43 protein-coding genes, 1 tRNA gene and 3 pseudogenes (1 of these 47 only partly in view) are annotated in these 42619 nt (G+C 59.3%); 24 read left to right on the forward strand and 23 right to left on the reverse strand.

The genetic code is table 11. The features are described from left to right. On the forward strand, window positions 1-475 hold the 3' portion of the coding sequence (locus MHX65_RS08420) for an AbrB family transcriptional regulator (RefSeq protein ID WP_239269673.1). The gene continues 632 nt to the left of window position 1, outside the view; only the last 475 of its 1107 coding nucleotides appear in the window; the start codon falls outside the window, past its left edge; its stop codon occupies window positions 473-475. A 9-nt stretch (window positions 476-484) separates the two neighbouring features. Here MHX65_RS08420 and MHX65_RS08425 read toward each other — a convergent pair whose 3' ends face one another. Together MHX65_RS08425 and MHX65_RS08430 are read right to left on the reverse strand one after the other, a co-directional pair. Beyond that, complete coding sequence (locus tag MHX65_RS08425; protein WP_239269674.1) at window positions 485-2155, reverse strand: DUF885 domain-containing protein; 1671 nt, start codon at window positions 2153-2155, stop codon at window positions 485-487. A 71-nt stretch (window positions 2156-2226) separates the two neighbouring features. Further along, entirely contained in the window at window positions 2227-2796 is a 570-nt protein-coding gene (locus MHX65_RS08430; RefSeq protein WP_239269675.1) for a TIGR00730 family Rossman fold protein, read from the reverse strand. A gap of 108 nt (window positions 2797-2904) precedes the next feature. On the opposite strand from MHX65_RS08430, the gene MHX65_RS08435 reads away from it, so the two are divergent. Further along, window positions 2905-4038, forward strand: coding sequence for an ROK family transcriptional regulator (locus tag MHX65_RS08435; protein ID WP_239269676.1), 1134 nt, complete (start codon window positions 2905-2907; stop codon window positions 4036-4038). Here the strand turns inward: MHX65_RS08435 and MHX65_RS08440 are convergent. The 6 genes from MHX65_RS08440 to amn form a co-directional block, all read right to left on the reverse strand. Continuing rightward, on the reverse strand, window positions 4021-4617 hold the full coding sequence (locus tag MHX65_RS08440; protein WP_239269677.1) for an HAD-IA family hydrolase: 597 nt from the start codon (window positions 4615-4617) through the stop codon (window positions 4021-4023). The genes MHX65_RS08435 and MHX65_RS08440 overlap by 18 nt on opposite strands. Window positions 4618-4629: 12 nt before the next feature. Then, window positions 4630-4983, reverse strand: a complete 354-nt coding sequence (locus MHX65_RS08445; protein ID WP_239269678.1) for a hypothetical protein — start codon at window positions 4981-4983, stop codon at window positions 4630-4632. Window positions 4984-5057: 74 nt separating this feature from the next. Then, window positions 5058-5546: a ferritin gene (locus MHX65_RS08450; protein ID WP_023016464.1), complete on the reverse strand. Its 489-nt coding sequence runs from the start codon at window positions 5544-5546 to the stop codon at window positions 5058-5060. Window positions 5547-5831: 285 nt separating this feature from the next. Continuing rightward, on the reverse strand, window positions 5832-7313 hold the full coding sequence (locus MHX65_RS08455; RefSeq protein WP_239269679.1) for a SulP family inorganic anion transporter: 1482 nt from the start codon (window positions 7311-7313) through the stop codon (window positions 5832-5834). A 21-nt stretch (window positions 7314-7334) separates the two neighbouring features. Beyond that, entirely contained in the window at window positions 7335-7847 is a 513-nt protein-coding gene (locus MHX65_RS08460; RefSeq protein WP_005276176.1) for a phosphoribosyltransferase, read from the reverse strand. A gap of 72 nt (window positions 7848-7919) precedes the next feature. After that, window positions 7920-9323: an AMP nucleosidase gene (gene amn, locus MHX65_RS08465; protein WP_239269680.1), complete on the reverse strand. Its 1404-nt coding sequence runs from the start codon at window positions 9321-9323 to the stop codon at window positions 7920-7922. 438 nt (window positions 9324-9761) lie between these two features. Between amn and MHX65_RS08470 the strand changes: the two genes are divergently transcribed. Next, window positions 9762-10775 carry an esterase/lipase family protein gene (locus MHX65_RS08470; RefSeq protein ID WP_239269681.1) on the forward strand — a complete coding sequence of 338 codons (1014 nt, stop codon included), beginning with the start codon at window positions 9762-9764 and terminating at the stop codon, window positions 10773-10775. Here MHX65_RS08470 and MHX65_RS08475 read toward each other — a convergent pair whose 3' ends face one another. From MHX65_RS08475 to bioB, 3 genes are all read right to left on the reverse strand, one after another. Then, window positions 10776-11699 carry a Sir2 family NAD-dependent protein deacetylase gene (locus MHX65_RS08475; RefSeq protein WP_239269682.1) on the reverse strand — a complete coding sequence of 308 codons (924 nt, stop codon included), beginning with the start codon at window positions 11697-11699 and terminating at the stop codon, window positions 10776-10778. It abuts the gene before it with no gap. A 183-nt stretch (window positions 11700-11882) separates the two neighbouring features. Further along, window positions 11883-12146: a biotin synthase auxiliary protein BsaP gene (bsaP, locus tag MHX65_RS08480; RefSeq protein ID WP_023024778.1), complete on the reverse strand. Its 264-nt coding sequence runs from the start codon at window positions 12144-12146 to the stop codon at window positions 11883-11885. Continuing rightward, window positions 12146-13126: a biotin synthase BioB gene (gene bioB / locus MHX65_RS08485; protein WP_005276160.1), complete on the reverse strand. Its 981-nt coding sequence runs from the start codon at window positions 13124-13126 to the stop codon at window positions 12146-12148. The genes bsaP and bioB overlap by 1 nt, the downstream gene beginning before the upstream one ends. Window positions 13127-13203: 77 nt before the next feature. On the opposite strand from bioB, the gene MHX65_RS08490 reads away from it, so the two are divergent. Continuing rightward, window positions 13204-14511, forward strand: a complete 1308-nt coding sequence (locus tag MHX65_RS08490) for a M20/M25/M40 family metallo-hydrolase (RefSeq protein ID WP_239269683.1) — start codon at window positions 13204-13206, stop codon at window positions 14509-14511. Between the two features lie 16 nt (window positions 14512-14527). On the opposite strand, the gene MHX65_RS08495 is transcribed toward MHX65_RS08490, so the two are convergent. From MHX65_RS08495 to MHX65_RS08505, 3 genes are read right to left on the reverse strand one after another with little or no spacing between them, the layout of a single operon-like run. Then, window positions 14528-14833, reverse strand: coding sequence for a CHY zinc finger protein (locus MHX65_RS08495; RefSeq protein ID WP_239269684.1), 306 nt, complete (start codon window positions 14831-14833; stop codon window positions 14528-14530). Then, window positions 14811-15641 (reverse strand): hypothetical protein, encoded by an 831-nt coding sequence (locus MHX65_RS08500; protein WP_239269685.1) that lies wholly within the window; start codon window positions 15639-15641, stop codon window positions 14811-14813. The genes MHX65_RS08495 and MHX65_RS08500 overlap by 23 nt, the downstream gene beginning before the upstream one ends. After that, a complete protein-coding gene (locus MHX65_RS08505; RefSeq protein WP_239269686.1) occupies window positions 15641-15982 on the reverse strand; it encodes a heme transporter in 342 nt (113 codons plus the stop codon). Before MHX65_RS08505 ends, MHX65_RS08500 begins: the two co-directional genes overlap by 1 nt. Window positions 15983-16211: 229 nt before the next feature. Here MHX65_RS08505 and MHX65_RS08510 point away from each other — a divergent pair, with 229 nt between their 5' ends. Next, window positions 16212-17345, forward strand: a complete 1134-nt coding sequence (locus MHX65_RS08510) for an HNH endonuclease signature motif containing protein (RefSeq protein WP_239269687.1) — start codon at window positions 16212-16214, stop codon at window positions 17343-17345. A 28-nt stretch (window positions 17346-17373) separates the two neighbouring features. After that, entirely contained in the window at window positions 17374-17955 is a 582-nt protein-coding gene (locus tag MHX65_RS08515; protein WP_239269688.1) for an LURP-one-related/scramblase family protein, read from the forward strand. A gap of 289 nt (window positions 17956-18244) precedes the next feature. On the opposite strand, the gene MHX65_RS08520 is transcribed toward MHX65_RS08515, so the two are convergent. The 3 genes from MHX65_RS08520 to MHX65_RS08530 all read right to left on the reverse strand — a co-directional run bounded on the left by MHX65_RS08520 (window position 18245) and on the right by MHX65_RS08530 (window position 21726). Next, window positions 18245-19479, reverse strand: a protein-coding gene (locus MHX65_RS08520; RefSeq protein WP_239269689.1) for an IS3 family transposase whose coding sequence is annotated in 2 segments (ribosomal slippage) — window positions 18245-19191 and window positions 19191-19479 — 1236 coding nt in all. Because the reading frame shifts where the segments join, the coding sequence is not laid out codon by codon here. A gap of 118 nt (window positions 19480-19597) precedes the next feature. After that, window positions 19598-21079, reverse strand: coding sequence for a multicopper oxidase family protein (locus MHX65_RS08525; RefSeq protein ID WP_023028062.1), 1482 nt, complete (start codon window positions 21077-21079; stop codon window positions 19598-19600). A 71-nt stretch (window positions 21080-21150) separates the two neighbouring features. Next, window positions 21151-21726, reverse strand: coding sequence for a CueP family metal-binding protein (locus MHX65_RS08530; RefSeq protein WP_239269690.1), 576 nt, complete (start codon window positions 21724-21726; stop codon window positions 21151-21153). A gap of 404 nt (window positions 21727-22130) precedes the next feature. On the opposite strand from MHX65_RS08530, the gene MHX65_RS08535 reads away from it, so the two are divergent. The 7 genes and pseudogenes from MHX65_RS08535 (at window position 22131) to MHX65_RS08565 (ending at window position 28532) form a co-directional block, all read left to right on the forward strand. Then, on the forward strand, window positions 22131-22853 hold the full coding sequence (locus MHX65_RS08535) for a response regulator transcription factor (RefSeq protein ID WP_239269691.1): 723 nt from the start codon (window positions 22131-22133) through the stop codon (window positions 22851-22853). Next, complete coding sequence (locus MHX65_RS08540; protein ID WP_239269692.1) at window positions 22850-23977, forward strand: sensor histidine kinase; 1128 nt, start codon at window positions 22850-22852, stop codon at window positions 23975-23977. Before MHX65_RS08535 ends, MHX65_RS08540 begins: the two co-directional genes overlap by 4 nt. Window positions 23978-24091: 114 nt before the next feature. Beyond that, window positions 24092-24418 (forward strand): heavy-metal-associated domain-containing protein, encoded by a 327-nt coding sequence (locus tag MHX65_RS08545; protein WP_239269693.1) that lies wholly within the window; start codon window positions 24092-24094, stop codon window positions 24416-24418. A gap of 51 nt (window positions 24419-24469) precedes the next feature. Continuing rightward, window positions 24470-26704 (forward strand): copper-translocating P-type ATPase, encoded by a 2235-nt coding sequence (locus tag MHX65_RS08550; protein WP_239269694.1) that lies wholly within the window; start codon window positions 24470-24472, stop codon window positions 26702-26704. Window positions 26705-26751: 47 nt separating this feature from the next. Next, a complete protein-coding gene (locus tag MHX65_RS08555; RefSeq protein WP_239269695.1) occupies window positions 26752-27366 on the forward strand; it encodes a YdhK family protein in 615 nt (204 codons plus the stop codon). 267 nt (window positions 27367-27633) lie between these two features. Next, window positions 27634-28344 (forward strand): annotated as a pseudogene (locus MHX65_RS08560) (IS6 family transposase). A gap of 65 nt (window positions 28345-28409) precedes the next feature. Then, window positions 28410-28532, forward strand: coding sequence for a VOC family protein (locus MHX65_RS08565; RefSeq protein WP_005276107.1), 123 nt, complete (start codon window positions 28410-28412; stop codon window positions 28530-28532). A 304-nt stretch (window positions 28533-28836) separates the two neighbouring features. On the opposite strand, the gene MHX65_RS08570 is transcribed toward MHX65_RS08565, so the two are convergent. Then, a tRNA-Leu gene (locus MHX65_RS08570) sits at window positions 28837-28921 on the reverse strand. 208 nt (window positions 28922-29129) lie between these two features. Here MHX65_RS08570 and MHX65_RS08575 point away from each other — a divergent pair. From MHX65_RS08575 to crgA, 8 genes are all read left to right on the forward strand, one after another. Next, window positions 29130-29963, forward strand: a complete 834-nt coding sequence (locus MHX65_RS08575) for a DUF3662 and FHA domain-containing protein (RefSeq protein ID WP_005276103.1) — start codon at window positions 29130-29132, stop codon at window positions 29961-29963. 25 nt (window positions 29964-29988) lie between these two features. Continuing rightward, window positions 29989-30441 (forward strand): FHA domain-containing protein FhaB/FipA, encoded by a 453-nt coding sequence (locus MHX65_RS08580; protein ID WP_239269696.1) that lies wholly within the window; start codon window positions 29989-29991, stop codon window positions 30439-30441. Then, window positions 30438-31802, forward strand: a complete 1365-nt coding sequence (locus MHX65_RS08585) for a PP2C family protein-serine/threonine phosphatase (protein WP_239269697.1) — start codon at window positions 30438-30440, stop codon at window positions 31800-31802. The genes MHX65_RS08580 and MHX65_RS08585 overlap by 4 nt, the downstream gene beginning before the upstream one ends. 3 nt (window positions 31803-31805) lie before the next feature. Then, entirely contained in the window at window positions 31806-33158 is a 1353-nt protein-coding gene (locus MHX65_RS08590; protein ID WP_239269698.1) for an FtsW/RodA/SpoVE family cell cycle protein, read from the forward strand. Continuing rightward, window positions 33155-34585, forward strand: coding sequence for a peptidoglycan D,D-transpeptidase FtsI family protein (locus MHX65_RS08595; protein ID WP_239269699.1), 1431 nt, complete (start codon window positions 33155-33157; stop codon window positions 34583-34585). Before MHX65_RS08590 ends, MHX65_RS08595 begins: the two co-directional genes overlap by 4 nt. Then, window positions 34585-36099, forward strand: coding sequence for a serine/threonine-protein kinase (locus MHX65_RS08600; RefSeq protein WP_239269700.1), 1515 nt, complete (start codon window positions 34585-34587; stop codon window positions 36097-36099). The genes MHX65_RS08595 and MHX65_RS08600 overlap by 1 nt, the downstream gene beginning before the upstream one ends. A 3-nt stretch (window positions 36100-36102) precedes the next feature. Next, window positions 36103-38061 (forward strand): Stk1 family PASTA domain-containing Ser/Thr kinase, encoded by a 1959-nt coding sequence (pknB, locus tag MHX65_RS08605; protein ID WP_239269701.1) that lies wholly within the window; start codon window positions 36103-36105, stop codon window positions 38059-38061. 64 nt (window positions 38062-38125) lie between these two features. After that, window positions 38126-38398 carry a cell division protein CrgA gene (gene crgA / locus MHX65_RS08610; RefSeq protein ID WP_023024716.1) on the forward strand — a complete coding sequence of 91 codons (273 nt, stop codon included), beginning with the start codon at window positions 38126-38128 and terminating at the stop codon, window positions 38396-38398. A 100-nt stretch (window positions 38399-38498) separates the two neighbouring features. Here crgA and MHX65_RS11665 read toward each other — a convergent pair whose 3' ends face one another. The 5 genes and pseudogenes from MHX65_RS11665 to MHX65_RS08630 all read right to left on the reverse strand — a co-directional run bounded on the left by MHX65_RS11665 (window position 38499) and on the right by MHX65_RS08630 (window position 40254). Then, a complete protein-coding gene (locus MHX65_RS11665) occupies window positions 38499-38624 on the reverse strand; it encodes a hypothetical protein (RefSeq protein ID WP_441303173.1) in 126 nt (41 codons plus the stop codon). A 188-nt stretch (window positions 38625-38812) separates the two neighbouring features. Beyond that, window positions 38813-39019, reverse strand: a pseudogene (locus MHX65_RS11670) (transposase); the annotation flags it as partial. Window positions 39020-39253: 234 nt separating this feature from the next. After that, window positions 39254-39400 (reverse strand): integrase core domain-containing protein, encoded by a 147-nt coding sequence (locus MHX65_RS08620; protein ID WP_239269702.1) that lies wholly within the window; start codon window positions 39398-39400, stop codon window positions 39254-39256. Window positions 39401-39440: 40 nt separating this feature from the next. Continuing rightward, the gene (locus tag MHX65_RS08625) at window positions 39441-39893 is read right to left on the reverse strand and encodes an IS3 family transposase (RefSeq protein WP_239269703.1); all 453 of its coding nucleotides are present in this window, start codon (window positions 39891-39893) and stop codon (window positions 39441-39443) included. A 162-nt stretch (window positions 39894-40055) separates the two neighbouring features. After that, window positions 40056-40254: pseudogene (locus MHX65_RS08630) on the reverse strand (hypothetical protein). A gap of 78 nt (window positions 40255-40332) precedes the next feature. Between MHX65_RS08630 and MHX65_RS08635 the strand changes: the two are divergent. The 3 genes from MHX65_RS08635 to MHX65_RS08645 all read left to right on the forward strand — a co-directional run bounded on the left by MHX65_RS08635 (window position 40333) and on the right by MHX65_RS08645 (window position 42411). Beyond that, window positions 40333-41148, forward strand: coding sequence for a TIGR02391 family protein (locus tag MHX65_RS08635; protein ID WP_239269704.1), 816 nt, complete (start codon window positions 40333-40335; stop codon window positions 41146-41148). A gap of 309 nt (window positions 41149-41457) precedes the next feature. Next, window positions 41458-41817 (forward strand): Cd(II)/Pb(II)-sensing metalloregulatory transcriptional regulator CmtR, encoded by a 360-nt coding sequence (cmtR, locus tag MHX65_RS08640; RefSeq protein WP_023024707.1) that lies wholly within the window; start codon window positions 41458-41460, stop codon window positions 41815-41817. Beyond that, window positions 41818-42411 (forward strand): cadmium resistance transporter, encoded by a 594-nt coding sequence (locus MHX65_RS08645; protein WP_239269705.1) that lies wholly within the window; start codon window positions 41818-41820, stop codon window positions 42409-42411. Window positions 42412-42619 lie beyond the last annotated feature (208 nt).

Genomic DNA, 42619 nt, shown 5'->3' on the forward strand with positions numbered 1-42619 from the left:
CGAAAGCCTTGGCAAATTCCTGCACCTGCCCGCCGCTGCGGTCCTCGGCCCGCTGATCTTGACGGTGCTGGCCTCGTTCTTCCTGCCGGAGGGCCATACGTTAGAGCCGATCTATGCCTTTAAGGTCATCGCCTTTTTATCCATCGGTTGGGTCTGCGGCGGCGGGCTGTCTCTCCCATCGCTCAAGGCCTTTGCTAAGCAGCTTCCCGCGACGATTCTTTTTATCGCCGCGGTCCTCGGCCTGTGTGCGGCCACGGCGTGGCCGCTGATGCACTGGCTCAATATCAGCTACTTCGAGGCCTACCTAGCTACTAGCCCCGGCGCGCTAGAGACCGTGCTCGCGCTCTCCGCGGAAGGCGGGGCTGGCCCCGTGGTTATCGCGGTGCAGCTTACCCGCCTCATCGCGGTGCTGGTCATTGCGGGGTACCTGCCGCAGCTCATTAGGGCCGTCGGCAAGTTTGCTAAAAGGCGCTAGCCGGCGCGTTTAGTTATTTAGCACGGCCTCGCGCAGCACCGACATGGGCACCGAGCCAAGAGCCAAGGCCTCGGAGTGGAATTCGCGGGCGCTCATGTCCTGCTCCTCGGCGGCGGCGCGGGTTTCTTGCCACAGGCGCTGGCCCAAGGCATAGGACGGGGCCTGGCCCGGCCAACCCAGGTAGCGGTTGACCTCAAAGTTGAGGTTCGCATCATCCATGGCGGTGTTTTCGCGCATGTAGGTCTTCACGTGGGCCTTATCCCACGCGCCGGATACGGTGCAGTCCGGTAGCTTCTTGCCCAGGTGCAATCCGATGTCCACCACGACGCGGGCCGCGCGCAGGCGCTGGGCATCGAGCAGCCCCATCCGCACGCCAGGATCGTCCATGTAACCCAGCTCGGCCATGAGCTGCTCGGCGTATAGGGCCCAGCCCTCGCCGTGGCCGGAGTTCCAGGTCACCGCGCGGCGCCACAGGTTCAGATCCTCTTGTACCAGGGCAGAACCCAGCTGCAGGTGGTGGCCCGGTACGCCCTCATGGTGCACGGTGGTCAGCTCCTGCCAGGTGTGGAAGGTGTCTTGGCCCTCCGGCACGGACCACCACATGCGGCCCGGGCGCGAGAAGTCATCGCTCGGCGGGGTGTAGAAGATGCCACCGGTACCCGCTGGGTCGATGCGGCACTCGATCTCTTCGACTTCTTCCGGAATGTCGAATTCCTTGCCGTTGAGCTCGGCGATGACCGCATCGGCCTTGCTCTGTATCCACTCCACCAAGGCATCAGTACCGCGCAGGGTATAGCGCTCCTCGTGGTTCAGCTTGCGCATGGCAGAGCGCACCGAGCACTCCGGGCCATAAAGCTCGTGCGCGATCTTTTCCTGTTCCCCGCGCAGGTAGCGCACCTGGTCAAGGCCCCATTCATAGGCCTCGTCCAAGTCCACGGAATCGCCAACGAAAAGCTTGGAAAAGCGCTCGTAGCGCTCGCGGCCCACCGCGTCCTTATTAGAGGACTGCGGCTGCAGATCATTAGACAGCCAATCCGAGAACTCGCCAAAGGCCTCCTTGGCATTCTTCACCTCGGCGGAGTCGGGGGCGAGGCCGAGGCCCTCGAGCATGGAATCGGCATCGGCAAGCCGCTCGCACTGCACAATGACCTCAGAGATCTGGCGGTGCGGTGCCACCATGCCGTGGGAGGCCGCTTCCTTCAGGGACTCGCGGTAGCCATCGAGGGAGCCCTTGACCTTGGACAGACGGGAGCGAATGGCCTCGCGGTCCTCCTGGGTCTCCTGCGGCATAAGCAGCAGGGAATCCCGGATGGTCTGCACGGGCGAGGCAATATTATTAAGGCTGCGAATATCCTCGCCGTGGTGGTGCAAATCCAGATCTAAGCAGAGACGATCCCGCAAGACGGCGGCGGTGACATAATCCACGTCATCAAAGTCATCCTCATCATCGGATTCATCGGTGGTGTCATCCAAGGCATCCAGATCCGCAACCATATCGCGGGTGCGATCAGCGACAGCCTCAAAATAATCGGGGGAAAAATCCTGCAATTCGCCTTCAAAACCGTCAATGCCCCACGCGGTTGCATCTGTTGGGGATAGTTCGGCTAGGTCGTGAACGAAGTTATCGCACGAAGCGTCCAGTAGAGAGGGCTGGCGCTTAGCGGTCTGCTCAGAACTCATAAGAGGGAAGTCTAACCCTTTATCTTGTTGATAGGCCACCCAGCCCCACCCAAATGTTGCAAACTTGTTAGCTAATCGTTGTTCCACTTCGTGCCTGGGTAGTGCCACTGGGCAAAACCATCCAGCACGGCCGCGGGATTTTCCTCTATGAACAGCGCTTTTACAAAGCGGGGCAGGATGAAGCCCGCCTCGGCCATGGCGGCATACATGTCATAAAAGGGCTGCCAAAAGCCCTCCACGTCAACCAAGCCAACGGGCCCGCGAATGCTGCCCAGCTGTTGTTGGGTCAGTACCTCTGTTACTTCCTCCAACGTGCCCACGCCGCCGGGCAAACAGATAAAGGCGTCCGCCAGCTGCTCCATCCGGGTTTTCCGCTCGGCCATAGAATCCACTACCTCGAGGCGGGTCAAACCTGGATGGGAAATCTCTAAATCCACCAAGGATTGCGGCATGACGCCAGTGACGGTGCCGCCAGCCTGCAGGCAGGAATTGGCCACCTCGCGCATGAGGCCGATATTTCCGCCGCCATAGACCAAGTTCAGCCCGCGACGGGCAAGCTCGCCGCCCAAGTGTTGTGCCGCTGCGCTATAGGCGGGCGAATTGCCCACGGCAGAGCCGCAATAAACCGCTACTGATCTCATGCGCCCCAGCATAGGGAATTTTTGGCCTACCTCCACCTTTAGACCATTCGGTACATACACCTATGAATAGATTAGACAAAGCAGTCTGTGACACATATACTTTCTTTCATGATCAAACCTGGCCCCGTGTTCACCCGCCCCCGTACACCGGCTGCTAAGTGCCTTCACCTGGTGCGCCTGAACCCGATCATTACCCGTAGTGAGCTGGTAGAAGCCACCGGACTCTCCCAGCCCACCATTACCCGCGCTACCACCGCGCTCCTCAACGCAGGACTCATCCAAGAGCGCACCGACCTCACCCAATCCCAGGGCCGAGGCCGCCCTACGGTCCCCCTCGAGGCCGCGGATAATAACTGGGTGCTCGGCGGCATCGCCGTCGGCACCTCCGAGACCTATATCGGCCTCTATGACATCAAGGGCCGCACCATTTCGGAGGAAGAGATTGCCACTCCTGTCGCCCGCCTGACGGAGGAAGACTTTCTTGAACACATCATGGCCGGCATCAACCGCATGATGACGGGCCTGGATCGCCGCCTCGTGGCCTTGGGGATTACCACCTCGGGCACTGTGGACGAAGAGGGCCTGGTCACGGCGGATAATCTGGGATGGCACGGCGTGGATATCGCGGAGCGCTTGCGCTTCCAATTTAGCGTTCCCGTGGTGGTTACCTCCGCCATTTCCGCCATTTTGGGCTCGGAGACGCAGGCCGCCGAGATTGGTACGAACGAGCGCGTGCTCCTGCTCTTCGCGGATGATTCTTTAGGATCGGCGCTATCCGCCGATGACGAGGTAAATTCCATCATCCCACTGCCACAAACCCGCTCTGACCTACTGGGGCACGGCGCTTCCGAACACCTCTTGGCCACCCAGTCCATCCTGGAGGCCGTGCGCCGGCACGGCATCGAGGTCAACACCCTGCCCGAGGTCGCGACCATCGCCGAATCCAATTCAGCCGTGCGCGCCATTTTGGATGAGCGCGCCCGCCAGCTGGGCCAGATTACGGCGGAGATGGTCCGCGAATACTCGCCGAAAACCGTGGTCATTGCCGGCGGGGCCTTTACCGGCGATTCCCGCGCGCCCCAGCTTTTTGCCTCCACCGTCCGCGATTCCACCTCGGATGAACTGGAACTGCGCATGATCCCAAGCCACAAAGAAATCGTGCGCGCCGTCGCCCGTACCGTGGCTACCGATCAGCTATTGCGCGAACCATTGGAGCTGGGCCGCTCACTCCAGACCGCGTAAAACCTCGCGCGCGGAGTCGATCCCGGTAAACAGGTGGGCTTGCAACCCGCAATAAGTGGCGCCCTCGATGTAGTCGATGCGGTCATCGAAAAAATGCGTGTCCTTGGGCTGCGCCGCTAGCGCGTCTACCGCCACTCGGTAGGCCTCTGGGTGCGGCTTGGCCACCCCGATATCGCAGCTCAACGTTACCGCCGCGCACTCTGCCAACCACGGGTGCTGCGCGCGCACCTGTTTCGCCAAGGTCGTGGGGATATTGGATAAAATCCCCACGCTAAAGCCCTCCCCGATGAGCCCTCTGACCAGCGCTACCACCTCTGGGTCCGCCTCAAGCAGGTACTGGTTCTCGCAGGCCACGGCCCCAGCGCAGTCAATGGGCCCCATTCCCGCGCGGGCGGCTATCTCATTCCAGTAGTGACTATCACTAAAAATTCCGGCATCGTAATCCGGCCGGAAATAGTTATAGGCCTCCCAGAAGGCCTCCGGGTTCGCAGGCTCGAGGAAGCGCTCTAGTTCAGCGTGCGCTTCCGGCGTGGCGGGGCGCAGCAGCACGCCGTATAGATCAAACAGCAACTTCGGCATAATGCGTCCAGTTTATGCGCGCCTAGTAGCTTGGGTCTGCACGGCCACAATCCCTACCGCGGTGCCGGCGATAAAAATCACCAGCGCCAGCGTCGCCTGCGCCATCGGCAAAACGATGAGCACGGCCAGCGAAGCCAAAATCAGCATTCCACTCAGGGAATATAGGGAGCGGTTGACCAGCCCGCGCTTACCGATGACCCCACACGCCAGCATCACCACCCCCGCAAACGGGCTCAGCATAAGCGCTGCGGTGGTCAAAAAGATGCCGAGGGTGACGTGGCTTGAGATGACCGCAGCCCCAATGATGAGGCTTAATGCCAATACCGCCAGGGTGGCGGAGAGGGTTGTTTTGAGGTGTCCAGACATACGTCAATCCTCCCACAGCAGCGCAGTGCCATGGGAGGATTGATTTAAATCTTGATGTGTTTGTTATTCACAACTTAGGAGTTGCGGTTAGCCAAACGGGAATCGATGCGCAGCAGGCCAGCGCCATCGTTGCCCACCAGCTTGATCTGGTCGATGATCTCAGAAACGGTGTCCTCTTCCTCGATCTGCTCAGCCAAGAACCAGTCAATGAGCTGACGGGAGTCCAGGTCCTGGATGTCAAGGGCAACGCGGGCGATCTCGCGGATCTGCTCGGAGACCTTCTGCTCGTGTGCCAAGGAAGCCTCGAACGCATCCAGCGGGGTGGCAGCCTTGATGGAGCCAACCGGGATATCGTTGAGCTCTACGCGGTAGCCGCGTGCCAAGAGGTGATCCGCAAGCTTCTGTGCGTGAACGCGCTCTTCGCCAGCCTGAGCCATGAACCAATCGCGCATGCCCGGGAAGGACAGGTTGTCCATCTCGTAGGCCAGCTGGGTGTAGACCATAGCGGCGCCGTGCTCGTTAATGACCTGATTGTTTAGCAGGGTTTGCAGCTTCTCATCCATTGCTAAATCCTTTCTGTAGGAATCAATTAATTGGTTGTAGGCACTACAATACCCAAATAAAATCTCCCGTCTAGCAAGGCATGCTTAATCAAACCCGCACCTCAGGGGCATTTTTCAGATTGGATCACCTAAGTTAGTTAAGACAAAGCTGCTCCACGGCCCGAAGTTAATATCGCCTAATAGTTCGAGGTCATCGCCCTAAACGGCCAACCTCGCCGCGCTAGCCCACTCCATCCGACCCCCTACAGCCAGTACGCCCCCGCATATCAGATTTGCAATGTGATATTAATCACCCAGTTGCCCACTCAGGCGTTCTAGGCGCTGCGCGCTCGCCCCATCGAGGCCCCGAAACTCCACCTCAATGCCGCGATCCGCGTACTTTTTCTGCACCGCATCCAGCGTCGCCACCGTCGAGGCATCCCAGACCTCGGCATCGGAAAGGTCCACCACCACGAAGTCCGTATCGAGCGTGTAATCGAAGGCGTAGACCAAATCATTCGAGGAGGCGAAGAAGAGCTGGCCATGCACCACGTAGGTATATCGATCTACCAACTCAACCTCCACGAGGTGTGCCACCCGGCGGGCAAAGCCAACCGATGCCGCCACCACGCCTAATACCACACCCACCGCGAGGTTATGCGTAGCCAGCGTGCCCGCGACCGTCAGCAGCATGACGAGGATTTCAGAAAGCGGCATCAACTTCAGCGTGCGCGGGCGGATGGAATGCCAATTCACCGTCGTCGCCGCCACGAGGATCATCACCGCGACCAGCGCGGCCATCGGAATGCGGCCTACGGCCTCGCCAAAAAGCAGGCACAGCACGAGGAGGAAGGCGCCGGCGAGGAACGTCGACAAGCGCGTGCGCGCCTGGGATACCTTGACGCCGATCATCGTCTGGCCAATCATCGCGCACACGCCCATACCGCCAATGGCTGCGGCCAATATATTGCCAATGCCCTGGCCAAAGGACTCGCGGGTCTTATCGGAATGGGTATCCGTGATGTCATCGACAAGCTTTGCCGTTAGCAGCGATTCCATCAGGCCCACCAGCGCCATCCCAAAGGCGTAGGGCGCAATTACCTGCAGGGTCTCCAGGTTCCACGGAATATCCGGAATGAAAAGGCCCGGCAGCGTCGTGGGCAGCTCGCCCTGGTCCGCCACATCCGGCACCTTCCACCCCGCCGCGACGGCGATGAGGCTTACCACCACGATGGTCACTAGCGGCGCCGGAATTACCTGGGTAAACCGCGGCAAAACGATCATGATGGCTAGGCCTATAGCCACCAGCACGTAGACCATCCAGGGGACATCGATAAGGTGCGGCAGCTGCGCGGTAAACATCATAATTCCCAGCGCATTGACGAATCCGGTCATCACCGAACGCGGGATAAAGCGCATGAGCTTGGCGATGCCCACCCACGCCAACAGCACCTGGATGATACCGGCCGCAAGCACCGCCGCCACCACGTAATCATGCCCATATTCGTGTGCGAGCGGGGCCACCACCAGGGCTACCGCGCCCGCCGCCGCGGAAATCATGGCGGGCCGCCCGCCGGTAAAGGCGATGGCCATCGCCATAATCACCGAAGAATACAGCCCCACCCGCGGGTCGAGGCCGGCGAGAATGGAAAAGCTTAAAACTTCCGGGATCAAAGCAAGCGCCACCGCCAGTCCGCCAAGGACCTCCTTGCGCAAACGCGCAGGTGAGGAAAATGCAAAGCGGAAACTGGCGATGACGCCGGTGGGTGCAGGCTGCTCGTTAATCACGCCTGCACATATTAGTAGCTACTACGAGCCTTCCTGAAAGGAGCCATCCGCCGTGATCACCGGCAGCACCGACCAGGCAAAGTTGATCCACTTATCCGTCTTCTTCCACGAATAATCCGGCTCAAAGATGGTCTTCGGCTTGGTATAGACCACAGCGGAACGCACCTCATCGGCGGTTTCTTCCAAAAAGTTCACCACTAGATCCAGGGTCTTGCCGGAATCGGCCACGTCATCAACGACGAGCACCTTCTTACCCTTAAGGGAATCCGTATCCAACTGCGGGGACAAGATGATCGGCTCATCCAAGGTCTGGCCAATATCGGTGTAGAACTCCACGTTGATAGCGCCCATGGCCTTGACCCCGATGGCATAACCAATGGCACCGGCTGGGATCAGTCCGCCGCGGGCAACACCCACGATCAAGTCAGGAAACCAACCGGATTCCACGATTTGCTCCGAAAGATTCCGGCTCGCTTCGCCGAAGACTTCCCAGGTGAGGTTCTCCCGATCCGGGTGGATCCAATTCTCAGTCACGATTGCGCGGCTCCTTTTGCGTCATGGGCTTTCTTTGTAGTTTAACTAGCGATACCTACCAAGGGAAAGCAGCTACCGGAAAGGAACCTCTCCCAACGTGCGCCGCAGCTTGCGCGTGCGCAGGCGCTCCGGGTTTTCTGCCAACTGTTCCACCGCGCGCACCGCGCACATGACGTGGGCTTCCTTGGAGTTGGAATAAAACGCCTGGGCCTGCGCCGGCAGCTTCGGCACGGCGTGCAGTGGCAGATCCGATACGGATAGCAGCGTGCCATAGGGCACGCGGTAGCGGTACCCATTTGCCGCCAAGGCGCACGATTCCATGTCCACCGCCACCGCGGTAGAAGTGCGCAACCACTCCCACAGATCCCGGCTGGTGCGCCACTCCCAATCGCGGTCATCGGTCGATAGCACCGTGCCGGTGCGCATGAGCGAATTATCGCTGCCGTAGACCTCATCCACGGCCGCCTCCAGCATGCGCTGAACCTCTGGAATAGCCGGAATTGGCGTGGAAGAAACCACCTGCCGGTCCAAAATGTGGTCGTGGCGCTCGTAGGCATTGCCCAAGATCAGGTCACCGATGCGCATGCGCCCATCCATGCCGGCGCAGTGACCAATCATGATCCAGGCCTCCGGCCGCAGCACGGCCAAGCAGTCTGTAATGGTCTTCGCATTCGAAGGCCCCACCCCGATATTGATCATCGTGATTCCATCGCCACCTGCGGTAATGAGATCGAACCGGGGCATCTGAAAGCGCGAGGTCAGCGTCAGCCCATCCAGGTCGAGGTCCACCGCATCATTGGGGTGAATGGTCTCCCCATTGGGCAATACGAGCGCCGTATATCGCGAATCTTCCTTGGTCAGCTCGCGCAGGCCAAATTTCACGAATTCCGTGGTGTGCATCGCGTAATTGGTAAACAGGATGTATTTCTGCACCGTATCGACCTCGATGCCGGTGTAGTGCTCAATGCGCGCACAGGCAATATCGAAACGCTGCGCCCCGAAGTGAAAGAGCGGCTTTTCCCCGCCGTGAAAGGCGTCCCACTCGCCATCAATAATCGCATCGTTGACCTCATCCAAGGTCGGGCGCGGGATGGGACCGCGCTCCTGCGGCGCCGCCGGGGCATCCTTGATGTATTCCGGCGGGATGCGCTCATCCGATTGGCCGACGAAGATATCGCACGGATAGTTATTAGTCAGCCGCGTCAGCTGCTCGTGCAAGTACTCCCGGATGATGTGCGGCTTGGAGACGACCGCAGAATACTTGCCAGCCTCGTCCACATAGCCAAAGGGCTCGGAGCGGTCAATCGGCTGCCATTTACGAATCTCCACTGTCACCTTGGGATAGACCACGTGGCGATAATCATCGAGGGTGCCGGAGGCAAGGGCCTCGCGCCCCAACACACACGAGGTTTCATAATGTTCAATTAAGCGAGTCACCGCTTCATCTACGGAGTGGACATGCTGCAGATCGGTCATACCGGCGAGTTTAGCGGGGACCGAGCAGCACGGCAGCGGAGTCTTTTCTACCCTGAATCCTAAACGCCCACTTGGTATCGTTAGCTCTATGCCTGCCACTAATATTGGGGTGGAGCTTTTTGCCGCCACCCGTGAATTTCCCGTTGATCTTCCCATTCCCCCGCATGAGGATGAAGCACCCGCCGCCTGCTTCGACGACTAACCCTCCCGAGGCATAAACGAAGGCCCGCCGACTGCGCATCGGCGGGCCCTCTCCCCATGACTAATCTCTGGCACTTAGCGGCAAGGAGTGGAGCGCCCTACGCCGTAAGCACCGCCCGTGATTAGGCAAGCCTAAGTTTACAAAGATTGTGGCGTGAGGTCAAGGGCTTGCCCATAAATTTCTTCAACTTTTCCAAAGAGGCCATTTACCTGCATTAACGCGTATGATTGGAAGGCATGGCTGTCGAATCTCTTGCAGAGTTGAAAAGCATTATTTCTGAACAACTCCTCAAGTTCGGGCGCGTGAACGAGGAAGATACACCCGAAGAAAAAGATTCGCCTCGCCTTGGCATCGCCTCCCCGGCCGCGGCCAGTGCTTTGCAGGATGACGTTGCCGATGAGATCGTTGACCGCCTCAAGGCCGAAAAGGATAAGTCCAGTCCCGGCGATTCCGCCCTCGACGCCGATGCCGCTAGGACGCTCCCTCTCGGCGCACGCACGAAGCCGCGCGGCGTTTTCGAAGACGATTGGGGCGCCCGCCCGAGCGACGAGCGCCCCTGGCCGGTCATCCTGGTCCACGGCACCTGCGATACCAAGGGCGTCTGGCAGATTATGGGCAATATCTTGCGCCAAGACGGTTGGGCGGTCTTTGCCCCTGACTACGGTCACCGCGCCACGCAGACCATCCCGGAATCATCCCAGCAGCTTGGCGCGTATATCGATACCGTGCTCGCCGTCACCGGGGCAGAAAAGGTCATCTTAGTAGGCCACTCCCAGGGCGGACTGCTCGCGCGGTACTGGATGCGCATGGACGGCGGCGCCGAAAAGGTCATCCACCTCATGAGCATCAGCGCGCCTAATCATGGGACGACCCACGGGGGCATCGCCAGTCGCCTCATTCGCACCCAACGCCAAGAGGCGGTGATCCGCTCCATTATCGATGGCTGGTTTGGCCCCGCCGGCATGGACCAGGTGGTAGGCAGCGAGGTGCTTCGCGATGTCAACCGCGACGGCGACCTCGAATCCGGCGTGAGCTACACCTGCATCGCCACGCGTTCCGATGCCGTCGTCGTCCCGCCCGAGACCTGCTTCCTCGACCCCGAGGGCGCGCCCGAAGGTGCGGTGCGCAATATCTATATCCAAGATTTTGACCGCCACGCCGTGGTCATGCACGAAGATATGCCCATGGATAAGCGCGTGCACGCCATCGTGCGCACGCTGCTCAGGATGGTCGAGCACACGCCGCGATAATTAAATCTCCAGCTCATCGAGCAGGGCATCAAAGGCCGGGCCCACCTGCGTGCGCCACAGCGTATCCACCTTCTTGTCCCCGCGGCCAGGCCCACCGTTAATAACGGCCACGCGCTTGCCCTGCTTCTTTGCCTCAAGCACAAAGCGATATCCACTCATCACCGCCAGCGAAGAACCGGCCACCAGCAGCGAATTAGCCTCGTTCAAGAGCGCAAAGGCCGCATCCCGCCGCGTGGCTGGCACGGGCTCGCCAAAATACACCACGTCAGGCTTGAGCAACTCCGATCCGCAACGCTCGCAGCCAGCCATTCGAAACGCCGCGACGTCTTTCTCATCCAGCGTCACGTCACCATCCGGGTTAACTTGGTCCCTTTCCACCACTAGGCGCTCCAGGTAGCCCGGGTTCGCGGCAGCCAATCGCGCATCGAAGTGCCCGCGATCCTCATAGTGACCACACAACAGGAAGACCACGGTTTCCATATCGCCGTGCAGCGTGACCAGCCTGTCCGTACCCGCCCGTTTATGCAGACCATCCACGTTCTGGGTCACCACACCATTGACCAGCCCGGCGCGCTCCAACTCCACGAGCGCATAATGCGTGCGATTGGGTGCCGCGGAATCCATCACGCGCCAGCCCACGAAACTGCGCGCCCAATACCTATGGCTAGCGGCCGGGTCGTGGCGAAATTCCTGATACGTCATCGGCCGGTGCCTGCTCAGCGAGCCCCGCGGTCCGCGATAATCCGGCACCCCCGATTCCGTCGATACCCCCGCCCCGGTCAGTACCATCACCGGCCCTTCTCGCAGCTGCTTGGCGATGTCCCCCAAAGCCTGCCCCGCCTCCGTATGCGGAGCTGTCTCCTCCACGACGCGCGCAATCGATCGCAGCGCAGACTGATGTGCGTGGGCTACGGCGGGATCCATACCCACCAATCTAATCAAGCGATTGCGAGTTTTTACCAAATTTCGCAAGTAGGACGTACCAAATCTCTAAAGTAGAGCGCACAAAATTTCGCAAGTAGATTTACCTATCCCCAGCTCACGGGTATTTTTTAATAGGAAAAGGAGCCGCCTGCCTTGCGGCAGCGGCTCCTTATCTTGGTAGTGCTAGCTCTCTGGTAGCTGCTCTACGTATAACCACTCAGAATCTAGCTCCCCGTGGCGCGAGCACTTGGTATGCCAGCCATCGGGGCGCACCTGGGCCACCATGCGGCGGCCGCAGATCTGGCAGTAGCGCGGCACGTCGAGGCCGGCAGCTGCAGCAGGGTGCAGCGTGAAGACCTCTTCGATCGGCTTGCCGGTATTGGGGTGGAAAATTGGCTCGTCCCCGGCCAGGACGGCGGTTGCCAACTCAGAGTTCGGCTCGGACACTACAGAGCCTTGATCGGGAGATCGATGCGGCCCAGCATGTCCACATCCTTTTCGATTTCCTGACCCAGGGTGGTCAAGTAATTGCCGGCAATGATGGCGTTGATGCCGCCGAGCAGACCGCGCTCGGTGCCGTCATCGCCAAGCGAAAGCTCGCGGCCGCCAGCGAAGCGGAGGGTGGTGGAGGGCATCGCCAAGCGGAATGCAGCAACGGCGCGCAGGCCCTCACCCAGCGGAACCAGCGGGCGATCAGCGAATGGGGTGCCCGGGCGAGGGTCGAGGAAGTTCATCGGAACCTCGCACGGATCGATCTCTGCCAGCTGGGCTGCGAACTCGGCGCGCTGCTCCAGGGACTCGCCCATGCCGATGATGCCGCCACAGCAGACTTCCATGCCTACCTCGCGCACGTAGTCCAGGGTCTTCTTGCGCTCTTCCCAGGTGTGGGTGGTGACCACGTTGGGGAAGTAGGAGCGGGAGGTCTCCAGGTTGTGGTTGTAGCGCTGTGCGCCCATGTCCTTCAGGCGCTGTGCCTGCTCGCGGGTCAGGGTGCCCAGGGAACAGGAAATCTCGATGTCAACGGCATCATTAATGGCGGCGATGGCCTCGCCCACCTGGTCCAGCAGGCGGTCATCCGGGGACTTCACCGCAGCGACGATGCAGAACTCGGTAGCGCCGGTCTTGGCGGTCTTCTGCGCCGCCTCCACCAGCTCAGGGATGTTCAGGCGCACTGCGCGCACTGGGGACTCGAAGAGGCCGGACTGGGAGCAGAAGTGGCAATCTTCTGGGCAACCACCAGTCTTGATGGAGATAATGCCTTCCACCGATACGTCCGGGCCGCACCACTTCAGGCGGGTCTGGTGGGCGATATCAGCAATTTCTTCCAGCTGGGAATCTGGAACCTGCAGTACTTGTAGTAGTTCTTCCTGGTTAAGGCCTTTGCCTTGCTCCAGAGCTTTCTCACGGGCGATGTCGATGATGCTCATGCAGTGAACCATACTTGAACGCCGTTCAACTTTGGCCAAAATCACAAAATTTTTTTCGCGGGATTACCCTAAGGGGCATGACGCTTTACAATGACACCCTCGAACTCCTCCAAGAACTCATCCGCAATGCTTGCGTGAACGACCTCACCCCGGATTCCGGCTTTGAGGTGCGCAATGCCGATACGCTAGAGAACTTTTTTGCCGGCGAAGACGTCTCCATCGAGCGCTTTGAATCCCACCCGGGCCGCGTCTCCATCGTGGTGACCGTCCCCGGCGATCCCGCCAAGGAACCACTCACTCTTATGGGGCATACCGATGTCGTGCCCGTCGACGAACCCAAGTGGACCAAGCCGCCCTTCGAGGCACTCATTGAAGACGGCAAGCTATACGGCCGCGGTTCCGTAGATATGCTCTTTATTACCGCCACCATGGCCGCCGTCACCCGCGAGGTAGCGCGCGCCGGCAACCCCGGCGGAACGCTTGCCTTCGTGGGCATGGCCGATGAAGAGGCCCGCGGTGGCCTGGGCGTGCGGTGGATGGCAGAAAACCACCCCGATGCCTTCTCCTGGAAGAACTGCCTCTCCGAGACCGGCGGTAGCCACCTGCCCGGCGCGGTGGGCTTCAACGTGGGAGAAAAGGGCGCTGGCCAGCGCCGCCTCCACGTCACTGGCGATGCCGGACACGGCTCGACGCCCTACGGCAAGGACTTTGCCATCGTAAAGATTGGCGAGGTCGCCCGCCGCATCGCCGAGGCCGAGCCACCCACAGCCTCCAACGAGATCTGGGAGGGCTTCGTCCGCACCTTCAAGTTCGATCCTGAGACCGAAAAAGAGCTTATCGATGGCACCGGTGACTACACCAAGTTCGGCAACCTCGATGCCTACGCCCACGCCTTTAGCCACACCACCATCGCCGAGACCGTCCTGCGTGCCGGCGGGGCCATCAATGTGCTGCCTTCCCACGCCTACCTTGAGATGGATATCCGCCCCTTCCCTGGGCAAACCCAGGAAGACTTGGACGATTTCCTCCGCAGCGCACTGGGCGATCTTGCCGATGAGGTAGAAATCGAACACCTCATTACCGAAAACGCCACCCAGTCCTCCACCGATACCGAGCTCTGGCGCACCATTGAGGCCACCGCCAAAGAGTTCTTCCCCAATAAAGACGTCGTCCCCGTCCACGCCACCGGTGGTTCCGACCTCCGCTTCGCCCGCCGCAAGGGCGGCAATGCCTATGGCTTTGCGATGCACGCCGAGGGCCGCGATATGGCCAGCGCCAACTCGCAATTACACAGCCACGATGAGCACCTCTACCTCGAGGACCTAGATCTCACCGTGCGCGCCTACCACAGCTTGGTCAACCGCTTTTTGGGTCTGAACCAGTAGCACTCTCCCCTCGCTTTTACGCGGTGACCTGAAAATAGATCCCGGCATGCGCACTGCAGCCGGGATTAAACATATGCCCACACTTCGGGCATGCCTCGACAGAGGAATACAGCCGGTAATCCATCTCGAGGCCACAGGAACCGCAGAGGGCAGCGGGGGCATCGACAAGCATGGGCCCAAACTCATGATCCGTCAGCTCCGCATGGCACAGCGCGCACGCGAAGTACTCGCCGCAGGTCGCGCACTTATTGGCCACCACGTCGAGCGGGGAATGCCAATGCTTGCACCGGCCCTCCGCATCAATCGCGCCGCGAATCTTCATGGTTCTGCCACTCCTTCTTCTTCGCCTCCGACTTCTTTGCATTGCGCACCGCCATCACCCCAAAGGCAATGGCAATAACTATAGGCATCCACACCCTGCTGTAATCCATAAGGAAAACCACCCATTCCGGAGGTACAAAGTGCACCGCAAACTGCGGCGCGGGCAAGGTAATCTGCGGTGGCTCCGGCAGGTTCGGCAAATTTGGCAGCGGAAGGTAAATCTCTGGGAAATCTACATCTGGCAGCTCCCAATCCGGCAGCAAGCGCGAGAGGATGCGGCTAATAATAGGAGCCAAAACAATCATCGCGATGGCCCACCCGGACTTCCCCAGCCCACCGAGCAGTGGATACAGCACGCGCTTGAAGGGGCTTTCTTCCATTGCCCGGCGCCGCTTTTCACCCAAGGAGCCCGGCGGCGGATCAAAGGCCACGGCCTCCTCCCCATCGCGGTAGTAGACATCCTGTATCTCCCCGAAGGGCGTGGCTTGGATATCTACATAAGGCTTAGTCAGCGGCGCACTATTCTCACTGAATGAGAGATCGTTTTCCAGATTCTTCTGCAATGAATAACGGCCGCCACGCGGCTTGTCGTGCCGGCTGCGAACCTCGCCATTGACCACGATCTGCATGCGGGGTGCAGGATTCTTGCGCCAGAGCTGGATGCGGTGGATAAAGGGGGCATCGCCAAGCACCGGCGTAAATTCCTTCGGCTCCTTGGGCCATTCGCCCTGCTCAGCGAACTCGGCATCGTAGCCGCGCTCAACCTCGAGCAGGCCAGCCTCAGGGTGGTCCAACCGCCAGATTTCCATCAGCGCTTCCTCAACTTGGCGCCCAATTTGCTAGCACCCAACGCCAAAAGGACCACTACCGGCAGGTAAATCCATGTCCCCTCGTTGAAGTACATCTCCATGGCCGCGAAATAGGCGATGCCCGCAACCCAGAAGATGGTCCATGAGTAGCGGAATGTGGCGGCATCGATAAGAGCAATAAGCACGGTAAGCCCACCCATGATGCCGAGCAGCGTCGTTCCGGAAACCGCCTGGTAAATCGCCGGCGGGAGCACCAGGAAGTTAGCGATCATCGCCAAAGGCGCCCACCACTGCCACCACGCGCGGCCGGGTTCTTCCTGCGTTTCCTGCTCCTGGCTCATACCCTCCTCAAGCTAGCACATAATTTTGTTTTTTGAGCCGGTTATCCTGACGGAAGAATATGCATTCCTACCTGCGAAAACGCGTTAAAACAGGCGAATGTCCGGCGGGTGTTCTATAGTGTTTTTCGTACACACGTTCACAACACAAATTTAGGTTTTAAGCGCCATGGAAGATCCATACTTTTCCACGACCAACACCAAAGACCCCACTACACGCTTAGCTTTTGAGATGCGAAAATCTGAATACGAGTTCTGGACTGAACAGATCCCCGATCTCGATTCTGATTTCGAATTAGTCACCCAATCCCTTTACCGCACCACCGGAGTTAATCAGGGGCGAATCGGCCATATTCTGATGGCCCTGTATCGCCTAGAAGAGCTCCCGCAGCTGAAAGAGCTGCAGCACCAGCTTTACCACTTAGATTTAGACCGCCTCATTGCCATCAATAAATCCCTTAACCGCCTGGGCAACCCGGCCCCGGAGGTAGTCGCGCGCATCGATGAGCAGCTCACCGCCTACCTCACCCCCACCCGCGCCAACCAGGCCATGCGGACGCAAGCGCAGATTAAAAGGAAGATCAACGAGCTCATCAACCTCGAAGATGACACCCTTGCGGTCAAGAAGGGGCCGACCCAGCCGCGCTACACCATGGAGAATTGGGGAAACAATACCGCAGCAATGACGCTGAGCGCGGATCCCTCGGTGATGGCGTGCGTAGATAAGTGCATCAAGGAGACTGCGCTCAAGCTGGATTGCTCGCTTGCCGATGCCGCCATTTCCCTCCTCACCGGCAATACCGAAGCACCCCAGGTCATCCTGAATGCCTACAAGGCAACCGATGTCCCCAACTCCCCCGCATTCATTGAATCCGTTGGGTGGCTCGACCCGGCGCGCTCCAACGCCCTGCCCTACTCCAAGATCCGGGAACTGAACCCGGATAAAGAGGTAAAGGGATATGTCACCCCGCCGGATATGGCAGCCTACCTCGAAGGATTCGACGGCACCTGCCGCTACCCTGGCTGCAACCGCCCTGCCACGGTGTGCCAGAAGGATCACCGCATCAACCACGCGGATGGCGGGCCGACGACTCCCGCAAACCTTGCGTGCCTGTGCCAACACCACCACAACATAAAGACCGATGGCCGGGCCTTTTACGTCATGGATCCGCACACCCGGGACATTATTTGGTTCTTCGAGGACGGCACCTGGACCGTCACCGAGCCCTCCGGCCCGCTGGCGGAAAAGAATAAGAATTGGGTGCAGACTTTTGCACAAACCATGACCGCCCACCGCGCACGGGCCTACGAAGAGGCCCACGAAGCACAGGAAAAAGAAAAAACCATCCCAAGGAAGGAGGATTAAAAACGCCCACTGCCATACATTGGTTGGCATGATGCAAAAATTATTCACGCTCGACGAGCTGATCATTTCCCAGACCAAGTCCCTCCTCAAGGATCGATTCATGATTTCTGATGTCAACGGGACCCCAGTGGGCACCATCGTGCAATCCACCAGCCTTAAGGAGATGGTGTTTAAACCCTCCCGTAGCTTGGAGGTCGCACTCACGGATGCCGAAGGCAACCCCCAACAAACAGTCATGACGATCTCGGATCCGCCGAATTTTTTGCGGGATACCTACGAGGTACACCTACCGGGAATTGAACAGCCCATGGCCGTTATCACCAAGCGCTTCTCCATGTTCAAAACCAAGATGGAATTAACAATGGGGGGCTTTGCCGACGTCGAAGTGCACGGCGATTTCTGGGATTGGAACCTCACCATCACCTCCCAGGATCGCCAGCTTGCCGATGTCTCCAATAAATGGACCGGCATGGGCAACTACTTCATGGGTAAAAACACGTATCTCCTGCGGATCGCGCCAGGCCTCAACGAGCAACAGCACGCCGCCATCATCGGCGCCGTAATGAGCATGGACATGCTGCGCACGAAGAAAAAGAAAAACAGCAACTAGGTGCGCGCATGGAAATCATTGCAAACGGTGTTTCAGGACTGGCCCTACTGTAAGCACCGAGGTTCCAATTCCGGATACGGCAAGTGCCGCTGCCGGGCCGATGGCACTTACGATAGGCGCCCCGATAATGTATCCGATAAGCATCGCAGAGCTATTTATCGATCCCATCGTAGAAAGGGCTTTGGGCTTCACCCCATCAGGTACGGTTCCCACCACGATGATTCGCAGTGCGGCCACCTGAATGGCATTGCATACTCCGCCAAGGAATGAAGTGCCCCGAGTTTTGTTCCTAGGCATTTGCCTTGATTTCTATTATTGCCTGTGGCGGGTTCTGCTTCCAAAACTCGGTTTCCACCTCGGCTGGGGTTCGGTATCCCAAGCTTTGGTGGAGCCTTACCTCGTTCCACCATGACACCCACTCAAACGTCGCAATTTCTACCTCGATAACATCATTCCACCTGCGAGTATGGATCAGCTCGTTTTTGTAGGAACCATTAACGTTTTCCGCCAGAGCATTGTCATAGGAGTCGCCAACAGTTCCGGTGGAAGCGGCAATCCCGTGCTGGGCAAGACGCTCGTTGTAGACAACGCTGACATACTGCGAGCCGTGATCCGAATGATGAATGAGACCTGTTGTTTCCTCAGCAGACGCGATCGCCTGGTTGAGAGCTTGCAGCGGCAACGCTTCGGTGCGCATGGAATCTGATAACGCCCACCCAACGATCCGTCGGGAGTAAACATCGGTGACAAACGCGGCATACACAAAGCCTTTCTTCGTGCGCACGTAGGTAATATCAGCCACCCACAGCTTGTTCGGGCCTTCGGCTTTGAATTCTCGCTCCACCAAGTCCGGGCGCAAATCCGGCCTTTGAGGTGTGCGAGTGGTCATAGGCGAGCGGCCTTTGCCTTTGCCTGATACACCGGCTAGACGCATCAGCCGCGCGGTTTGTTCACGACCGATATCGATTCCGTCACGATGAAGAGCATGCCACATTTTCCGCACACCGTAGATGCCGTAATTATCCCGATGGATAGCACTAATGCGTTCAACCAGCACAGCATCACGAAGGCCGCGAGCACTTACCCCACGGGCCTTGGACTGACGATACCCACGCGAGGTGATGAACCCACCAGCGCGGTTTTTCTTCAACGTCTTACAGATGAACTCGACAGAGAAACGATTCCGGTATTCATCGATGAACCGGATCATTTCCGACGTTTTGGGTCGAGTTCCGACGCGAAAAAAGCTGAGGCAGCCTTCAGCAGCTCATTAGTGTCGCGTAGCTGGTGATTTTCACGGCGCAGCCTCGCGTTTTCGGCGGCCAAATCTTCACACACAGGTTCTGGGATGTTTCCCGAACGGCGGGCCTGCTGGGTCCATTGACGAGCCGTGTGCCATGAAACCCCCAACTTTGGAGCTACTGCCTGGCACGCGGGGTGCATCGACATATTTTCCGCCACGATGCGATCTTCCACGAGACGGACCACACGATCCTTTGCATCCTGGTCAAATTTTCTCGGCACGTTCCAGATTTTCCCATCTACTCAAACGGAACAAAACCTGGGACACTTCACACCAACGCCGTGTCCACTACTCGGGGGACACCCCCGCCCACCTCGGCACTCAACCCTGCTGTGGGGGTTACTCGTAGCGAAGCGAGCTGAACATCCCGGTTTCCAGGTGATAGGCGTTATGGCAGTGAAATGCCCACTCACCGGGGTTGTCAGCGATCAGGTCGGCGATCATGGTTTCACCGTGGCGGAGAAGGACGGTGTCCTTGCGTAGCCCGCCGCTGCCGGGCAGCGCCCACGTGTGGCCGTGGATGTGCATGGGATGGGGCATCATGGTTCTGTTGCGCATGACCATCCGCAGGCGCTGGCCCTCCTGCACGGTCGCGGAGGAGGATTGGCCGTCGGTGAGAATGCTCCATTCATACGGCATCATCTGCCCGCCCAGGTCGATACTGACTTCTCGGTCTGGTGTGTCCTCGGGCAGGAGTGCACGGTCTGCTGGCTTCAGGGAGGACAGAAGCAGTCCGGTGGACGACAACTCGGGGAAGTCGACATCGGGGTGGGGGGCCTGGCCGCCGGCGGTGCGGATGACGGCGAAGGCGCGGTCGTCCTTACCCACCGCCAAAGCCGTGAGCGGGAAGATGCCGTCGCCGAGGATGACCTCGACGTCGACACGCTCGCCCATCGACAGGTAGATCGATTCGGTCTCCCGAGGCTGGACGGGGAAGCCGTCGGTGTGGGTGACGGTCATGCGGTGACCACCGAGGGCCACCTTGAAGATGGTGTCACCGCCGGAGTTGATAAACCGCAGGCGGGCCTTGTCGCCCGGGCGAGCCTCGAAGGTCCGGTGAGCACGGGGGATACGTCCGTTGATGAGGTAGTGCGGATACATCACATCGCCAGCATCCCCGCCCAGTACCCGGTCCGGGGTGCCGTGCATCATCTGGCCGTGACCTCCCATTCCCTTCTTCCCGTTATGGTCGCCTGAACCCATTCCGGTGAGCTTGTCGAGCTCATCGTCGGGAGTGCCCTGAATGCCATCGACCCAGTCGTCGAGCACGATGGTCCACTCGACGTCCTGGTCCTCAGCGTCTTGCGGGTCACGGACGATCAGTGGGGCGTGGAGGCCGCGATCAAGCTGCAGGCCGGAGTGGGAATGGTAGAAGTAGGTGCCACTGTGGGGGACTTCAAAAACATAGGAGAAAGACTCGCCAGGTTCAATGGGGTCCTGGGTCATGCCGGGCACACCGTCGGCTGCGTTGTGGAGTGCGATACCATGCCAGTGGATGGAGGTGCTCTCAGGAAGTTCATTGGTGATATCGACCTGGAGGACGTCGCCGGCGGTGGCCTCAATGGCCGCATCCCCGGTGTCAGAGACGTACCCCCACGTCTTGGCTTCGATGCCGCCGATATCCAGAGAGAGGGGCCGGGCGGTCAGTGTCCGGCGCACCGTCGGCTCACCGAGCGCAGTGGGGGTGGGAGTGGGGCGAAGAGAGGAACCTGGTGCCGAGGCAGCGGGTCCAGGGTCGCTGGTGCAGGCGGCCACGGCCCCGGTGCCGGCGAGGACGAGCCCGCCGAGCAGAAACTGTCGTCGGGAAAATCCGTTCATCATGATTTAACCTTCCTTGGTGTTAGATTTCAGTGACACGGGAGACAGGCGCAGGTGAGGACCCTGCTGAGCCATCACGTCAGGTGCAGGTCTGTGACACAGGTGACACCATCGTCGGCGGTGGAAAACTCCGCGGTGCCGGTACGCCCCTGGTAGCTGACCTCAATCAGGCCGGTGGCATCATCGGGAAGCCAGAAGCCAATAAACCCGTTGTCGAAGGTGGTTGTCGCCTCGTCCACCAGCACCTCACCGGTCGCCTCATCGGTGATCGTGATCTGGATATCCTCATTGTCGAGTTCCCCCAGGCAGGTCGTGAGGCTGTGGTAGAAGCAGTCGTGGGTGGAGGTGAGATAGGGCGCGATCGAGACATACGTCTGATTGTCGGGAAGATCGACCACGACTTCCTGGTCATCGCTCGAGAGCAGCAGTTCATCGGCACGCACTGAAGCGATCAGATCCGTGGGACGCTCAGTGACCTTCTGCCGGTCGAGGTGATCAATGATCTCCACCGCGTCCATGGCGGCCAGGCCATGGGTAGTCAGGAATGTATCCCGGGACACCGTCCCGTCGGCGGTGGGTTCCGGGTCGGCGGCCGAACACCCCGTGAGGGCGAGGGCAAGGGCGGCGGCTGCGATCGCTGCTCGTTTCACGTCAATCTCCTTGGATCGTGGTAAGACCGTGAGAAGACACCGCCTCAAGGTCGATGTCATACCTTTATCTAGCACGGGTGCCTGACGGACTAGAAATCAAAAGCCCTGCTCACAGCCTTATAACAGGGCGAAAAGGGGGTGGATTCGGTGGGCTGGGTCACCACCGGGACACCACCCCACAGCCGTGGGCGATGTCCTTCTACCCGCCCCGGGTATGCGGTGCAGGCAGTGAAATCCCTGGTGGCGCCTGCTGAACCGACCAGGGGAGGCGATGCCGCCGGCCCGGGGTGGGGCACAAGGGTGACGGCAGTCGAAGGGTGATGTTTGAAGATTTGATGAAGATTGCCCCGCCGGGCACTGAGCGAGGGTGGTATTCCCCCCTGACCGGAGCAATACTGGGGCCTATGGCTGACCGCACACCGACCACCGCCACGCCCCCGGGGCGGGTGCTGGTCGTCGATGATGAACAACCCCTGGCTCAGATGGTGGCCTCCTACCTCATCAGGGCCGGCTTCGATACCCGCCAGGCTCACACCGGCACCCAGGCCGTGGACGAGGCTCGTCGCTTTTCCCCTGATGTTGTGGTGCTGGATCTGGGGCTGCCCGAACTCGACGGCCTGGAGGTGTGCCGACGGATCCGCACCTTCTCGGACTGCTACATCCTCATGCTCACCGCGCGTGGCAGCGAGGACGACAAGATCAGCGGTTTGACCTTGGGGGCGGATGACTACATCACCAAACCTTTTAGCATCCGGGAACTGGTGACCCGGGTGCATGCGGTGCTGCGCCGCCCGCGCACCAGCACCACCCCACCGCAGGTGACCACCCCCTTGATCGTTGGTGACCTCATCCTTGACCCCGTCGCCCATCAGGTGCGGGTGGGGGAGACGACCGTGGAGCTCACCCGCACGGAGTTCGAGCTGCTGGTTGCCCTGGCCCTGCGCCCCAGCCAGGTGCTGACCCGCCACGACCTGGTCACCGAGGTCTGGGACACCACCTGGGTCGGTGATGAACGCATCGTCGATGTCCACATCGGCAACTTGCGTCGCAAGCTCGGCACCGACACCCGGGGCCGGGGGTTTATCGACACCGTGCGTGGCGTGGGCTACCGGGTGGGGCAACCATGAATCACGGACCCGGCCTGACCTTCCGCTTCCTGGCCGCCCAGGTGTTGGTCGTGGTGATTAGCCTGCTGGTGGCCGCGGCCGTGGCCACGACGGTGGGTCCGACCCTGTTCCATGATCATATGTTGATGACCGGCCAGGAGGACCCCTCGCTGGAGCTGTTCCATGCCGAGCAGGCCTACCGGGGCGCCAACCTGATCACCCTGGCCGTCGCCCTGCCCACCGCCTTGATCAGCGCCCTGCTGGCCAGCCTGTGGTTATCGCGTCGTCTGCGCACCCCCCTGCAGGATCTCACCCGCGCCGCTACCAGCCTGACGGCCGGCAACTCCCGTATCCGCGTGCCCGCCGGAAAAGCAGGCCCCGAGGTCACCACCCTGGCGCATGCCTTCAACACCATGGCCGATCGGCTGGAACACACCGAACAGGTCCGCCGCCAGATGCTCTCTGATCTGGCCCACGAAATGGGCACCCCCTTATCGGTGCTCACGGTCTACCTCGATGGTCTCCAGGACGGGGTCGTGGACTGGAATAATGCCACCCACACGATCATGGCTGACCAACTCACCCGCCTGACCCGGTTGATGGAAGACATCGACGATGTCTCCCGGGCCCAGGAACACCGGATCGATTTGGACCTGGCGGAGGAAGGGCTCGGGGATCTGCTCCATACCGCCGCTGCTGCCGCGGGGGAAGCTTATGCTGACAAAGGCGTCGATTTACAGATCGAGACCATTACACACACCGCCCGGGCGCTCGTGGACCGGCAACGCTTCGGCCAGGTGATGAGCAATCTCCTGTCGAACGCGCTACGACACACCCCGGCCGGCGGGCAGGTCCGGATCAGCGTCCACCGACAGGGGGCGTCCACCGCACTCATCCACGTCGCCGATGACGGCGAGGGCATCCCGCCTGACCAGCTCAGATACATCTTCGAACGCTTCTACCGGGGGGATGCCGCCCGCAGCCGGGACGACGGCGGGGCCGGTATCGGTCTGACCATCTCCAAGGCATTGATCGAGGCCCACGGCGGCACTCTCACCGCCACCTCCCCCGGACCCGGTCGCGGAGCGGTGTTTGCCCTCCGCCTCCCGCTGTCCCCTCCCGACAGTGAGGAGGCTGCTCGGTGACCACACCCTGCCCCGCATGAGAGCCGCGCCCTCCACCCATTGAAAATATACCCCTGGTGGGTATATGCTAGAGAGTGGCATCGCCGCATCCCACCGACTCGTAGGAGCTTTCCCATGATCACCTCCCCGCCCCGCCTCTTGCCGATGGCCTCCCACGGCTGCAGCTGTTGCGGACCTGCCTCACGTGCCGACACCGCCTCCACCCCTGCCACCAGCGACTCGTCAGCAGGAGGGTCCTCCCCTAGCTACCAGGTCACCGGCCTGACCTGCGGGCACTGCGCGAAAAGCGTGACCCAGGCCCTTCAGGCCCTCCCCCAGGTCGACGACGTCCAGATTGATCTCGCTGCTGGTGGAGTTTCCACCATCACGGTCACCGGTGCCGTACCTCCGGAGATGGTTCGCCGGGCCATCGAGGAGGTCGGCTACACCGTCTTATCCTGATCAGTTTTACCCATCATCTCGACCCCGACCGGGTTGAGCGAAAGGAACGTCATGAGCACTCCCCACCATTCGGGTGATCACCATGGTGATCACCCCGCTCCGGAAACAGACCACACCCACCACCCGGATCATGCCAGCCACGAACACCACGCAGATGCCGACCCCCACGGCCAGGCAATGCCCCACGATCACCCGCATTCCGCCCCGGACGAAGACCACCACGTTCATGGTCACGGCGAACACGCCGGACACAGCACCGCAATGTTTCGGGACCGCTTCTGGTGGTCGCTGATTTTGTCCATTCCCGTCGTTATTTTCAGCCCCATGGTCGCCCACCTGCTTGGCTACCACCTCCCGGCATTCCCCGGATCCACCTGGATCCCCCCGGTGCTGGGCACGATCATCTTCGTCTACGGCGGAACGCCTTTCCTCAAGGGCGCATGGAAAGAACTGAAATCCCGCCAACCCGGGATGATGCTCCTGATCGCCATGGCCATCACCGTGGCGTTTGTCGCCTCCTGGGTCACCACTCTGGGGCTGGGTGGTTTTGACCTGGACTTCTGGTGGGAGCTGGCCCTGCTGGTGACCATCATGCTGCTGGGCCACTGGCTGGAGATGCGCGCTCTCGGGGCCGCGTCCTCCGCGCTTGACGCGCTGGCTGCCCTGCTGCCGGATGAGGCCGAGAAAGTCATCGACGGGACCACCCGCACCGTGGCCATCTCCGAGCTGGTCGTCGACGACGTCGTTCTGGTGAGGGCCGGTGCCCGGGTGCCGGCCGACGGAACCATCCTCGACGGAGCCGCCGAATTCGATGAGGCGATGATCACCGGCGAATCCCGTCCCGTCTTCCGCGACACCGGTGACAAGGTGGTCGCCGGTACTGTGGCCACCGACAACACCGTCCGCATCCGGGTGGAGGCTACCGGCGGGGACACCGCCCTGGCTGGGATCCAACGCATGGTTGCCGACGCCCAGGAGTCCTCCTCCCGGGCCCAGGCCCTGGCGGATCGGGCGGCGGCGTTGTTGTTCTGGTTCGCGCTGATCTCCGCTCTGATCACCGCGGTGGTGTGGACCATCATCGGCAGCCCGGACGATGCCGTGGTGCGCACGGTTACGGTGCTGGTCATCGCCTGTCCGCACGCCCTGGGCCTGGCGATTCCGCTGGTCATTGCGATCTCCAGCGAGCGGGCCGCGAAATCCGGGGTGCTCATCAAGGACCGGATGGCGCTCGAGCGGATGCGCACCATCGACGTGGTGCTCTTCGACAAAACCGGCACCCTGACCGAGGGTGCGCACGCGGTCACCGGTGTCGCGGCAGCTGTCGGCGTCACCGAGGACGAGCTACTGGCCCTGGCCGCCGCTGCGGAGGCCGACAGCGAGCACCCCGTGGCCCGCGCCATCGTGGCGGCCGCGGCCGCCCATCCCGAGGCCTCCCGTCGGCAAATCCGTGCAACTGGTTTCAACGCCGCCTCCGGCCGGGGAGTCCGGGCCACTGTCGATGGCGCTGAGATCCTCGTGGGCGGGCCGAACATGCTGCGCGAGTTCAACCTCACCACCCCGGCCGAGCTCACCGACACCACCAGTGCCTGGACCGGGCGTGGGGCCGGTGTGCTCCATATTGTCCGCGACGGTCAGATCATCGGTGCGGTGGCCGTCGAGGACAAGATCCGCCCCGAATCCCGCGCCGCTGTGAAAGCCCTGCAGGAACGCGGGGTGAAGGTCGCGATGATCACCGGCGACGCGCAACAGGTGGCCCAGGCGGTTGGTCAGGACCTAGGCATTGATGAGGTCTTCGCCGAGGTCCTGCCCCAGGACAAAGACACCAAGGTCACGCAGCTGCAGGACCGGGGTTTGAGCGTGGCCATGGTCGGTGACGGTGTCAATGACGCCCCCGCTCTGACCCGCGCGGACGTCGGTATCGCCATTGGTGCCGGCACGGATGTGGCCATGGAATCTGCCGGGGTGGTCCTAGCCAGTGATGACCCGCGGGCAGTGCTGTCGATGATTGAGCTGTCCCAGACCAGCTACCGCAAGATGATCCAGAACCTGATCTGGGCCTCTGGCTACAACATCCTCGCCGTGCCGCTGGCTGCCGGAGTGCTCGCCTCGATCGGGTTCGTGCTGTCCCCGGCCGTGGGCGCGATCTTGATGTCTGCCTCGACCATCGTGGTGGCCCTGAACGCCCAGCTGTTGCGCCGCATTGATCTGGAGCCGGCTCACCTGGCTCCGACCGACGGGAAGGAGGAACACAGTAGGTCGATATCCCCCGTAACCGTTACTGACTGACCTTGTCTCTCGACCCCTAACTCACACCACCTTTGAAAGGAACGCTCATGAAACGCAGCATTACCCTCGCCGCCTTGGTACTGACCTCCACCCTGGCGCTGACCGCCTGCAGCGACGCCACCGACAACTCCGACGATGCCGACACCACCAGCACCACGACGGCAACCGCAGAGACCAACGAGACCCACCAGGAAGACACCACCACTGCCGACGAAGAGCACGGCGGGCACGACCACCCTGCCGACGGCGGGGCACCGCCGGCAGGCATTGAAGAGGCCGAGGATCCCACGTACCCGGTGGGCACCGAGGTCATCCTCACCGCTGACCACACGCCCGGCATGGACGGGGCCACCGCCACCATTTCCGGGGCGTTTGACACCACGACCTATTCGGTCAGCTACACCCCCGCCGAGGGTGGGGCCCCGGTTACCGACCACCGCTGGGTCGTCCATGAGGAGCTCGTCGATCCGGGTCAGGCCCCCCTGCCCGACGGGGCGAGCGTTGTCCTGGATGCCGAGCACATGTCCGGCATGAAGGGTGCTGAGGCCACCATCGATTACTCCACCGAGGAGACGGTCTACATGGTTGATCTCACCGTCGACGGGATGACGATGACCAACCACAAGTGGGTCACCGAGAGCGAGATCCAACCCGCCGAATAGTCCACCCACCCTGAACCGCGAGACCAGACAAGGCACCCGCTCCAGAGTCGGTCATCAATCGCTGCCGACCATGCCGCAGCACACCAGCCACACACGGAACCTGCACGCCCACAGGGCCCACGCTGAGGTAGACCTTCTGTGTCACTGCTTCTCTTAGTCAGGGAAATATGCCCTGGAATGACCCTGGTGACAGGAGTTCATTCCAGGGCTTTGGGTGCTGTTGCAAAGTTGGGGCAGTAGGAAGAGCGACGTGAAATAATCACAGCCATGGGTATCTTCTCCGGTCGTCATTTCCCCCGTGACGTCATTCTGTGGGCAGTGCGGTGGTACTGCCGCTAGGGGTGAGCTACCGAGACTTGGAGGAAATGATGACTTCAGCGGGGTGTGCCGGTTGATCAACCACGATCTACCGCTGGGTCCAGAAATACGCCCCTGAGCTGGACAAGCAAACACGGTGGTACCGGCAGGTACCTGACTGGCAGGCCAGTTCCTGGCGGGTGGTGAGACCTATATCCGGATCGGCGGCAGGTGGTGCTACCTCTATCGGGCGATCCCCGCCGGTGGCCAGACCCTGGACTTTTACCTCTCTCCGAAGCAGAACGTGGCCGCAGCGAAACGTTTTCTGGCCAAGGCTCTCAGATACAATGCGTCAGCCGGGTATCCCAGAGTGATCAACACCGATAAAGCATCCTCCCTAGCCAGGGCAATCGCCGAGTTGAAGTCAGGGGGAACCTGCCCGCCAACAGTGGAACACCGACAGGTGAAATACCTCAACAACATCCTAGAAGGCGACCATGGTCGACTGAAGCGGATCCTCGGGCCGAAAGGTACGTTTAAGAACCGGACATCTGCATATCGGACGTTGAAAGGGATGGAGGCGATGCACTCATTGCGGAAAGGGCAAGGCACTGTGTTTGACCTCACGGGCAACCGAACCCGGACGCGGTGATCGTCAACAGGGTCTTCGAGACGGCCTAACAACGCCCACACGCAGCGGCCATCAGGGAATGAGAAACTGAGTCTTCGCTACTCTCCGCCCAACTTTGCAACAGCACCAATCAAAAGGAGTCCAAATTGTGCAGCCACCCGACGATGACGTCTTCGGCCGCACCTTCGTAGTTGCCGACCCTGATGGAAACCTGTTCCGCGTCAGCCCAGTCGTTTAATTCTTAAATTGGGATTCAACAACTAGGAAATCCTCCAACAGCCCAAGGAAAACATCTCAGTTGGAGGATTCCAATTGCCCCGAAGCGGGAGCTAAAGCCAGAACGTCAGATCAAAATAACAAGCAAAATGACTTGTTGACACCATCGAAAACAAGAGTTCGACAGAAGAGAGCGGGAGTTAGGATGTAAATTCCCACACTTGCAATCCTCAACCGCCAAAGTTCAGAAAAACAAAGAAACCGAAGGTCACGAACCCTTTCGAGTTTGTTACCTCCGGTGTCGCAGTTTGTTCAACTGCTCTTTGTGCCCGGGGCGGGACTTGAACCCGCACGTCCTTATCGAACACTGGCACCTGAAGCCAGCGCGTCTGCCAATTCCGCCACCCGGGCAGGGTGTGGTTGTCAGTGCGACTAGATAAAGATAGCACAGGGAGTGCATACAATTACAAATCAGCAGGAAAAGCGGATTATTTTGCGCATTTAATGGCGAAAAACTAGGAACTTTCGCGCCGCCGTCTACGTTTGAAAGGGGTATACAAACTATAATGGCTACTACTGATCACTACTGATCGCTGTATAGCGGAAAGGAGCAAAATTCGTGGCGTTTTTAGAAAGGCTGGCGAAGCTCGATTCCGCTATGCAACGCGGCCTTGATAACGGCATGGCTTTTGTCTTCGGCGGCAAGGTCGTTCCTGCAGAGATTGATGAGCTTTTGAAGCAAGAAGCCCAGGACAATCTCGGCCACGGGGACGATGACAAACTCTATAGTCCCAATGTCATGACTGTAGGTGTCTCCTCCAAGGATTTGGAGAACTTGTCGCAAGACCCCGATTTGCCTGCCGATTGCGCAGACCAATTATCTCGCTTTATCCGCAATAACGGATGGTCCCTCGCTGGTCCCGTCATTGTGCGGATAGCGGAGGAATCGGGCCTGCGCACGGGCCAGCTTCGTGTGTCCTCGTTTATAGATCACGAGCCCACAGAAGAGACCGGTTTCGAGGCGATTTTCCACGACTTTGATGGTCAGGAGGACCAGATGACCAACCCGCACGAAAATAATGCGGATGACGCAGCTACTACCGCTTTCATTGCGCAAGATGACCAACCCGCGCCGCAAACGCAGGGCCCCGCTGTCAATTTGATGTTGCAGGATGGCTCTTCCCGCGTCTACCACGTGCAGGAAGGGTCAAATATTATTGGCCGCAGCAATGATGCGGATTTGCGCCTGCCGGATACGGGCGTGTCCCGCCAGCATGCGGAAATCACGTGGAACGGTGAAGATGCCGTATTGGTGGATTTGCAGTCCACCAATGGCACCACGGTCAATGACACTCCTATTGATAACTGGCTGCTTGCCGATGGCGATGTGATCACCATGGGCCATTCCCACGTCGAGGTCCGCATTACGGGCCTTGATTCGCATAGTTACTAATTCACACTGAGGAAGGGAGGCCGCCATGGATGCAGTCATCATGCTGGCGCTTCGCATCGGCTTATTGGCTCTTTTGTGGGTATTTGTCCTGGTGGCCTTGAATGCCATGCGGCGGGATACCAATAAATCCGCAGGTGCTATGCCACAGTCGTCAAAAATGGGTGCGTCCCCGCGCAGTCACGCTGCGGTAAAGCAGCTTTCTATTGTGGAGGGCCCCTTGCAGGGATCCCACATGGATTTGGGCACGCTCGAGGAATGTACCTTGGGACGTGCCGCCGACTGTGATTTTGTCACTGGGGATGATTACTCCTCCGGCCATCATGCACGCCTATTTCGCCGCGGCAGCGAGTGGGTAGTGGAGGATTTGGAATCGCGCAACGGAACCCTCGTCAATGGTGTGCGCATCGACCAACCTGAGGTAGTCGGCGCGAACTCCGAAATTAAGCTAGGCCGCACTACCGTGAGGTTGAACGCATGACACTGAAGCTAAACTTTTTTGCCAAGTCGGACCGCGGGCTTATCCGCGGAAATAATGAGGACTCCGGATACGCCGGATCCCACCTGCTGATTTTGGCCGATGGCATGGGCGGGCATGCCGCGGGTGAGGTCGCCTCCCAACTCATGGTCAACCACCTCGAAATCTTGGATCAGGATCCGGGTAAGGAGGACACGGAGGCGCTCCTTGCGGCTGCTGCCGATGACGCCAATGAGGCCATCAGCGAGCACGTCACCGCCCACCCTGAGACCGAAGGCATGGGCACGACGCTGTCCACGATGCTGTTCAATGGCACCACCTTTGGTGTTTGCCATGTGGGCGATTCGCGCGCTTATTTGCTGCGCGATGGCAAGCTCGAGCAAATCACCAAGGACGATACCTATGTGCAGTCCTTGGTGGATAAGGGCGAGCTGGCTGCAGAAGATGTTTCTTCCCACCCACAAAAGTCCCTCATCTTGAAGGCCTATACCGGCCGTGCGGTGGAGCCGACGCTCTTCACGTTCGAAGCCAAGGCGGGAGACCGCATCCTGCTGTGCTCGGATGGGCTTTCGGACCCGGTTACGGCTTCCACGATTGAGACTGCCCTTGGCCAGGGAAGCATCGAACAAGCGGGCTCCACCCTCGTGGATCTCGCCATACGTTCGGGCGGACCGGACAATGTCACGGTCGTCATCGGTGAGGTTACGGAAGAAAAACCCGCCACCCACGAACCATTCCGCGTCGGTGCGTTGGCAGGTTCGGTAGAAGAACCCACGCACCCGGATTCTTCTGCATCACGCGCCGCCAAACTCACCCGTAAACCCCAGGTGATTCCGCCGGCCGTCATGGCCGATGAAGACAATGCGGCTAAGGACTCCGATGAAGAAGAGGCAGAGGACGAGCCTTCTCGACGAAAAGTCGGGTGGAAGGTCCTCATCGCGCTCATCATCATCTTGGCGCTCGTTATCGGCGCGGGGCTGTGGGTCAAGAACTTCTTGTCCAATAATTACTACGCCGAGACCAACGATGCCCAGGAAATCACCATCCTGAAGGGCGCGGATTATTCCGTATTTGGCAAGGATTTAAGCTCCACGCACCAATACGTGTGCATTAATGACAAGAACTTTTTGCTGTTTTCTGCACAGAAGTGCAAGGGAGACTTCACCCCGCTGAAGGTCTCTGACCTGCCCGAGTCTGAGCGCGGCGCGGTCAACCACATTTCCGCCGGTGATCTGAGCGAGGTTCAGGATCAGATTAATGACCTGGGTGAAAAGGCACTCAAGCCATGTATCACTGCGCCGAGCCAAAAAGATAATAAAGACACCAAGGAAAACAAACCTGGGGTCACTTGTAGGGAGGTGTAGCTGATGCAGAAGTTTTTTAGCCGAAGAATCGAACTCGGCCTCCTTATTCTCGCCGCGGCTGTCTTTGCCATTACCTTGGTCAGTTTGGAGCTGTCGCAAGATAATGCGCTCACGACGGACCTGATCTACCTCATCGGTGGATTCATTGGTGTCTTTACCATTGCCCACTTGGCAATGTGCTTCTTGGCGCCCTACGCGGACCAGATCATGTTGCCTATCGTTGCCATCCTTAATGGCATTGGGCTTATCGTTTTGGCCCGCCTGGATTTGGTCAATGATCGGGGTCTCGCGGTCCGCCAGGTCATGTGGACCGTCGTTGGCCTCGTGCTCTTTGTGCTGGTCCTGGCGGTTGTCAAGGACCATCGGTCACTCACCCGCTATTCCTATATCTTGGGCGCGGCTGGCCTCGTACTGTTGGCGCTGCCGTTGGTGTGGCCACAACCTGATGACGTTGAAGCTCGCATTTGGCTGAATTTCGGGCCCTTTTCCATCCAGCCGGGTGAGTTCTCCAAGATCATGCTGATCTTATTCTTTGCCATGCTGCTGACGCAGAAGCGGTCCCTCTTTACTGTGGCTGGGTATCGCTTCCTAGGGATTTCCCTGCCCCGCTTGCGCGACCTCGCCCCCATTCTCATCGTGTGGGCCATCGCCATCATCATCATGGGAATTTCCAATGACTTTGGTCCGGCGCTGCTGCTCTTCAGCACGGTGCTGGGCATGCTATTTATGGCTACCGGCCGGGTCAGTTGGCTATTTATCGGCCTCATCCTCGTCGGTATCGGCGGCTTTGGCATTTACCAAGTTTCTGAAAAGATCCAGCAGCGTTTCTCCAACTTCTTGGATCCGCTAGCAAATTATGATGTCACTGGCTTCCAACTGTCCCAGTCCCTCTTTGGCTTATCATCCGGCGGCATTTCCGGCAGCGGCTTGGGCCAAGGACACCCCGAATTGGTGCCGGTGGCACACTCAGATTTCATCCTCGCCGCCATCGGTGAGGAATTGGGGTTGATTGGTCTAGCTGCCGTTTTGATCCTCTTTGGCATGTTGGTGACCCGCGGATTCAATACCGCGTTGCGTACCCGCGATACGTACGGCAAACTGGTCGCTTCAGGCCTTTCTCTTACTTTGGCGGTACAGGTCTTCGTCGTCACCGGTGGCATTTCCGCCCTGCTGCCGATGACCGGCTTGACCACTCCTTTCATGTCCGCCGGTGGTTCCTCTCTCATGGCTAATTATGTACTGTTGGCGATTTTGCTGCGGATCTCTAACGCAGCTCGCCGACCCATGCAGGAGAACTCGAGCAATGCTCCGAGTGACACCTCCATGTTCCCGTCGGTTCAGGAGGCTTACCGATGAACAAATCCATCCGCCTAGTATCCCTATTTGCCATCATCTTGACCGCGGTTCTGTTGGTGAACCTGACGGTCATTCAGGCATTTTCGGACGATAAATACGCGCATAATGCTAAGAACTCGCGCGGGTTTATTGAGCTGCAGAACACCCCGCGCGGCCAGATCTATTCCGGGAATACGGTGCTGGCGCAATCCACGGAAAATCCTGATGAGACCTACTCCCGGTCTTATCCCATCGATTCGCCCGCTTTTGGCAATATCACTGGCTACTTGTCCAGCCAATTTGGTGCTTCGGAATTGGAATCTTCGCAAAATGAAATTCTCAATGGCACGGATGATTCCCTGTTCAAGCAGCATTGGCTCGATACCATCGCGAATAAGCCCACCAAGGGAGCCAATGTAGAAGTCACCATCGATCCGGCATTGCAGCAGGCCGCGTATGACCAGTTGGCGGGTCCCGGATACGAAGGTTCGGCTGTGGCCATCCAGCCGTCGACGGGCAAGATCTTGGCCATGGCCTCCAACCCAGGCTTTAACCCTAATTCACTGGTGGGCGAGTCCGCTGATGAGGCCTGGACAGGTTTGCAGGAACAGGCCGGTCAGCCACTGGTCAATCACGCAGCGGCGGATACCTTGCCACCGGGATCTATTTTCAAGATCATTACGACTGCAGCCGGATTGAATAATGGATACAACCCTTCGTCGAGCCTCACCGGTTCCAACGTGATTACCTTGCCGGATACCGTCACGGAGCTGACGAACTACGGCAATGAAAAGTGCAACGGTCAGGATTCCGTGACTCTGCAGACCGCCTTCGCACTCTCGTGTAATACCGCATTTGTGCAGATGTCTGAGCAGATCGGCGCGGATGAGCTGCGCAAGTACGCGGAGGCTTTCGGCATCGGCAAGAAGTACGACTTGGGTGTCTCTTCTTCCGCGGGTACCTTGGGTGACCTTCCGGATGGTGCGGCGACGGCGCAATCGGCCATCGGCCAGCGCGATGTCACCATGAGCGCGTTGCAGGCGGCAGTCATGGCCGGCACCGTGGCCAATAAGGGCACGCGCATGGAGCCTTACCTAGTCAATCGCATTACCGATGCCCAGATGAAGGAAATCCGCACTACGAAGCCCAAGAAGGCCGACGAGGCCGTCACGGAAGAGACTGCATCGACCATTAAGGACTTGATGTTTGCCTCCGAGCGTTCTTCGTGGGGCTACGACGGCAATGGCTTCGCATCCAAGACCGGTACCGCCGAGCACGGCGAAGGCTTGGCTCCGCACGTGTGGTACGTGGCCTTTGATCCGGACCGCGATATTGCCGTCGGGGTCGTCGTCAAGAACGGCGGTAACTTGGGCGAATCCGCAACGGGCGGCAGAGTCTCTGGCCCAATTGGTCGTGCCATCCTGAGCGCATACCAGGGGGAACAGTAATGAAGAATACCGAGAACAAAGACCATCTCCAGGAACTCATCGGCAGCGACTACGAACTGCAGTGGATCATTGGCCACGGTGGCATGTCCACGGTGTGGCTTGCCGATGACACTCGTAATGACCGCGAAGTAGCCATCAAGGTTTTGCGGCCGGAGTTTTCTGATAACCAGGAATTCCTCTCCCGCTTCCGCAATGAAGCGGAATCCGCTGAATCTATCCAGTCCGATAACGTGGTGGCCACGTATGACTACCGCGAGCTGGAAGATAATGGCCGCAAGTTCTGCTTCATGGCCTTGGAATACGTGCGGGGCGAATCCCTCGCGGATCTGCTCGCGCGCGAGAACACCTTGCAAGAAGAACTCGCGCTGGACGTGCTTGAGCAGGCGGGCCATGGCCTATCCATTATCCACCGGATGGGCTTGGTGCACCGCGATATTAAGCCCGGCAACCTGATGATTACCCAGAATGGGCAGGTAAAGATCACGGACTTTGGCATCGCCAAGGCGGCTGCCTCGGTACCGCTCACGCGCACCGGCATGGTGGTAGGTACCGCCCAGTACGTTTCGCCTGAGCAAGCGCAGGGCAAGGAGGTCACCCCTGCCTCGGATATCTATTCGCTCGGCGTCGTAGGCTACGAGATGCTCGGCGGCAAGCGCCCCTTTTCGGGCGATTCCTCCGTGTCCATTGCTCTTGCCCACATCAACCAAGAGCCTGAACCGCTGTCGACCACGATCAGTGCCCCGGCGCGCGAGCTCATCCGCATCGCTCTGCGCAAGGATCCCAATACCCGCTATGCCGATGGCAATGAGTTCACGGTCGCGGTATCCGATGTGCGCCTGGGCAAGCGCCCGCCGCAGCCCAAGTCCATTCCGCCCCACCAGCAGGCCCCAGAGCCTTCGCCTTCGGCGTCGACCGAGATGCTTGCCGATGTCGCCCAGCCCACCACCATTCATCCGGCGGCGGGGACGGCGGCGAGTGCTTCCGCGCCGCAACGCAAGGCAGCACCAGCTCCGGTCAATGATTCGAAGGGCGGGAAGTCTTTCCTCAAGGGTCTGGGTATCGTCGCGGCCATCGCCCTGCTTGCCGCGGCCGGCTACGCCATCATGAACCTCATGAGTAGCGAGGGTGGCGACAGCGAGCCTTCGTCTACCCAGGAAACTTCCGTGGTCACCGAATACCGGGATCCCACAACCACGCAGGTAGAAACCCTGGAAGAGGACGAAGGTACGAACGAGACGCCGCAAGAAGTGACGGTAACGGAGACAGAACCCACGGATCAGGAAGGCAATCAGGCGCCGCGTGATAATCGCCGGCAGCAGCAGACCCCGAACCAGCAGGCTCCGACGCGAAACCAGCAGCGTCCGAATGCTCCGACGCAGCAGCGTCAGCCCCAGCAGCGCCAGCCGCAGGAGACGCACGTCGAAAATACACCTGAGCAGAAAAACACAGTAAACTCACAGCCCGATGAACTTCCTGGGGATTTATCTGATTTATTAAGACAGGATGGTGACTAAGCCATGGTCAATGACCGGTACCGGCTCGGTGAGATCATCGGCTCCGGCGGCATGTCCGAGGTATTTGCCGCAGAAGACACCACTTTAGGCCGGCAAGTAGCGGTAAAAATGCTGCGCACGGAGATGGCTCGCGATATCAACTTCCGCGAGCGCTTCTACCGCGAGGCACAGAACTCAGGCAAATTAAACCATCCCAATATCGTGGCGGTGTATGACACCGGTGAGACCGAGATGGATGGCATGACCATCCCATATATCGTCATGGAAAGGGTCAACGGGGCCACGCTGCGCGATATTATTCGCGAAGATGGCCCGCTGCCCGCCCAAGAGGCGGCGGAAATCCTCAAGCCGGTTGCTGAGGCTCTGCAGGCATCCCATGAGGCGGGAATCATTCACCGCGATATCAAACCGGCGAATATCATGCTCACCAACACCGGCCAGGTGAAGGTGATGGACTTTGGCATCGCTCGTGCATTGGACGATTCAACTTCAGCGATGACCCAGACTTCTGCCGTTATCGGTACCGCTCAGTACCTCTCCCCGGAGCAGGCGCGCGGCAAACACGCCGATGCGCGTTCCGATGTCTATGCGCTGGGCTGCGTCATGTACGAGGTGCTCACCGGCCGCACCCCATTCGAAGGCGAAACCCCCTTTGCCGTGGCCTACCAGCACGTGCAGGAGGAACCGACCCCGCCTTCGGAGCTTATCGATGATCCCTCGTTGACCCCCACCCAGCGGGTCAATATCGATGCGGTGGTACTGACCGCGATGGCCAAGCACCCCGCGGACCGCTACCAGTCCGCCTGGGAGATGGCCGGCGATTTGGACCGCCTGCGGGGTGGCCAGGTCACCAATGCTGCTCGCATGCACGTAAACGAAGATGATGCCACGACGGCGATGCCCGCACCGGCCACTTCTACTGCCCCTGCGGCTGCGTCCCACCGGGCACCGATCGAATCGACGCGTCCTACCGAAGAGGACGAAAGCGGCGGCTGGATGAAGTGGCTCGCGCTGCTTCTCGTCGCGCTGTTGATCGCCATCTTGGGCTATTTTGCCTGGGATTTCTGGAGTAGCGACGATGACGATAACCGGAACGGTCGAAACCAAACCGAGGTGGCGGAGCACAATAGCGTCATCGTGCCGGAGGTAGAAAACCGCCCGCGCAATGAAGTGGTCAAGGAGCTCGAGGACTTGGGACTTCTCGTCACCGTGAACGAGGAAGCTAACCCCGATATCGATCGCAATAATGCGATTCGCATTAATCCGGCCCCTGGTTCGGAATTGCAGAAGAATGCCTCGGTGACCTTGACCGTTTCTTCCGGCAAGGAAATCATCGATGCCCCAGATATCACCGGCATGAACTTGGATCAGGCCGCGCAGGTTTTGGGAGAGGCAGGCTTGGAGCTGAACTCGGATATTTCTGAGCGCAATGATGAGGCCCCCGCCGGCGAGGTAATTCAGCAGAACCCCGCGGGTGGTACCCAATTGTCCAAGGGATCAAAGGTCCGGGTGACGGTGTCTAAGGGCATCGAAAAGAAGCGCGTTCCTGATGTCGCTGGCTTGAACGAGGAGGATGCGCGCAGCCGCCTCGAAGCCAATGACTTCGACGTCAATGTCCGGGAAGTCGATTCCTTAGAGCCGGAAGGCACCGTGCTTAACGTCTCCAACCAGGGCGCTCAGCTGGAAAAGGGCCAGACTGTCACCATTGAGGTATCCAATGGGATGCTCATGAAGGCACCAGAGATCATGCACAAGAACCAAGGACAAGCCGAGAATGCCCTGCGTCAGGCGGGCTGGGATGGCGAGCTGCGCGTGGGCGAGCCAATTCCCACCGGCGCGTTGGTCGATAGCAATAAGATCGGTTGGGCGTCCACTAATCCCGGCGATACCATCCGCAAGGATCAGGACGTGGAGGTTCGCATCTGGAAATTCGAAGCCTCGGCGCTCCTGCCGCAGCCATAGCTGCTGGTATCGTAATTCATCAGTAAGCACTGAGATAAGAACTGAAATCTAGAGAAGGTCTCTTATGCCAAAGTCAAAGATCACCCAGAGCTCTGCCACCCAGGTATCGAGCTCTTCTGGGGCAAACCGCACCCCGGTCAAAATCAACTCTGAAGGCACCCCGAAATGGTACGTGGCCATCATGCTTGGCCTGATGGTCATTGGCCTGCTGTGGCTCGTGGTCAATTACCTCGCCGGTGAATCCATCCCCTTCATGGCGGAGCTCAGCGGTTGGAACTACGGGATTGGCTTCGGCCTCGCCCTCATTGGCCTGCTCATGACCATGGGCTGGCGCTAGGCCGCTGGTCAAGTCTGTTTGAGTGGTGTTTCTGCCTTTCGTTGAAACAAGCAGTGTTATGGGCTCAGGGGGTCAGCACGTACCCGGTGCTCTAACTGGTTCACGCGACTTCCTTGGAGGTGTCAGCGTCAATGACGTTGACGGTGATCAACGCTTTGGTCTGTTCCAGGCTCGTTAGCGACATGTAGCGGTTTTGCTGAATCCAGTCATCATGTTGTTCAGCCAAGACCGCACAGACAAGGCGCACCACAGCGTCAAGATTGGGGAAGATGCCGACGACATCTGTACGTCACCAGATTTCACGATTGAGCCGTTCAGCGGGATTATTCGGCCAGTCTTTCTTCCACACTGATGCCAGCGCGTTTGTAAACGCCAATAGTTCGTCGAGGGCTTCTTCCAGGTAGTTAGCAACGTGTGGAACTTCTGCTGGCAAAACGCCACGACCTCTGTGGCTTGGGACCACACCGATTCCGAATCTTGCTGCTGGAGTACCGTATGAAACATCGCCGATAGGGTTGGCCACTGCGTCTTGGGCACCATCGACGATAGGTTTTTGGCGAAATGGGTTCGACATCGTTGCCAGGACGCATTCAGTAACACGTCACTAATCGCGTGCTGGATACCTAAATGGGCATCACTGGTAGTGAGGTAGACATCATCAAGTCCGCGGGTGGGCCAGGCTGGTTTTTAAGACCGGGCGGTTTGAGTGCCTTCCTGGGTTTGGTGCCATTGGTTGGCGTACTCAGTCGGCGGGATAAACCCTAGGCTCGAATGAGGATAATAGGTATTATAGCGCTTCGACCACAGTCGCAGGCAACGCGACGCATGGGCGGGGTCGTCGAACATCTCGTCCTCTCACAGCTCGTCGCGTAGCCGGTTGTGGAAGGACTCCACAAACCCGTTATGCCATGGCATCCCCAGTGGGATGAACGCCTCGACAGTGTCTTGCTTAGCAGCCCAACTAGCCAGCTCACGGCTGATGAACTCCGGGCCGTTATCCATACGTAACACCCGAGGCCTGCCACGCACAGCAGCTCACGTTCTACACAAAGCCTTTCTTCGTGCGCACGTAGGTAATGTCGGCCACCCACAGCTTATTCGGTCCTTGAGCTTTAAATTCACGCTCGACCAAATCTGGGCGCAAATCAGGCACGTTAGCTTTTCGGATTGTGATTGGTGATCCGCCTTTGCCTTTGCCAGAAACGCCAGCCAGGCGCATCAGTCGGGTAGCGTGTTCACGGCCGATATCGATTCCGTCACGGCGGAGAGCATGCCACATTTTCCGCACGCCGTAGACACCGTAATTATCTCTATGAACAGCACTAATGCGTTCAACCAACATAGTATCGCGAAGGCGACGAGCGCTTAATCCACGGGCCTTGAACTGGCGATAACCACGCGAGGTGATAAACCCACCAGCCCGGTTATTCTTCAACGTCTTACAAATGAACTCGACAGAGAAACTGCTCCGGTAGTCATCGATGAACCGGATCATTTCTTAACGTTTCGGGTCGAGTCATGAGGCGAAAAAGCTGACGCGGCCTTCAGCAGCTCATTAGTGTCGCGTAGCTGGTGATTTTCACGGCGCAGCCTCGCGTTTTCGGCGGCCACATTTTCAGGCACAGGTTCTGGGATGTTTCCCGCACGGCGGGCAGGCTTAAGTCCATTGACGAGCCGTGTGCCATGAAACCCCCAGCTTTGGGGCTACTGCCTGGCACGCGGGGTGCATCGACATATTTTCCGCCACGATGCGGTCCTCTACAAGACGGACCACTCGGTCCTTTGCATCCTGGTCAAATTTTCTCGGCATGTTCCAGATTTTCCCATCTACTCAAACGGAACAAAACCTGGGACACTTCAAACAGCGTGCCAGAAACTGCGCACTCTTCCCTATCCGGTGACACATGCTGGGACGCACTCGCTAAATTCATAGCATGCTTTCTAAAAATAACCTTCCAGTTGCTAACCCCGCTCTGACACGCGCACTCTGCAAGGCACTCGTGGCAGGAGGGGAGGGAATCTCAGCTACGGAGATGCATAATGTCTTCGCCGCGGCCGGTATCACGGTGCTCGAGGGTTTTTCCTCCAAGACTGATATCGCCTACCACGCCTTGATGAACGAGCAACAATCCGCTGAGTCGAGCGGGCCACTGGCACGTTTTGTTTCAGAGGCTCTAGCTCCAGCCCGGTTCTTGAAGGGGCCACAGAAGCGTCAACGGATCATCTCCGACGTCGACACAATCCTTCGCACCTATCGGTTCAGCGTCACCGCGGAGGGGCACATCGTCCCTACAGGTGAAGGCGTCATCGGCGCCGACGCCCTGACCAGGCGGATAAAAGAGAAGCTTGTCTTGCGCGGCACTCATCCCGAGGCGCTGAGATTTTGTGAAGAAGAACTGATTAATCAGTCGATGTTCCATGCTGTAACCGAAGCGACAAAGTCACTGATGGAACGTATCCGGCCCGCAGACTGCGCGCTTGACGGAGAGAAGCTCACTCAGTACGTGTTCGGTACACGCAATAACCCTGGGCCACGATTCATAAACGATTTCTCCAGCCCAGCAGATGAGGCCGAGCATTTCGGATTCATCCATCTACTCAACGGAATCTACGGACACCTTCGTAACGATCGCGCCCATCGCGCACGTCTGGGATCGGAAGAAAAGGGACAAGATTTTCTCGACGCCATGGCGATGATCTCCTATGCACACCGGGTCATCGACAGGAGTTGGCTGAAGGGCCAAGCCTAAGCTGCGGATGGTCGAATTACCGCCACCCCTAAGGCAATATGTCAGGGGTGGGAGGCGGTGGCGTCCCTGACAGCCGGCCAGTTACGCTTTCTTCTTGACGCTCGTGGGGGCAGCCCCGCGGATTGCTCCTTGTCCTTGTCCGGAACAGAGGCCTCGGCCGCCTGAGTGACCCTTGCGGCAGCCTGCTGTTCATAGACGAACGAATTCGACACAGACAGTACCGAAGGATGCTGGTGTCCCACACATCACCGTCGGGCCGACGTTCGCCCCTCGTTGCAACAGTTCAGCAGACGCTGTATAGTCCAGTACATGCTGACTATTGCTTCGCGCTTGGACGTGATGAACCGATTGGGTCGGGCGATGGCCGATCCCACCCGATCCCGTATTCTCCTGACCCTGCTGGGCGGCCCGGCCTACCCGGCCGCTCTCGCCCGGGAACTGGAACTGACGCGGTCAAATGTGTCGAACCACCTCACTTGCCTACGGGACTGCGGAATTGTGGTCGCAGAACCGCAGGGGAGGAAGACCCGCTACGAGATCGTCGACGCCCATCTTGTCCAAGCGTTGAACTCACTGCTAGATACCACTCTGGCTGCCGACGAAAATGCCCCGTGTATTGACTCGGCATGTGACGTGCCCGGGTGTGCCACCGGAGAGGGGAACAGGTAAGTGGTAACTGGTCTCCTGGGGGCGGTTGGTCTGTTTATCGCCACCAATATCGACGACATCATCGTGCTCTCGCTGTTCTTCGCCCGTGGGGCCGGCCAAGCAGGGACCACACTTCGGATCCTGGCCGGGCAGTATCTTGGTTTCGCGGGCATCCTCGCAGCCACGATTCTGGTCACCCTAGGGGCGGATGCCTTCCTGCCCACCGAGGCGATCCCCTACTTCGGGCTAATCCCCCTGGCCCTGGGGCTGTGGGCGGCCTGGCAAGCCTGGCGGGGAGACGATGACGACGATGACGCGAAAGTCAGCGGAAAGAACGTAAGCGTCTTGACCGTCGCCGGGGTGACCTTTGCCAACGGTGGCGACAATATCGGCGTCTATGTCCCGGTTTTTCTCAACGTGGATACCGCCACCGTTATTATCTACTGCGTTGTCTTTCTGATTCTGGTGGCGGGCCTGGTCCTGTTGGCGAAGTTCGTGGCCACCCGTCCGCCCATCGCGGAGATTCTCGAACGCTGGGAGCATGTGCTGTTCCCTATCGTCTTGATCGGCCTGGGTACCTTCATCCTCGTCAGCGGCGGCGCCTTCGGCCTTTAATAAACTCATCCCCCGTGCTGCTAGGGCCTCTCTAGGTTTCCGATGTTATGTCCATGAGGTTTTTGGACTTGGAGTCCAGCTACTTTGTGGACTCGGAGTCTAGGGACTTTGTGGACGCGGAGTCTCCCCGCTTTTTGGGCGGGGAGTCCACGGAGTTTTTGTACTGGTGCTAGTTTGGCTTCTTCCGGCGGCTTGGCCGTGGCCCAGA

Source organism: Corynebacterium sp. ACRPS, from assembly GCF_022346005.1.
In the GTDB taxonomy this organism is placed as follows: domain Bacteria; phylum Actinomycetota; class Actinomycetes; order Mycobacteriales; family Mycobacteriaceae; genus Corynebacterium.

What these genes read in the sequence shown, in the direction of transcription:
- MHX65_RS08430 (WP_239269675.1), bottom strand. Translation starts at nt 2,796, where the DNA reads ATGAGATCAGTAGCGGTTTATTGCGGCTCTGCCGTGGGCAATTCGCCC.
- MHX65_RS08525 (WP_023028062.1), bottom strand. Translation starts at nt 21,079, where the DNA reads ATGATGAACGGATTTTCCCGACGACAGTTTCTGCTCGGCGGGCTCGTC.
- MHX65_RS08445 (WP_239269678.1), bottom strand. Translation starts at nt 4,983, where the DNA reads ATGTCTGGACACCTCAAAACAACCCTCTCCGCCACCCTGGCGGTATTG.
- MHX65_RS08440 (WP_239269677.1), bottom strand. Translation starts at nt 4,617, where the DNA reads ATGCCGAAGTTGCTGTTTGATCTATACGGCGTGCTGCTGCGCCCCGCC.
- MHX65_RS08435 (WP_239269676.1), top strand. Translation starts at nt 2,905, where the DNA reads ATGATCAAACCTGGCCCCGTGTTCACCCGCCCCCGTACACCGGCTGCT.
- MHX65_RS08595 (WP_239269699.1), top strand. Translation starts at nt 33,155, where the DNA reads ATGAACAAATCCATCCGCCTAGTATCCCTATTTGCCATCATCTTGACC.
- MHX65_RS08470 (WP_239269681.1), top strand. Translation starts at nt 9,762, where the DNA reads ATGGCTGTCGAATCTCTTGCAGAGTTGAAAAGCATTATTTCTGAACAA.
- MHX65_RS08620 (WP_239269702.1), bottom strand. Translation starts at nt 39,400, where the DNA reads ATGGATAACGGCCCGGAGTTCATCAGCCGTGAGCTGGCTAGTTGGGCT.
- MHX65_RS08450 (WP_023016464.1), bottom strand. Translation starts at nt 5,546, where the DNA reads ATGGATGAGAAGCTGCAAACCCTGCTAAACAATCAGGTCATTAACGAG.
- MHX65_RS08515 (WP_239269688.1), top strand. Translation starts at nt 17,374, where the DNA reads ATGATGCAAAAATTATTCACGCTCGACGAGCTGATCATTTCCCAGACC.
- MHX65_RS08490 (WP_239269683.1), top strand. Translation starts at nt 13,204, where the DNA reads ATGACGCTTTACAATGACACCCTCGAACTCCTCCAAGAACTCATCCGC.
- cmtR (WP_023024707.1), top strand. Translation starts at nt 41,458, where the DNA reads ATGCTGACTATTGCTTCGCGCTTGGACGTGATGAACCGATTGGGTCGG.
- MHX65_RS08555 (WP_239269695.1), top strand. Translation starts at nt 26,752, where the DNA reads ATGAAACGCAGCATTACCCTCGCCGCCTTGGTACTGACCTCCACCCTG.
- MHX65_RS08585 (WP_239269697.1), top strand. Translation starts at nt 30,438, where the DNA reads ATGACACTGAAGCTAAACTTTTTTGCCAAGTCGGACCGCGGGCTTATC.
- MHX65_RS08475 (WP_239269682.1), bottom strand. Translation starts at nt 11,699, where the DNA reads ATGGATCCCGCCGTAGCCCACGCACATCAGTCTGCGCTGCGATCGATT.
- MHX65_RS08590 (WP_239269698.1), top strand. Translation starts at nt 31,806, where the DNA reads ATGCAGAAGTTTTTTAGCCGAAGAATCGAACTCGGCCTCCTTATTCTC.
- MHX65_RS08635 (WP_239269704.1), top strand. Translation starts at nt 40,333, where the DNA reads ATGCTTTCTAAAAATAACCTTCCAGTTGCTAACCCCGCTCTGACACGC.
- MHX65_RS08600 (WP_239269700.1), top strand. Translation starts at nt 34,585, where the DNA reads ATGAAGAATACCGAGAACAAAGACCATCTCCAGGAACTCATCGGCAGC.
- MHX65_RS08495 (WP_239269684.1), bottom strand. Translation starts at nt 14,833, where the DNA reads ATGAAGATTCGCGGCGCGATTGATGCGGAGGGCCGGTGCAAGCATTGG.
- MHX65_RS08500 (WP_239269685.1), bottom strand. Translation starts at nt 15,641, where the DNA reads ATGGAAATCTGGCGGTTGGACCACCCTGAGGCTGGCCTGCTCGAGGTT.
- amn (WP_239269680.1), bottom strand. Translation starts at nt 9,323, where the DNA reads ATGACCGATCTGCAGCATGTCCACTCCGTAGATGAAGCGGTGACTCGC.
- bioB (WP_005276160.1), bottom strand. Translation starts at nt 13,126, where the DNA reads ATGAGCATCATCGACATCGCCCGTGAGAAAGCTCTGGAGCAAGGCAAA.
- crgA (WP_023024716.1), top strand. Translation starts at nt 38,126, where the DNA reads ATGCCAAAGTCAAAGATCACCCAGAGCTCTGCCACCCAGGTATCGAGC.
- MHX65_RS08625 (WP_239269703.1), bottom strand. Translation starts at nt 39,893, where the DNA reads ATGATCCGGTTCATCGATGACTACCGGAGCAGTTTCTCTGTCGAGTTC.
- pknB (WP_239269701.1), top strand. Translation starts at nt 36,103, where the DNA reads ATGGTCAATGACCGGTACCGGCTCGGTGAGATCATCGGCTCCGGCGGC.
- MHX65_RS08505 (WP_239269686.1), bottom strand. Translation starts at nt 15,982, where the DNA reads ATGAGCCAGGAGCAGGAAACGCAGGAAGAACCCGGCCGCGCGTGGTGG.
- MHX65_RS08535 (WP_239269691.1), top strand. Translation starts at nt 22,131, where the DNA reads ATGGCTGACCGCACACCGACCACCGCCACGCCCCCGGGGCGGGTGCTG.
- MHX65_RS08540 (WP_239269692.1), top strand. Translation starts at nt 22,850, where the DNA reads ATGAATCACGGACCCGGCCTGACCTTCCGCTTCCTGGCCGCCCAGGTG.
- MHX65_RS08510 (WP_239269687.1), top strand. Translation starts at nt 16,212, where the DNA reads ATGCGAAAATCTGAATACGAGTTCTGGACTGAACAGATCCCCGATCTC.
- MHX65_RS08545 (WP_239269693.1), top strand. Translation starts at nt 24,092, where the DNA reads ATGATCACCTCCCCGCCCCGCCTCTTGCCGATGGCCTCCCACGGCTGC.
- MHX65_RS08425 (WP_239269674.1), bottom strand. Translation starts at nt 2,155, where the DNA reads ATGAGTTCTGAGCAGACCGCTAAGCGCCAGCCCTCTCTACTGGACGCT.
- MHX65_RS08580 (WP_239269696.1), top strand. Translation starts at nt 29,989, where the DNA reads ATGGATGCAGTCATCATGCTGGCGCTTCGCATCGGCTTATTGGCTCTT.
- MHX65_RS08550 (WP_239269694.1), top strand. Translation starts at nt 24,470, where the DNA reads ATGAGCACTCCCCACCATTCGGGTGATCACCATGGTGATCACCCCGCT.